The organism is Falsochrobactrum ovis, assembly GCF_003259955.1.
GTDB classification, from domain to species: Bacteria; Pseudomonadota; Alphaproteobacteria; order Rhizobiales; family Rhizobiaceae; genus Brucella; species Brucella ovis_A.
The window spans coordinates 173,014-230,684 of the sequence record NZ_QLMK01000003.1 but is presented as its reverse complement, the minus strand read 5'-3'; the positions used below and the strand labels follow the sequence as shown (position 1 = coordinate 230,684).

Below are 57,671 nucleotides of genomic sequence, written 5' to 3'. Positions count from 1 at the left end.
AGCTTCCCGGTTCGGTTCAAAAATATAAGCCGTAACAACAAACTAACGCAAAAGCCCTCCTGGTCAGGAGGGCTTTTTCTATGCTCTGGGTGCTATTTGGACCGATCTTAGGAAATAGCGTCCAGCCCTTTTTCGAGTAGCATATCTAGCTGTTCGATTTCAGCTTTGCTAAGCTTGATACCTTCACGCGCGGATTCTTCGCGTGCGATAAAGCGGCGTTGTGACGGCAAACGTGCACCCTGTCCGACGATGGATTCAAAGAGTTTTTCCGCCCGTGCAAACGGATCGCCGGCCCGACCCGCAGCAAAAGCTTCCGGCGAAAAGACCACAATTAATTCCCCATGCGTGGGGGAAAGGGTGGTCGTGCCGAGAAAATCGAGAGCTTCCGGGCTGGTTAGATCCCCAATCATGATGGCTGCAAGAAGTTCGATCATCGTGCTGATCGCAGAACCCTTATGATCGCCGAAAGGTAGCATGGCACCGGCTAAGGCCGCTTCGGGATCGGTCGTGGGGTTGCCATCCTTATCGATTGCCCATCCTTCGGGCAATTGTTTGCCAGCCCGGCGGTAAAGTTCAATCTCGCCCCGTGCGGCAACCGATGTGGCGAAGTCGAATACGTAGGGGGATTTGTCCTTGCGCGGCCAGCCAAAAGCGAATGGATTTGTACCGAGTAATGGTTCATTGCCGCCAGTAGGGGCAACCGTGGCGTAGCTGGGGCACATGATAAGTGCGGCCAAGCCTTGTTCGGTCAGCGCTTCTACTTCGGGCCAGAGTGCGGAAAAATGGCTGCAATCATTGATAACGAGCGCAGCGACGCCGTGTTTGCGTGCCCGTTCAACCACCAAAGGTACGCCCATTTCAAATGCGGGACTAGAAAATCCGAAATCGGCGTTCACCCGGACAATAGCCGACGCTTCCTGATCAATGATCTCTGGAACCGCATCGGGTTTGACCTTGCCTGCCTTGACCGTTCGAAGAACACCTTCAATGCGGTAAATGCCATGAGATTTACAATGATCGCGTTCGCCTGCCACAATTACACGGGCAACCGCACCCGCTTGGCTTTCGTTAAGGCCCGCTCTTAGGAGAATTGCCTCCACACGTTCGTGCAAATTGGAAACAGACAAAATAGTAGTTTCAGTCATCATGCTTCTTTCATGGCTGCGCCGATTTTTCCGGCAGTCGGTATCTTCAGCACGGATACTGGCTTAACTTGTTGCCGAATACTACTGTTGCATGCCCAAACCAACATGATTTAAATAAAAAGCCCCGCAAAAGCGGGGCTTTTTATTGTATAGAAAGAAATTCATCCACTAACAGCTCGACCGATCCAGATTAATATACAGGCACCTATAAAGCCCGCAATAAGATAACCGAACCAACCGCCGAAGGCGATGCCGAGAAATCCAAATATGAGGCTTGCGATCGCTGCCCCGACTATTCCCAATATAATATTCATGAATATGCCGGTATTGCTATTCATAACATTAGAAGCAATCCATCCGGCAAGTCCGCCAATAATGATTGCTGCAATCCAGCCGATACCTGCGTCACCCATTTTAATGCTCCTTGTTATTGGACTTTATTTGATATGTAGCGCCAATTCACTTTGGCAAGGGTGCCAGTTGCGATCCATCCAGCAAAGTTTCTAGCGCGGATTTAAATCGCTAAGTTGGGCAGTATCTTCCTTTAGAGGTTGCTACTTTGTCAAGCGCATAGAAATAGACACATGCCGGGGTTGCGATAAAAATGAGGGCGCTTTCAAAAATACGCATAAAAACGGGCCAGAAGGCTGTTTTAATCTTCTCGCCCGTATCTTTTATTCATTGATCAATCGCGGTCTTGTTTGATGATTTTCAGCGTCGTCTTATCAAGTTCTAAGTCGTATTTCTGACCATCCTTGTGGCGAGCATCGTCTACTTCCCAAAACTTGTCATCATCCAGTTCAATCTCCCCCCAGCTGATAAAACCAGCCTCGGTTAGTGCGGTTTCAAGCTTAGCCCGCTCTTCGGCGTTTGGATGGCGATCCGCCAAAGCAAAAGAGCCGGTAGCCGCGACAAGGGCGAGGGTAGAAGCAACAACTATCGATTTTTTCATAATTTACTCCTGTGTCCGGACTGCCTATTGATCCGACATAGCGGCGTCAAAAAGACAGTCGGGACATTGGCAAAGAATACTCACATAATTTTCTGTCTTTTGTAATTAGGGGCATTAGGCAAAAATCATTGCTAAGGGGGCCGTGATCAAAAACAGAGCAGCCAACCCGGTTTCAAGTCTCAAATACCAGCGCATGTTAGCCTCCGCTTTATGGTTAATAACTGATTATGAAACGTGGGAAGGGCGATTTGGTTCATCGCCAATGGAGGCATATTGTTTTCATTCAGATAGTGTATGAGCGCCGCTAGACTCAAATCGAAAGCGATAAAATTTCGGCGCAGAGCATCATTGGTAAAAATCAAAACTCGATAAGATTGACCATCGGAGCGCGTTTTGCGACAGATAGAAAATGAAAACCGCAATCACAATCGATCAGGACTATCTCGTCAAACGCCTCAAGGGCCTGCTTGCTATTCCAAGCCCAACCGGCTTTACGGATGAGGCTGTGCGCTATGTCGCACGCGAATTGGAGCATTTGGGGCTGGACGTAATTCTTACGCGTCGCGGTGCAATCCGTGCGCGCAGGCCCGGTGTAACCGAAAGGCCAGCGCGCGGCATCGTCTCCCACGTTGATACGTTAGGCGCTCAGGTCAAATATCTGAAAGATAACGGCCGGTTGGAGCTGGTCTCCATCGGCCATTGGTCTGCGCGTTTTGCTGAAGGCGCGCGCGTTTCTGTTTTTTCATCCAAAGGCACTTATCGCGGTTCAATTCTACCGTTGAAAGCATCTGGCCATACTTTTAACGAAGAAATTGACACGCAGCCAGTGGGGTGGCCCCATGTGGAACTGCGCGTTGATGCGCTGGCGCGAAATCGCGACGATCTGGTTCAGCTTGGTATCGATGTAGGGGATATTGTCGCAATTGATCCGGCGCCAGAGTTCATTGACAATGGCTATATCGTATCAAGACATCTTGATGATAAGGCCGGTGTGGCCATAATGCTTGCGGCACTTGAGGCGATGCAGCGCACCGAAATTGAAACGCCGGTTGACACTTATTGGATGTTTACCATCGGCGAAGAAGTGGGGGTTGGCGCTTCGGCGGTTGTCGTGCCGGATATTGCTTCCTTGGTTGCAATCGATAATGGAACCACTGCGCCGGGGCAGAACTCATCAGAATTTGGCGTGACGCTCGCCATGGCGGATCAAACCGGGCCTTTCGATTATCATTTGACCAAAAAGCTTTATGAGCTGTGTGGTGAGAATGATATTCAGGTTCAAAAAGACGTGTTCCGCTATTATCGTTCGGACGCCGCGTCAGCCGTGGAGGCCGGGCATGATGTGCGTACGGCTTTGCTGACCTTTGGGGTCGATGCTTCGCACGGCTATGAGCGCATTCACTCTAGTGCATTGACATCAATCGCAAAATTGCTGGTGCATTATGCAGCGAGCGGCGTGGAAATCAAACGGGATGCCGAAGAAACCGCCAAGGGCCTTAAAGGCTTTACGCATCAAAAATCGACCAAAGCTGAGCAGGATCTCAAGCCCGAAGACACACCTGCTGAATAGGGTCGTTTGCCGTCAAACCGAAAGCGAGCTTTGGCTCGCTTTTTTATTATCCGAAAAATTAATTATGATAAATCATTGATGATATCCAATTTATGCCTATAAATTAAAGTCAGACAAATAAAATAAAGGGGAACTTAATGAATAGGCTATTTAGGACGGTCATAGCCGCTTTTGCCCTAACAATCGCCGGAGCCGGCAGCTCGGCTATTGCCCAGACGCCACCCAATGTGTTGATTGTCGGCCAAATTGCGGAGCCACAATCGCTTGATCCGCACACGGTGACTGCCACCAATGATTTTCGTATTCTTGTGAATATTTATGACGGGTTGGTGCGCTATAAGGATGGAACGCTGGAAGTTGAACCGGCGCTTGCCGAAAGTTGGACCGTCTCTGATGACGGCAAGACTTACACATTCAAGCTGCGTAAAGACGTCACTTTCCATGATGGTTCTGCATTCGACGCAGAAGCGGTTAAATTTAATTTCGACCGCATGCTTCGTGAGGATCACCCCTTTTATAATACGGGTCCATTTCCACTTTCCTTCAATTTCTCGACCATTGAGGCGGTCAATGCGCTTGACAGCGACACGGTAGAATTCAAACTCAAAGAAGCTTTTGCTCCTTTTCTTTCTAATCTCGCCTATCCGACCGGTTTGATCGTGTCGCCAGCTGCGGTTGAAAATTCTGGCAAAGAATATGGTCGCAGTCCTGCGGGAACGGGGCCATTTAAATTTGTGGAATGGCAGTCAGGACAGCGCGTTGTTGTCGAGCGTAATCCGGATTATTGGGACGGCGCACCGGCACTTGAAGCCGTGGTATTTCGACCGATTACCGATGCAAATACGCGCGTGGCCGAGATGATGGCGGGCGGTCTTGATGTGATGGTGGAAGTGCCCGCAGACAATCTCGCAACCTTTAGAGATGATGCGAATTTTGTCGTGACAGAACAGGCGGGGCCGCATGTCTGGTTCGCTATTCTCAATGCAAAGAGCGGGCCTTTTGCTGATAAAAAGGTGCGGCAAGCTGCCAATTATGCGGTTAATAAGCAGGTTTTGGTTGATAATGTTCTGCAAGGTTCGGCAACTATCGCCGCAGGCCCGATACCTCCCGCATTCAATTGGGTTGAAACCACCACGGAACCCTATCCCTATGACCCGGAGAAAGCGAAAGCGCTTTTGGCAGAAGCAGGTGTGACCAATCCGGAAATTACGTTTTACGTAACCGAAGGTGGGTCCGGAATGCTCGATCCGATCACTATGGGAGCTGCCATTCAAGCCGATCTTCAGGCTGTGGGTTTTAACGTAAAAATTGAAACTTATGAATGGAATACCTTCCTTGGCCGCGTCAATCCGGGTCTCGAAGGCAAGGCCGATATGGCCGAAATGGCTTGGATGACCAATGATCCGGACACAGTGCCTTATTTGACATTGCGTACCGGAGCCATGCCGGAAAATGGCGGGTTTAATTCAGGCTATTATTCCAATCCCAAAGTGGATGAATTGCTTGAACAGGCGCGCCAATCTACCGATCAAACCGAACGGGGCAAGCTCTATGGTGAGGTGCAAAGCATCGTTCATGAGGATGCGCCTTGGCTGTTTGTAGCCAATTGGAAGCAAAATGCTGTCACAACCGCGCTCGTCAAGGAGTTCAAGCTGCAGCCGTCATTCCTGCTGCATCTGAAGAATGTCATCAAGGAGTAAGCAGGGATGGCTCTAATGCCAGCTTATATCCTCAAGCGGCTAATCGCGGTTATTCCAGTTTTGCTGGGACTTTCGATTATCGTTTTTCTTGTCATGGCAATGATCCCCGGCGATACCGCGACCGCTTTGCTCGGATCCTATGCCACGCCGGAAAATGTCGAGCGTCTTAACCGAGACCTCGGCTTGGATAAGCCGCTCTTGCAGCAATATTTTATCTGGATGGGCAATCTCTTACAGGGGGATTTCGGGCGGTCCTTTGTGCTTAACCGTCCCGTTCTTGATGAAGTGCTGGAGCGTTTTCAGGCAACACTCATACTTGCAGGCGCGGCGCTCGTACTTTGCTCAGTTTTGGGGCTATTTGCGGGGATCATTTCTGCTGTGCGGCAGTTCGGCTGGGCTGATAGGGCGATCACATTTGTGGTGCTCGCAGGCATTTCCATTCCCTCCTTCTGGCTCGGGCTTTTGCTGATCTATCTCTTTGCTGTGCATTGGCGCGTTTTGCCTGCATCCGGCATGTATGCGGTCTATGGCGGCGGCGATCTCAAAGATCTGCTTTTGCACTTGATCTTACCTGCAGCAACGCTGGCAGTCGTGGCAGCCGGGGTGATTGCTCGGTTAACACGTAGTGCAATGCTCGAAGTTTTGCGACAGGATTATATCAGAACCGCCCGTGCCAAAGGGTTTAATGAAAGACGGGTGATCTATGCCCACGCCTTTCGTGCCGCATTGGTGAGTGTCATTCCTGTGATTGGGATTCAGGCAGGCTTCGTGCTTGGCGGCGCTGTTTACATAGAAACCGTATTTCAGTGGCCGGGCATTGGCGCCATGCTCGTCAAGGCAATTTCCACGCGCGATATTTTACTGGTTCAAGGTGGGGTTCTGGTGGTTGCGGCAAGCTATGTCTTGTTCAACCTTCTCGCTGACGTGTTGCAAACCGTGGTTGATCCGAGGATACGCTCATGACTGCGCTCGCCGAAATTTCTGCGCCTTCAAGACCAGCCCCCATATCCTCTTGGCGCTTGCTGATGGGTAATCGGCTTGCAGCATTCGGTTTGTTTTTGCTCGCATTGATCTGCGTCGTCGTTGTGTTGGCACCGGTATTTCCGTTGCCTAATCCAGATGCGACCAATCCAGCAAATCGCTTGATGCCTGCATTGAGTGAGGGTCATCTTTTGGGGACCGACCAATTGGGGCGCGACATATTAAGTCGCGTCATCTGGGGCACGCGGGTTTCGATCGCGGTTGGTTTTGCAGCAACTTTAATTGCAGCGATTGTCGGTTCCGCTATTGGTCTTGTCGCGGGCTATGTTGGCGGTCGCGCTGACAATTTAATGATGCGCGGCATCGATATGCTGATGGCATTTCCTTATATATTGCTAGCGCTCGCAATTGTGGCCGTGTTGGGACCGGGGCTGATGAACGCGCTTTATGCGATTGCCGTGGTCAATATCCCGTTTTTTGCTCGTAATGTGCGTGGCGTGACATTGGGGCTGGTGCAACGTGAATTTATCGATGCGGCCCGGCTTTCTGGTAAAAGCCCGCTTTCAATCTTGCTGACAGAAGTTCTCCCCAATGTCCTGCCGGTGATCGTTATCACCATGTCAACGACAGCAGGCTGGATGATCCTTGAAACTGCGGGTTTAAGCTTTTTGGGGCTTGGTGCTCAGCCTCCTCAAGCTGATCTTGGCTCAATGTTAGGCGAAGGCCGGGCTCAATTGTTTAATGCACCTCACGTTTCCATCGTGCCAGGGCTGATGATTTTCCTGCTGGTGATTAGCCTCAATCTTTTAGGCGATGGGGTGCGAGATGTTCTCGATCCGAGATTGCGTTCAGGCGAACTTGCGCGGCCAGGAGCCATGACCGCAATTGCCAAAAATCGGACGGCCCCGCCGTTGGAAGATACGGGCCAAGCACTTTCAATCATGGGATTGGAAACGGGCTTTCTCAATGGCGGTCAGTTTTCTCCGGCGGTTCGCAACATCTCTTTGCAGCTTCAGCGCGGCGAATGTCTCGGTCTTATCGGCGAAAGCGGATCAGGCAAGAGTGTGACCGCCTTATCAATTATGGGACTTGTTGCATCGCCGCCGGGGCTCATCCGCAATGGCGCAATCTATCTGGGCGATCGAGATGTGCTTTCAATGTCTGAAACTGAATTAACGGCAGCGCGCGGAGCGCGGGTTGCTTATGTCTTTCAGGACCCGCTGACAACGCTGCACCCGATGTATTCCATCGGCAAGCAGGTGGAGGAAGCGATTTCGGCACATCGGCGGATGAGTAGCAGCGAAAGACGCAAGCAGGCGATTGCGCTGTTAGAAAAAGTTGGAATACCAGATGCGCATATGCGTGCGAACCATTATCCGCATCAGCTTTCCGGCGGCCAGCGTCAGCGTGTCGGAATTGCAATGGCGCTGGCTAATGATCCGGATATTATCATTGCTGATGAACCTACAACGGCACTGGATGTTACGGTACAGGCGCTCATTCTCAAATTATTGCGCGATTTGCAGCGAGAGCGTGGCATGGCACTGCTATTCATCACGCATGATTTCGGCGTGGTTTCCGAAATTTGCGACCGCGTTGCGGTGATGAAAGATGGCGAAATTGTCGAAACTGGCACGACCTCCGAGGTGCTCTTAACCCCCCAACACAGCTACACAAAACGTCTCATCGCCTGCGTGCCGGAACTGGGGCAGGGCAAAGGTTTCCTCAACCGGGTCGCGTTGCTTTTTGAAGGCGATAACACAAGGGCAGCAGGATGAGCGAACTTGCGATCAGCGTCCGGAATCTGACCAAAAACTTCGGCGGCGGAAAGACGCTTTTCGGTCGCGAGCGTCATAAAATCGAAGCGGTTAAGAATGTTTCGTTTGATCTTCAAAAGGGCGAAACTTTGGCCATTGTGGGCGAAAGTGGATCGGGGAAAAGCACGCTTGCCAAAATGTTGGTGGGTCTCATTGAACCCACCAGCGGCAGTATGACAATCGCAGGCCATGATGCGGCCGCGTTGCGCAGCTTTGGCGCAAAGGCATTTGGGAAAATCATTCAATATGTGTTTCAGGACCCTGTCGCGTCGCTCAATCCCAGAAAGACTATCGGCGAAATATTGAATACGCCGCTTAGGCTTTTGACCGAGCTGGATAGTGCTGCACGTCAAAAACGCATGTTGGAACTGCTTGATGCCGTACAGATGCCAAAAGATACGTTAGAACGTTACCCGCATGAATTTTCCGGCGGACAGGCACAACGTATTGCCATTGCGCGCACACTGGCCGCACAGGCACAGATACTCATTCTTGACGAGCCGGTCAGCGCGCTGGATGTATCCGTTCAGGCTCAAGTGCTTTTGCTTTTGCAAGAACTGAAAAAGCAATTTGGCCTGTCCTATCTGTTTATCAGCCATGATTTGGCAGTAGTTGAAGCTATTTCTGACCGTGTCGCTGTAATGTATTTTGGCGAAATCGTGGAAGAGGCGAGGGCAAGTGATCTTTTTGCCCGGCCTAATCACGTCTATACGCAGCAGCTTGTAGCAAGCGCGCCGCGCATTAACAGAAAGTAGCAGAACATGACCATCACTGATCGGAAATCCGATCACAATATCCGACCCAATGACAAACCAGTCAGGTCGAGGCGGCGGTCTGACGAGATTGCCGACCGTATCAAAGATCTCATCCAAACGGATGAGCTGAAACCCGGAGACCGATTGCCTCAGGAAAAACAGCTAATTGATGAGTTCAAAGCGGCCAAAGGAACAGTGCGCGAAGCAATGAAGGCGTTGGAAACGCAAGGATTGATTGCCACCCGAAGCGGCCCGGGAGGCGGAGCTTTCGTTTCGGAACCTTCTAGCCAGCATGTCGTGGAAATGCTTGGCAGTTATTTTCTTTTTGATCCGCCCAGTCTTGAGGAAATCTACACGCTTCGCAAACTCTTGGAACCAGAAGTCGCGTCATTGCTGGCTGGTCGGTTAAGTCCGGAAGACATAATGCGGCTGGAAAACACGATGCGAATTTATGATCGTCCGGCGATAGATCTTGATGACCAATATCGACAGCGGATCGCTGAACTCGATTTTCATGCGATTTTGGCGCGCCTCTGTCCCAATCGCTTGCTGGGGCTATTGTGTGGATTAACCCACGATTTGTTGCGCAAACATCCGACAGCCTGTGCCATTTATGCTGATCCTTCTCCAGCTTCTCGCGTGGAGGGGCTGGTTTTCCAACATAAGCTTCTGGCAGCGCTTGTTGAAGATCGCCGCGAAGATGCGCGCCGGATTGCGCTGGAACATATGATTAGCGCAGAAAATTACATGATATCGAAAGCGTGCGATATTGGTTTGATTGAAAAAAAATTTGCAAATATTGGAACCATCCAAGCGCCTTCGCATTAGTCCCCTGTAGGCCGTCGTCATAACCCATGCGACGGCCTTGTTTTATATTGGAAAAACAACGGAGGTTTTGACCCTTTTTATGTGTGGTATTTGCGGAGAAATCAGATTTGACGGCGTTGCGCTTTCGGTTGCGGCTATCTCGAAAATGGCAGATATACTCAGTCCTCGCGGCCCGGATGCGTCGGGGATTGTAGCTAGAGGCAATGTTGGTTTTGCCCACCGACGATTAAGAATTCTCGATCTCTCTGAAAAATCCCAACAGCCAATGATTGATGCGGACCTCGGTCTGACTTTGGTATTCAACGGTTGTATTTATAATTTCCGCGAATTACGCGGCGAGCTTGAACAAAAGGGTTATAAGTTTTTTTCTGATGGTGACACCGAAGTCATCATAAAGGCCTGGCACGCTTGGGGTGAAGAATGTGTCACGCGGTTTTTAGGTATGTTCGCCTTCGCAATACATGAACGCGATAGCGGTCGAACAATCTTTGCGCGTGACCGTTTTGGGGTTAAACCGCTCTATCTTGCTCAGCTTGGTGGCGCTTTGCGTTTTGCCTCTTCGTTACCTGCCTTAGTCAAGGCTGGTGGTGTTGACACATCAATTGATCGTGCGGCCTTACATAATTATATGAGCTTTCACGCCGTCGTGCCGCCGCCGCGCACGATTTATAATGGCGTGCGTAAGCTGCCGCCCGCTACAATCCGTATTTATGAGCGCAATGGAGAGTTCCGGGACCGCGTATATTGGAAAGCAACTTACCGCCGATTGCCGGGCGATAGCATCCGTAGCCGTGAAGACTGGCAAGAAGAGCTGCTCGACCTGCTGCGGCTCGCGATAAAACGTCGGACAATTTCCGATGTCCCGGTCGGGGTTCTTCTGTCAGGCGGAGTGGATTCAAGCCTTATTGTTGGGTTGCTGGCAGAGGCCGGCCAAAGCGATCTTATGAGTTTCTCGGTTGGCTTTGAAGCAGCCAATGGCGAGAAAGGCGATGAATTTATCTATTCTGATCTGATCGCCAAACATTATGGAACCGAGCACCACCAGATTTTTGTTCCGTCTGCCGAACTGATGGATGCTTTGCCAGGAACGATTGCAGCGATGTCAGAGCCGATGGTTTCCTACGATAATGTGGGTTTTTATCTCCTCTCTAAGGAGGTCTCCAAACATATTAAAGTTGTCCAATCCGGGCAGGGGGCCGACGAGGTTTTTGCTGGCTACCACTGGTATCCACCACTAGTCGATTCCAATGATGTGGTTGCTGATTACGCTAGAGCGTTTTGCGATCGTACCCATGCAACACTTGCAACACAGCTTGCACCCGAATGGATGCCCGAGCGTGACTATAGTCTGGAATTGCTAGAGCACTATTTACTGGAAGAGGGTGCGGATACACCGGTGGATCGCGCATTGCGTCTCGATACAAATGTGATGTTGGTCGACGATCCAGTCAAACGCGTAGACAATATGACGATGGCTTGGGGGCTTGAAGCACGAGTCCCGTTTTTAGATCATGAATTGGTAGAGCTTGCAGCCCGTATGCCCCCGGAAGAAAAATTAAGGGATGGCGGCAAGGGTATTCTCAAAGATGTAGCCCGAAAGATTATTCCAAGCGAAGTTATTGACCGAAAAAAGGGATATTTTCCGGTCCCTCAGCTCAAATATATCGCGGGTCCTTATCTTGAGATGATCAAGGATGCTCTTTCGTCGCAAAAGGCGCGAGAGCGGGGGCTGTTTCAACGCGAATATTTAGAGCGACTATTTGCGAATCCTTCTGATCACCTTACGCCTTTGCGTGGTTCCGAATTATGGCAAGCTGGAGTGCTTGAAATGTGGCTTCAGACCCAAGAGGCTTAAAATGCGCAAAATTGACGATGTGGATATGATCCGGCAGAAGGCGAAGCTCCGCAAGGCTTTTTCGCACCGGCTGACACGCTTGCGCACACCAGAAAGCGCGGGCTTTTATCAGGAGCATACAGGCGGGATTGACAAGCCGGGCGCAGAAGATCGTAAACGCGACGTAGTCATTGATTGTGGATGGGGCCGGCTTTTATTTGCGCAAACGTTTGACACAAATGAAGCAATTATCGAGGCTCTGCGCGCTGAAGCACCCGCCAATCGGGACATTGTTTTCTATGTCAGCGATCCGCATGTTCTTCTATCGCTGGCGCCGCAAGAAGTATTTCTTGATCCGTCCCATACTTATCGTTTGGAGCTTGCGACCTACCGGCCCGGCGGACGGCGCACCCGTGGCATTACTATCCGGCGGGCCGTGTCCGAATTGGACGTGGAAGGAATTAACGCCGTTTATGCGGCATGTGGAATGGTGCAGCTTCGTCCGGATTTTTTCTCATCCGAACGCAATAGTCGTGCCGTGACTTATTTTGTCGCGCAGGATGATATTACCGGCGAAATTGTGGGCACTGTAACCGGGATTGATCATCATCAGCTTTTTGATGATCCCGATGGGGGCGCGTCGCTTTGGTGCCTTGCCGTTCATCCGCAAGCGCGTCAGCCCGGTATTGGGGAAAAGCTGGTGCGCAAACTGGCCGAGCATTTTCAAGCGCGTGGATTAAGTCATATTGATCTTTCGGTTCTGCATGACAACGAACATGCAATTCGTCTGTATGAAAAACTGAACTTCCGCCGCGTGCCGCTTTTTGCTGTAAAACGCAAAAACGCTATCAATGAGAAATTCTTCGCTTCGCAACTTGATTGTTTTGAGGCGCTCAATCCCTATGCGCGCATCATTGTCGATGAAGCGGTGCGTCGTGGCATACAAGTGGAAGTGACCGACGCGGAAGGTGGATTTTTTCGCCTTTCTAACGGTGGACGTACCGTTCACTGTCGCGAGAGCCTTTCGGAAATGACATCCGGCGTTGCTATGTCGATTTGCGACGACAAAGCCGTGACAAGGCGCATTGTCAGCCAGGCCGGTTTGACCGTGCCAGATCAAATACCCGCAGAGGCGGGAGAAACTGCATTGCAGGAATTTCTCAACAAGCACGGCAAGGTGGTCGTAAAGCCCGCTCGCGGCGAACAGGGCCAGGGTATCTCTGTCGGGGTTTCAACCATCAAGGATTTACACGCGGCCATTAAGATCGCACGCAGCGTATGTGACAGGGTTTTGATTGAGGCCTGTTTTGAGGGCGAGGATTTGCGCCTGGTGATCATTGATTATCAGTTGGTTGCGGCTGCGGTGCGGCGTCCGCCAAAAGTTATAGGGGATGGCAAATCAACCATTCGTAAGCTGATTGATGTTCAATCCCGCCGACGGTTAGCAGCAACCGGCGGCGAAAGTCGAATCCCGGTAGATGCTGAAACCAAGCGTTGTCTGGAAGAGCAGGGCTTGTCACTTGAGACGGTGCTGGAAGATCTTCGCGAAGTTACCGTGCGTAAGGCGGCGAATTTGCACGCTGGCGGAACGATCCATGACGTGACAACCAATGTGCACCCCCATCTGGTAAAGGCGGCTTGCACTGCGGCCAAGGCGATTGGAATTCCCGTAACCGGCATTGATTTCATGGTTAAAGACCCAGAAAAACCGGAATATATTTTTGTGGAAGCCAATGAGCGCCCCGGTCTCGCCAATCACGAGCCTCAGACGACGGCGGCAAAGTTCATTGATCTACTTTTCCCTGGTTCTCGCTAAAATTGTTCTCGGTTTCGCTAATAATAGTGGGCGCCTGATAAAACAGGCGTCCCTTATCAAACCGGAACCACCACCAACGCTTTTTCGTTTCTTTCTACAGGAGAATTAAATGCGAAAATCGTTGCTGTTTTTCATATTAGCCATTGCTGTGGTGTTGATGTTTGTCGTGGCTAGCCCGTATTATTATGGGGTGACGCCGGAAAACACTGGCTCAGAACAGGAGCAGGGGCAGTGAACGGAATTAACAACTCGGGATCCAATCAACCTCGCTGATTATGGGCCTATTTTGCGCCACACTTCGCAGATTTCCATCGCCGTTTCGAGTTTCCGTGTGAGGCTAGCCTCATTTCCGGCTCTGGGTTGCACTAATATACACTTCTATCTGATCACCGTCAGCAAGACCTAGTCTTGGCCTGAGTTTTTCGCTTGCGATAATTTCCAAATGTTCGTGCATATGCGAGCCAACACGGCGAAATATCCAAGCATTGGCTTCGTTTTTTCTTGTTTTTATTACACACCGCCAAGCTTGGCCCAATCCTCGTCTAGGTTTAAACCGCTTTCGGACTAATGAGTTATTCCCGATAAGATCGCGGGCAATTACAACATCGGGTGCAATGGTGTTTTTATCGAGAACTTTGACGCCTTTTCTGGTGTTAAAAGGCGCAGGTGGGTCGATCAAGCGGACATTTAGCGACCCTGGATAGAATTCCACGGGCCAGTCATGCGGAACGGGAAATAAGACCTCGCTTCCAGGTATTTTTAGTTCAGAATGTCGACCGAGGCCGGATTCCACAATTCCATGTATTTTGATCATAGCCTCTCTGCAATGGTTCTCTGTCGATTCGAGCCAGATGCAATAATTAGCCTGTTCAATGTTCAAAAACAAAAGAAAACGAGCCGGGCCAAGCAATTGGCCGTTCTTGTTGCCGAATATAATATTTAGGGCAGCACGATTGAGCGCCATAAAAGTGGTTTATGGCGCTCAACGCCCCGAGGTTCTGCTCGAGTAAGGGCATCCTAATCCGCGATGCAAAGAGTTTATTTTCGGGGGTGGGGAATATGTGTTGCACAACAATGTTGTTACGGGGAAGTTTGGAAGGCCTAGCTAACTAGCACAGATTGCTCGTTCTTTTTTAGCCATTGCTCCGCCAATTCCTGTAATTGCTTTTCCGCTTGGGCGATCATTGGCCCATATCGTTCGTTCTGGAAGCCCCAAAGGGTTGAATTTAATTCCTCCCGATGTCCCGCAATAAAAGGAATAGCAACGACTACATGCAGATTGGGTAAGTTTTGCAAATATCTATCGAAGGCATTCTTTACTACATCATGGTTGGTAGGATCCCATTTTGATAATAAACCCAGCGCAGATTTATTGTATATATTGCAAACGGAGCTTACCATTCGATCTACCGTGGCATACATGATGCCATCATGAACCTCGACTGAAAGTATCTTCGTGTCGGGATGGACTTCTGCCATCAGGCCCGAAAAAATATCCCATTTATCAGAGCGCGTGGTTAGATAACCGATAATCTCGGACATTTTACTTTCGTATTGGTCCGGGAGCAAAGCGTCATCTTCAAAAACGGTGAGATAATCAAAATTTTTCGCAAGCGCGTACATTGCTAGCAATTTAAAACTTAATCCGCACCCTATCCAACCAGGACTATATCGTGCGCCATCAAAAATCACTGCGCTACGAGGCATACTTTCCATCAAAGCTTTTCTTCTGGAAATCGTTTCTGGAAGCGAAAGTGCAATAGTATTACTGTCATGGGGTATGTATGGAAGATTTTCCTGCAGCTTTTCGACAGGAAGCAATCCAAGAGCAACAAGCGCTCTATCCAGCATGAAGGCAAATCTTTCAGTACTGCGCTTAGCAGAATGCGACAAGCTTTCAACGTAGTTATCAATATCTGCAAGTATCGTTTCTGCCTGTAAAAGCATATCTTCGACAGAGTTTTCGTTAAAAAATCTGACGGCACCGTTCAGTTCAGGATAATCATATTGATCCTTCGCCCCCTCAGAAAGGACAGGGGTACCTAAAGATAAGCATTCCTGTATCCGCGGTGTCTCTAATAGGGCTCCTTCATAATAATGAATATTTACAACCACTTTGGCTTTACGAATAGCATTATGCATGTCTTCGCCAAACAGATTATTGTAAACTACCACGCTGAATTTTTCCTGCAGCTTTGACAGGAAATGACGTCTCCGAGGTGAACTGTTGCTATCACCATAAAACAGGAAATCGTATTCTTTTTCTGCTGGGTTGTTCACACTTATATTTGATGAAGATAGGCCAATGGGTATATAGTGCACATGAGGGTACCGAATTCCTTTGTTTTGGAGGAATTCAATATTTGTAAGAGAGTAATCAAATATAGCTAAAGAGTTTTCGAGATCGGAAATGTATTTTTTGCTGAACCAACGGGAGCTAACTGATTGCTCTAGTTGGAAAAGTATCCGTCGTTCATTTGGCGGCAGGCGGTCGAACATCTGTGCGCACAAAACGATGTAGATATCGTGATTAAAGCTGGCAGGAGCAGAGGTCATTACTGACGCATCAATGCCGCGCGTTTTTAAATGGTCTGCGATGGATTGGGCAATGAAAATAGTATGAGGAGTGGACATGATTGCCCACGTAGCCTCGCTATTGTTCTGGATTTTCTGGATAGAGTTTATAGTAGCCCTTTCACGAAAGGAGTATTTTAATCGCTCTAACAGCCCTTTAATGTCACCGCGGGCTAGGTAGCGTGCACCATTTCGCATCCTTGTCGGGTTCAAGAGTGCTGATAAAGAAATTGTATTTTTTGTTTTATCGTTACTTCTCAACCGCTGGAATGATCGGCGAAATGCGCGGAGCGGTTGCGTCAGCTTCCATGAGCGGGAGCTAAGAATGATATTATTATATTTTTCCAATTCAGTGGATGTCTCAAGGAGTTGTCTAATTTCCTCGTTATATTTCTGCTTGTCTTTTTGCCTCTCTTCGCGAAGTTTATTAATAATTATATCACGCGATAATATTTCCTCATTTAAGCGATCAATTTGTTTAATAAGCAGTTGTTCATTGCTATAGCTATCGATTTTCTTAAGAATTTTTCGCTCATTATTTAAAATGGCGTCATGTAGTTGTCCAATTTTCTCACTTAGTTCGATAGAGTCTTTTGCCATATATAGGCTTCCCTCTTGATTAGTTCTGAAATACTGCAGCGTTTGCCCGCTTGCTACGCCTTCTCGGCAAATGATCTTTGCAGTGGGATGATCAACTTTCCGCGTTTGGCCATTGAGGGTCGCCATTTTAATAAGCTTTGAAAGGTAGGGCCGTAATTCGTACTTTTGCCCATGCGCTTTCTTTATTTTTTGGATTGCGTTTATCGCCTCACTGTAACCGTCGGTTAACTGGCTGCTAATCTCGTCAGGTGTTTTTTTAGACGGGCTGCAACGACCCGAAAAATTCAACATTTCCGCAGTGCGATGATTGTTCTCTGTCAGCCAGCCTGGTCCGCCCCATTTGTCATAGATGAACACGGGGGTTTCGCTTAGAATGCAATACTGCACCGTTTTGCCAATAGTGATGACTGCGTCATACCTAGAAAGGACTTCCGGGGTTATTCGAATTTGTTCCGACGGCAGTCCGATATGTTCGACTTTAATGCCGGTTCGCTCCAATAATTTTCCGGCGTCCAACACTTCTTGAGGAGTATGATTTGAGATTATCGCAACTGTGCCGATATCTATCCTGTGTTGACGCGAAAATATAAAGCGGTTTGGAGCGGCGTTATGGAATATTTTTATCTTTTCAGGAGCTATCCCAAACGAAACGAGATTTTCAAGTGTCTCGTAGCTGTTGGCAATTGTGATGCCAGGTGCAGAAGCTATTGCGCCGGGAAGCTCATACGGTTCGAACGGAGATAAAGAAATGTTTGCAATAAATGGCCATGGCTTATCGTCTGAATAATATTTTGACAGAAGATACGGTAAAATATGATGCTGTGACCAGATTATGTCGTAGGAAAATGGGTCGGGGCAGTCATCGACCAATCCAAATTTTACGGACAATCTACTCAGGTCGCTTTTAATTGGTTCTCCGATGAAGCCAGCAAACAAATCTACGTCGCATCCAAGCTCCAGAAAGGTTTCCGCAACTTCAAGTGCAACGATTTCCGAGCCTGCGTATACCGCGAGTTGGTTCGTTAGAATTAGAGCTCTCAAATCTTCTACCGTTTTGGGTGTGGCGACGCTCCTTCACGCCCGGTTTTGCTTCCGGGGCCGCGTCATTGCAAATCATTTGATCGTTAGTCACTTATAAGTATCCCACTAAATTAGGAAATCCAACATGAATATGCATCTTGGCGATACCCGCCTCTTGATTGGTGGGCCGAAAGCATGGGCTATTCACAACCAACGTGGAAAGAGAATTACGAGAAGGTCAGCCGAAAGCTCGGAGTGGATCTAGGTAGCAAATCCCAAGCTTTTGTTAGAGCCTGAATATGCTGCGCCCATTCTGATCGTCGGCATGTAAAGAAAAGGCTGGCTTACCGGCAAAAAGCACTTCGACTATATCACGCTGCAAAAGTCTGACTTTAAGAATGCCAAGCGCATTGTGACTGGCATGGATAAGGCCGACCTGATCGCCGGCTATGCCAAGCAATATGACTAGGCACTTCTGGCTGAAGCTATGGTGTGGGCCGGTGATTAAAGCGCCAGCCGAATCCGCAGGATCGGGCCGATAGCACCCATAGGCGTGTTTATACCAGCCACCTTCACCATGAAGGCGCTATTGAGGAAGGTGTGCCGTTGTCACCTCAATGCGCTCGCCGGTGGCAAAAGACGCCTATCGTTCATTTAGTAAATATCGATCAGGCCGCTCGGCCTATTCGGGCATATATGATGCGACTGGCCGCATGGTTTCCAGCGTAAAGGTGAACCTATGAGCGAAGGTAAACAGCTTGATGATGGCAAAGTCCGTATGGATCTTCTGCCGCCTAAGTTCTTATTTGCCACCGCTGATATTCTCGGCTTCGGCGCTGGTAAATATGGCGACCGCAATTGGGAAAAAGGCATGTTTGAGGCAAGTGTTCGCAGCCCTCATGCGGCATATGTCGGCATGGTTGCGGAAAGAGCAGCATGATCCTGAAACAGGTTAATTGCACCTAAAGCACGCTGCCCGCTCTATTGCGTTTTTGATTGCTTATAAACAGAGGCAAACGGGAGCCGGTGATTGACCGGAAAGTGAACAAACTCTGTAAACTAATGCTAAACTACAAGCTACCGGTTGTTAAATGCAACTACCGCTAAGTCTTTGAACTTATTGGTGAGCGCGCAGGGATTCGAACCCTGGACCTACTGATTAAAAGTCAGTTGCTCTACCGGCTGAGCTACGCGCTCCCAAGGGAGACTGGTTGTCTCAAGGAAGTGCGCGGAACATACGGTCGACATTCAGATTGGTCAACACCCTAAATCGCTCTTTCTTCAATATAAATTCAAAAATACACATTGTTTTGTGAAAAAATGCTGTTCGGCGGTCGTTTTAATGGCGTCAATGGCCTGTTAGACGCGCAAAGAGGGAGAAAAATCGTCTTTAATCGCGTGGACAATAGAATCAATATGAGTGTGGGCGGTGGTTTTCCCAAATAAAACAGCCGCCTTGCGGCGGCTGTTATCAGGCAAGGCCTATCAACGATAAGGCGAGTTGCACTGTCTACGGGGTCCGTTATAGGGCTGGAACGTGTTGTCCGAAGCCCGATAAGAACGATACCGGTCGTAACACCACTGCACATGAGCGTTGCTGTAACCATATCCGGGTGATTGATAAACTCGGGGTGCAGGCGCCGGAGCAGCCAAAGCACCGCCAAGAACCGCGCCAGCACCAAACGCTGCTAGCGGATACCACCAACCATCACTATGGCGGCGATAGCCACGCCGATAATGGCGGTAACCGCGATGGCCACGCCAATGTCGAGGGCCAGCACGGTGGCCACGCCAATTTCTATTGCGGTGACGTCGATGATCGCGAACGTCAATAATATTATCGGACCCGATTATCTGGGTTGTGGGCAGGATCGGAGCGGCAGATAGCGGCGCCATGGAGCCGAACAAAACAGTAGCACCAACCATGCCAACTAGGAGCTTTTTAAAGGTGTAATTCATGTACTTCTCCAATTCTGGTCGCATCTTATTGCTCGCAAGATGAACGCTAGCTGAATATATATAGCACGCCTGTCGCCCGACAAGCTCGTTGGCCGTGCGTGGCTGGCAAATATGTTTCTTAGACCCAAGCATTTCTCAAAATTTTCCTGACGATTTTGATTATGGGCAATTTGACATCTGGTGATAAAGAGAGAAAACACCATATGATGCATCCATGACGAACGTGAACACTGACATCCCATTCACTCTGATGAAGCCCACGCGCGATGAAACAGCCCGCCAAACGCAGTTTTTGCCCGTGCAAAATAGCTTGCCTGTTGAGTGGCAGGTTTCCGAAGGACTAACCGATTACGAAACTGCATTGCACTTTATGGAAGAGCGTGTGCAGGCCATTCGGGAAGGAAAGGCGAAAGAACTCGTGTGGTTGGTGGAGCATCCGCCACTTTACACAGCGGGTACCAGCGCACGGGTGGAGGATTTATTATCTCCAGATCGGTTTCCGGTCTTTCAAACCGGGCGAGGCGGGGAGTACACCTATCATGGGCCGGGTCAGCGTGTTGCCTATGTCATGCTTGATCTCAAGCGTCGGCGGGAGGATGTGCGCGCTTTTGTGGCTGCGCTTGAACAATGGATTATCGAAACATTGGAGCAATTCAATGTGAAGGGGGAGCGGCGCGAAGACCGTGTGGGCGTTTGGGTGGCGCGACCAGATAAGCCTAATCTCTCCAATGGCAAAATTTGCGAGGACAAAATCGCAGCAATTGGAATCCGGCTGCGCCGGTGGGTGAGTTTTCACGGCATTGCGATCAATGTCGAGCCTCAGCTGGAAAATTTTGACGGAATCGTCCCGTGTGGAATTTCCGAATATGGCGTCACCAGCCTAGTCGACCTTGGACTTCCGGTGACGATGGATGACGTGGATGTGGCTTTGGGGCGTGCTTTTGAAAATGTTTTCGGGCCACGCGATCATTAATCTCTATTTTCGGGTTAGGACTCGAGCTTTATGTTCCGTTCTCGCATGAACACATAGATGCCCGACCCGATAATGATCATGATACCCAGCCATTTTGACGGGGTAGGGAAATCTCCAAATAGGAGCAGTCCAAGTATCACTGCCGTAACGATTTCAAGATATTGAAAAGGCGCTAATATAGATGCGGGTGCAAGTTTGAATGCTTGCACGACCATCAGATGGCCCACCGTTGCAACCGAACCGAGCAGAAATATCAGCAGGCATATAGACGGCGTCAATGTCAGGCTGAAATGAAAATCTTCAACGCTGGTTTGGGACGCGATTAGCATGGCGAAAGCCGTGGTGAGACCGCCACCTATTCCTGCGTAAAACTGCATCACAAGCGGTTTTTCATGCACTCCATATTTTCGGTTGAGAATGAGATAGGTGGCAAAGCTAACAGCGCAGAGCAATGGCAGCAAAGAAATGGCACCAAAAACTTCAAAACTCGGTTGGATGACAATTAATGTTCCAACCAGTCCCACTGTGACGGCACAATATCTGCGCCAGCCAATTTTTTCTTTCAGAATAATGGCCGACATTATTGTGAGGATGAGAGGCTCGGCGAAGAAGATCGCCGTGGCATCTGCAAGCGACATATATTTGATCGCCATAAAAAAGCACAGGCTGGTGAAGCCAATCAGGGCCCCGCGAACCAGATTTACTGTAAGATGCGAAGTTCGAAACTGAGAAATGCCACCCATTGCCAATAAAATGACAAAAGTCAGGGCGCATTGAACGGCAAATCTCAAAAACGCAACGGTGGCCGGCGGAATATTGTCCATCGTTGACATCCATTTTCCAATGGCATCAGTGAATGGAAGTAAGAGTACTCCCATCACCATGATAATCATTCCGCGTATATGTCCGCCGGCTTCTGATTGCGCGGCCGAGTGGTCCACCGATTGTGCTTTCATTGATTCCCCTCACACATTAGAGAGGAGTAGGCTAATTCATGTCAGCGTGCCAATGAGAATTCAAAAAAGCCCCACCGAGTTTGACTTTTGCCTCCATTCCGGTGCAAATCGTGCAAGCTATGTGCAAAACCCTTTGATAAAAGCGCGAATATTAGAACGTATGGCGAACTTCGGTCGCATTGCGCGGATTCCCGTGGCATCATTTGATTGATTCGCACCTACATATTTTCAGCTTGCGGCATATGTCAGGCTGGCCTTCGTGGCTTCAGATAGAAAGCTATTCGGACAAAAATGGACGACAGCAACGATCTTTTTTCAAGAGTGCTCGATAACGCGAAAAATCGGACGACTGCGCAGCCGGTTGAAAACGAAACTGTATCACCGCAGCCGCACGCACCTTTAGCGGCGCGATCAGGCACGCAGAATTCGACGCCAACCAAGCCGAAATCTGCGGGGCCCACAAAATCTCCAGCCGCTCCATCGGACGGTGATGATTATAATGCGTCATCTATCCGCGTGCTTGAGGGGCTGGAGCCAGTTCGTCTGCGTCCGGGCATGTATATTGGCGGTACCGACGAAAAAGCGCTGCATCACCTTTTTGCTGAAGTCATTGATAACTCAATGGACGAGGCGGTGGCTGGTCATGCGAATTTCATCGAGGTGAGTCTGGATGCGGAAGGGTTTGTGACCGTTTCGGATAATGGTCGGGGTATTCCTATTGATGAACATCCGCAGACGCCGGGGAAATCCACGCTCGAAGTGATCATGACCAAGCTTCACGCTGGTGGTAAATTTGACAGCAAATCTTATGAAACATCGGGCGGGCTCCATGGCGTAGGCGTTTCGGTGGTGAACGCTCTGTCGGATGTCATGGAAGTAGAAGTCGCTCGCAATCGTCGGCTTTATCGGCAGCGCTTTTCGCGTGGAATTCCGCAGGGTGGATTAGAAGACGTCGGCGAAGTGCATAATCGCCGCGGCACTCGGGTGCGCTTTCATCCTGATCCGGAAATATTCGGCAAGGTTGCGCGCTTTGATCCCCATAGGCTTTACCGGATGGCGCGTTCCAAAGCCTATCTTTTTGGTGGCGTTGAAATCCGATGGAGCTGTGATCCGTCTTTGCTTGATCCGAAGAAGGAAACGCCAGAAAAGGCCGTGTTCCATTTTCCAGGTGGTCTAAAGGATTATCTTCAGGCGTCCCTTGGAAAAGAACATCAGGTAACTCGCGAAATTTTTGCAGGAAGAACCGAAAAGAAAAGCGGTCACGGTGCAGTAGAATGGGCGGTATCCTGGTATGGTGGTGACGGTTTTGTTCATTCCTATTGTAACACCATTCCCACGGGCGATGGCGGCACTCATGAAGCGGGCTTGCGCGTTGCACTGACCCGCGGGTTAAAATCTTATGCGGAATTGACCAACAATAAACGAGCTTCGATCATCACCACGGATGATGTGATGATATCAGCTGCGGCCATGATGTCGGTCTTTATTCGAGAGCCGGAATTTGTTGGACAAACGAAAGATAAGCTCGCGACTGTTGAGGCGCAGAGGATTGTTGAAAATGCCATCCGCGACCCGTTTGATCATTGGCTGACTGCTTCTCCGCAGGAAGCCTCGCGCTTGTTGGATTGGGTGATTAACCGCGCTGAAGAACGCTTACGCCGCCGACAAGAAAAGGAAACGGTTCGCAAGAGTGCAACGCGCAAACTGCGCTTGCCGGGCAAACTCGCAGATTGTACGCAAACTGCTGCTGCAGGCGCCGAGCTCTTTATCGTGGAAGGGGATTCCGCCGGTGGTTCCGCCAAACAAGCGCGTAATCGGGCTAATCAGGCGATCTTGCCGCTACGCGGAAAAATCCTCAATGTTGCTAGTGCTGGTCGCGAAAAACTGACCGCTAATCAGCAAATCGCTGATTTGGTGCAGGCGCTTGGCGCGGGTACGCGCAAGAATTATCGCGAAGATGATCTGCGTTATGATCGTATTATCATCATGACAGACGCCGATGTGGACGGCGCTCATATCGCTTCCTTATTGATTACATTTTTCTATCAGGAGATGCCGGATCTTATTCGTAATGGCCATCTGTATCTCGCTGTTCCGCCGCTCTATAGGTTGAGCCAAGGCGGCAAGGTTGCTTATGCCCGTGACGATGCGCACAAAGATGAGCTGTTGCGTACTGTATTTACCGGGCGCGGAAAGATAGAAATAGGTCGGTTTAAGGGGCTTGGCGAAATGCGCGCTGAACAGCTCAAGGAAACGACCATGGACCCCAAAAAGCGAACCCTTTTACGCGTTCAGGTGGACGAAGAATATAGCGAAGAGACCCGCAACACCGTGGATGAACTGATGGGGACAAAGCCGGAGGCACGCTTCCGTTTCATCCAAGATCGTGCTGCATTTGTTGAAGAGCTGGATATTTAATAAAACGAAATAGGCGGGCGTAACGCCCGCTTATTGTTTTGTCGTTTATTGCTTAGCCGATGACACAATGCCCAGCTGGCATTGAATTTCCTCAATCGTTTCGCGAACGAAAAACCTGATCACAGAAGCCGAAACGCTTGCAAAGCTCCTGTCGTGCATCGCCCTTAAATGCGATCCATCAGCGCAAACCACGAGAGCGCCAGAAACAATAATGGACCGCGGAAAACCTGTCCTCCCGGAAAGGCCGGAATACGCAATTCTTCGAAAAGTTTAAGCTTTTCACGATTTCCGCTCAAAGCTTCCGCGTATAATCGACCAATATAATTGGCAAGCATAACGCCATGGCCCGAATAGCCACCGGCGCTGATGACGCCGGGCATAACTTCTTTGACAAAAGGCTGGCGCGGCATGGTAATGCCCACTGATCCGCCCCAAGCATGGGTGATTTCTACTTGCTTAAGCTCAGGATAAATCTCACCAATCTGACGGCGTATATGGTCACTAATGTCGCGCGGATTGTCTGCTGTATAGGCCTCACGTCCGCCAAAAAGCAGACGCCCATCTTTTGAGCGGCGAAAATAGCGAACCACAAAGCGTGAATCATCGACAGATTCTCCACCCGGAAGGACGGTGTTGTTGTCACCAAGTGGGGCAGTCGCGCCAATAAAGGAACGGATCGGCATGATGTGCGAGGCACTTGATTGTTCAAGCTGGCCTCCATAGGCATTAACGGCAATAAAAGCATTCTTCGCTGTTATCGTGCCTCGCGAAGTCTCAACTTGAACGCTGCCATGCGCGGTTCTTAATCTGGTAGCGGCGGTGTTTTCAAAAAGATGCGCGCCAGCTTTCTGCGCAGCTTTGGCGGCTCCGATTAAGAATTTGAGGGGATGAATATGTCCGGTTCCCGAGTCATAGATCCCACCATGATAACGGTCTGAGCCGAGCAAAGATGCCATCTCATCGCGCTCGACATATCGGATATGCGAATATCCGAAGCGGGTTGCCATTTGTTCGGCATGGTTTTGGTAGTTTTTAAGATAGCGCTGCTTATGTGCGGCTGAAATCTGCCCGCGCGTATAATCCATATCGATATTATTTGCGCTAGCGAATTCCAATAGGTGAGTTTTAGCCTCTTCAGCTATCTCGAACAAAGCCTTTGCGCGCTCAAAACCATATTGTTTTTCGAGATCTTCTGCCCATGTGCGTTGGCCCGTGCCCAACTGCCCACCATTGCGCCCTGATGCTCCGTCACCTAAACGAGCAGCCTCAATCAGCACTACGTCAACGCCATTCTTTGCTAAATGATAAGCGGCAGATAGTCCTGTATATCCCCCGCCAATGATGACGACATCAGTTTGCCGCGCTCCATTGAGCTCGGGATATTGTGGGCGTTCGATAACACTTGCCTCATACCATGAAAGGCCGGGGGCAATTGGGCTTTGGTATGGCATGGACGTTCCATATTGGAATCACAAATCATATATGGAAATGTATATAATCAATCGAAGGCAATGCCGACCAATATTCGCATTGCCTTCAGAATTTTATTGCAGCGTGTAAACACGGCGCGCGTGGGGGATCAACCCGCCCGAGTTATTTAGACGTTCAGCAGCAGAAATTCCCGTTCCCAAGGGCTGATAACTTCCATAAATGTTTCAAACTCGGCGCGTTTGATTGCGGAATATGTGGTTACGAAGGAATCACCGATTAGCGTGCGCAATTCCTGATCGCTCTCAAAAAGCTCGACCGCATCGATCAAACCACGCGGCAGATCAACTTCCTTGGTATTCACGCTGGTTGATGCTGGCTGGTCAGGCTCAATTTTGTTCATGAGACCGATCAATCCACAAGCAAGAGAAGCGGCAAGCGCCAAATAGGGATTAGCATCAGAGGACGGAATGCGATTTTCAACGCGCCTTCCTCCCGGCTCCGAACGAGGCACACGAAACGCTGTGGTTCGGTTGTCATATCCCCATTTGACGTTCACCGGTGCGGATGCATCCGGCGTCAAACGTCGATAGGAGTTGACATAAGGCGCAAACATGACCAGCGCATTTGGCACATGACGCTGCATGCCGCCGATAAAATGACGGAAAGCATCGCTTTCGCTGCCATCTTCATTGGAAAAAATGTTACGCCCTGTTTTTTTGTCCACGATCGATTGATGAATATGCATTGCCGAGCCTGGCTGCCCTTGGATCGGTTTGGCCATGAAAGTGGCATACATATCATGTTTGAGGGCCGCCTCACGGATCGTACGCTTGAACATGAATACTTGATCTGCCAGTTCCACGGGATCCCCATGGCGCAGATTTATTTCAAGCTGTCCCGTACCTTCTTCGTGGATCAGCGTATCGATCTCAAGACCCTGACCTTCGGAAAAATGATAAATATCATCAATAAGTTCGTCAAACTCATTGACGCCCGCGATTGAATATCCCTGACCACCACCAATTGGCCGGCCCGACCGGCCCACGGGCGGCGAAAGCGGATAATCTGGATCGGGATTTTTTTGCACCAGATAAAATTCAATCTCCGGAGCGACAACCGGCTTCAAACCTCGCTTACTATATGCTGCGACGACATTTCTAAGTACATTGCGCGGTGTAAATTCGACCGGGCTGCCATCTTGATAAACCAGATCGCAAATAACTTGCGCGGTCGGGTCTGTCTCCCACGGAACAATCGAAAGCGTCGAGAGATCGGGCAGAAGTTTCAAGTCACCATCATTTTCCGGATATTGGAAGCCGTGACCGTCTTCGGGATAAGCGCCGGAAATCGTTGTCATAAAAACGGCCGAGGGCAGGGCGAGTGACGTGTTCGAGGTGAATTTTTTCGATGGCATCATCTTGCCGCGTGCGACCCCTGCCTGATCAGGGGTAATGCACTCAATGTCTTCGATATCGCGCCATGCAAGCCATTCGGTCGCTTGTTTCCAATTCTTTACGCCACGTAATGCTTTAACATAGGGAGGAGTGCGCCGACGCGGTGCGCGCGTGGGCTTTTTATGCGTCGTATCAGCTGACATCAAACACCAAAAAATGATTTCGTATCATTATATGATAGCGGTAGCCGTGCTGATTGACAAATGGCTTCACGCAAAAAGGTTTAGAGTTCGCGCTGATACTTGATTGTGTATCGCTCGGTCGTGATGAGATCGGCTCTCGCACATCTTCACCGAATTCCAGTAGCTTATTTGCAATGGTAACGATTTTTTTGTTCGTCCTGTCATCCTGCTGTTGACGAATGCATCGCAATCTAAAAAGGTGGGCGGAATATAATATCGATCTAAAGCCTGCAGCTTGAAATTGCAGTAGAGAATGGAGCACTCAATGAGGATCACTTCCTTCCTTTGCGCTACGACTTTTGCCACCTTGAGTATTTCGGCTGCTGTTCTTCCTGCCAGTGCGCAGGAACGCGTGGTCCATATTTATAATTGGTCGGACTATATCGACGATTCTATCCTGGAAGATTTTAAGAAAGAAACGGGGATTTCTGTCGTTTACGACGTCTATGATTCTAACGAAATTCTGGAAACCAAGCTTCTAGCAGGTGGTAGCGGCTACGATCTGGTGGTCCCTTCTGGCGAATTTCTGGGCCGTCAGATTCCTGCAGGCGTTTTCCTGAAATTGGATAAGGAAAAACTTCCGAACCTTAAGAATATGTGGGATGAAATTTCTTCGCGCGCGGCAACCTATGATCCGGGCAATGAATATTCCATCAATTATATGTGGGGTACGACGGGTATTGGCTATAACAAAGCCAAAGTTAAAGAAGCGCTTGGGACCGATACAATCGATTCTTGGGATGTATTGTTTGATCCCGAAAAATCGGCAAAACTTAAAGATTGCGGCATATATTTGCTGGATTCAGGCAGTGAAATGCTCCGGCCTGCTTTGAACTATCTAGGGCTTGATCCAAATTCTCCGTCGGCGGAAGATCTGGAAAAAGCGCAGGAGCTTTATCTCAAAATTCGGCCCAATATCCGCAAATTCCATTCCTCTGAATATATCAACGCGCTCGCTAATGGTGATATCTGTTTGGCGGTCGGCTATTCGGGCGACGTCTTTCAGGCTCGTGAGCGGGCTGAAAATGCCAATCAGGGCGTAGAGATCGGCTACTCCATCCCTGCCGAAGGTGCATTGATTTGGTTCGATCAAATGGCAATCCCTGCGGACGCCAAAAACGTTGATGAAGCGCACGAATTCATGAACTATATCATGCGTCCGGAAGTTGCCGCCAAAGCATCAGACTATATCTTTTATGCAAATGGCAATAAGGCTTCGCAGGAATTCATCGATAAGGAAATTCTGGAAGACCCAGAAATTTATCCGAGCGAAGAAGTGATGGAAAAGCTTTTCGTTCCAGAACCTTATGACACGAAAACTCAGCGTGTCGTGACACGCGCCTGGACGAAGATCGTTACAGGTCAATAATCGTCAAAATTGCTGGCAGATCGTTGGAAGCATCCTTCGATTGCAACTTTATAAGAAACATGTAGAAGGGCGGCTCGCTAAAATTGCGGCCGCTCTGTGCCTTGCAACCATGGGCGAGCGCGTTATTTGGGTTATGATCAATCGATAGAGGACGGAATGGAATCATTTGGCAGCTTTCGCCGCACATTTGCGCCATGGAATGATCCAGCCGCAAAACCATTTATTTCATTTGAAAATGTTACAAAGGTTTTCGGCGACTTCACGGCGGTTGATAATCTGTCGTTGAACATATTCCATCGTGAATTTTTTGCTCTGCTGGGAGCGTCTGGCAGCGGAAAATCCACCCTTTTGCGGATGCTGGCCGGCTTCGACGAGCCAGATTCAGGCCGCATTATGCTCGATGGGCAAGATCTTCGCGGTGTCCCGCCCTATAAACGGCCGGTGAATATGATGTTCCAGTCCTATGCATTATTTCCGCATATGACGGTGGAGAAAAATATAGCATTCGGCCTAAAGCAAGATGGAATGGCCAAATCGGAGATCGATGCGCGCGTGGCTGAAATGCTTAAGCTTGTGAAGCTTGAAAGATTTGGCAAGCGCAAACCTCACCAGCTTTCCGGTGGCCAGCGGCAACGCGTAGCTCTCGCCCGAGCGGTTGCCAAACGTCCCAAAGTATTGCTTCTGGATGAGCCATTGGGCGCATTGGATAAGAAACTGCGTGAGCAGACGCAGTTTGAGCTAATGGATTTGCAGGTCAAACTCGGCCTGACTTTCCTGGTGGTTACACACGATCAGGAAGAAGCCATGACGATGTCTGACCGTATCGCCATCATGGAAAATGGAAGTATTTTGCAGGTGGCGACGCCAGCTGAAGTATATGAAGCGCCACGTTCCAAGTTCGTTGCCGATTTCATTGGCAATGTGAATATAATCGAAGGTGAAGTCGTAAAGGCGACTGGCGGAGAGGCAGAAATCGCCACCGAAAAATTCGGTTTTCACATTCATACGGAAACTCGCGAGCAGTTAAATCCGGGCCAGAAAGTTTGGTATGCAGTCCGTCCGGAAAAGACCCGTATAACCCGGGATAAGCCCGAGGATGCTTCTGTCAACGCGGTTGAAGGCGAATTGTGGGACATCGCTTATTTTGGCGATATGACAGTCTTTCACGTAAGACTTGATAATGGCCGCACGATCAAGGCGGCTAGTCTGAACGCAGTGCGGCGGACGGAAAATCCACTAACCTATGACGAACGCGTGTGGGTGTCTTTCGATGCCGATGCCGGTCTGGTGCTGACAGCGTGATAAGGAGCAGGAGCGCCCAATGCAAAAATTGATCGTTTCCGTCACCAGTCGGCTCGTTATTGCCGTACCATATTTGTGGCTGCTGATATTCTTTTTGGTGCCGTTTTTCATCGTCTTTAAAATCTCGCTTTCAGAGGTGACGATGGCGATCCCGCCCTATACACCAACCTTCGATCTGTCGGAGGGATTGGCTGCGCTCTGGGCCCGGTTCAAGGAATTGTCATTTGCGAATTATCTTTGGCTGGTGGACGATCCGCTTTATTATAAAGCCTATCTTTCGAGCTTGCGGATTGCTGCCGTTTCGACGCTTATTACCCTTCTGATTGGGTATCCCATGGCCTATGGCATTGCCAGGGCGCCGGTCAGTATTCGTCCCACTTTACTCATGTTGGTGATTCTGCCTTTTTGGACGTCATTTCTCATCCGCGTCTATGCATGGATTGGAATTTTGAAGCCTGAAGGTCTGCTTAACCAGTTTTTGATGGGGCTCAATATTATCGACACCCCGCTTACAATTTTAAATACGGATACCGCCGTCTATATTGGCATTGTTTATTCCTATTTGCCCTTCATGGTTTTGCCCGTCTACTCATCGCTCGAAAAAATGGATTTCTCATTGATCGAGGCTGCACAGGATCTTGGCTGCACAGCGATTGGTGCCTTCTGGAAAATTACCTTTCCACTCTCTTTAGCCGGTATTATCGCGGGCAGTTTTCTTGTTTTTATTCCGGCAATGGGTGAGTTCGTTATCCCCGATCTGCTCGGAGGCTCCCAAACGCTGATGATTGGTAAGACTATTTGGAGTGAATTTTTCTCCAACCGCGATTGGCCAGTTTCATCTGCCGTGGCTGTCGTTCTTCTCCTTTTGCTGATCGTGCCGATTGTTATTTTTCAACAGGTACAAGCTCGGCAGCAGGAAAAGGGGAGGTAGCAATGAACACGACTTGGTCTCGCTTTAATATTGTATCGGTCGCGCTTGGCTTTGCCTTTCTTTATCTGCCGATCGTGTTGCTGGTGATTTATTCGTTTAACGAATCGCGCCTCGTAACCGTCTGGTCGGGCTTTTCGACCAAATGGTATGTCGAGTTATTCCGTAATCAGGCATTGATGGATGCGGCTTGGGTCACCATTCGGGTGGGGCTGTTATCTGCAACAGTTGCGACTGTTTTAGGCACATTGGCTGCAATTGCGCTTACGCGTTATACGCGGTTTCGGGGGCGTATTTTATTTTCCGGCATGGTTTATGCACCGCTGGTCATGCCTGATGTGATAACTGGCCTGTCACTATTATTGCTTTTTGTCGCAATGAATTTTGATCGCGGTTTTTTTACCGTCACGCTCGCCCATATCACTTTTTCCATGTGCTTTGTTGCGGTTGTGGTGCAATCGCGGCTGCTAAGCTTTGATCGCTCATTGGAAGAAGCGGCGATGGATTTGGGAGCGACATCGGTCACGACATTCATCAAGGTGACTTTGCCGGTTATTCTTCCCGCAGTCGTTTCCGGCTGGATGCTTGCTTTCACGCTTTCGCTTGATGATCTTGTGATTGCGAGTTTCACTTCCGGCCCGGGCGCCACCACTCTGCCTATGAAGATTTACTCGCAAGTCCGGCTGGGCGTGACGCCCGAAATCAATGCGATCTGCACCATTCTCATTGGCTTGGTAACGACCGGTGTCATTATCGCCTCGGTCATTAATAAGCGGCGAGAAGTTCAGCGTCGGCGCGATGAACAGGCAGCATTCCGCTTGACCTGAAATTTATTGGCCGGGAAGCGCTGGCGAAATAAACGGCCGATCCCAGGATCCGCCGACGAAAAAATGCAGAGGCGGTTTTGCGGGGGAGGCTGTGGGCTGGGTATTGTCTTGTGAAGCGGGTGGTTGAGGAGATGGAAAAATCACTTCACCGCTGAGTGCCAAACTCCGCGTTATGAAAGGAACAATTCCGGCCAATTCCACAGCTTGATCGGGGGTATTCAGGCGTGCATTTTCAATCGTGGCCACACCTTCTGATAGTTGTGCTTTAAGCTCCAAATGAGTGAACGGTAAAGAGGTGTTGTCTTTTCTTTCCAAAGCAAAGAAACGCTGATTCTGCGCATTTGCAAGAAAATCTTGCAATGAAAAGCCTTGCACTTCCCCATTTCCAAATTGGGCAGTGAGGTTTCCTTGCGCCTTTGGCAAAAGAGTGGACCAGCGATTGGCAGGTCCCTTCAAAAGCAGGGAGAAACGGCCGGTACCGTTAATGAGCGGCTTCTCTAGTCCGAGTGCTGCGAATAATTGGGCGCTATTAATATCGGTTGCGTTAAAGCGTAATTCGCCGCTGGCTGATTTTAGATCGCGCACAATCTGTAAATTGGCTTGAAGCATTCCATTAAATGCTTTCGCGTCTCCGATATCGAACATTGCCCGCCCGCCACGTATTTGAACCGCAGCCGCCAGATCGGAAAGATTGATGCGGCCAGCAGTGGCGCTCTGCGCTGAAAGACGTAAATCAAGTTCGGCGTGATCAATGAAACTGGTGTCAATTAAATCACGGTCCGTTTGATTGCGTTCATTGGGTGATAATGGTTGATTATCCGGGAGAGGCACGAAGACCGAGAAAAATCTTTTCAAATCTAGCCGGTCAAACGCAAGTGTCGCGGATGCTGCAGGTTGATCTTTCTCAAACCCAATTTCAATGACCCCTCTGGCGGGATTTTCATCTGCTTTCAATTCGACATCCGCAAATTTCAAGCGTTGCGGAGTGAAGGTGATGGCAGAGTTTAGGGAGAAATTACCAATCTGTGTACGACCGATTATAGGAGGCAAACTAAGCCAGCGGGCTGCGCCGTTTAAGGAGGGCGTTTTGGTAGACAAGTTGCCTTCGAAAAAACGATCGCTGGAGATGTTAGCGCGACCTACAAAGGATAGGTTAATCGGCGCAGCATTGAGTGTAGCGGCTATTTCAGAGGTGCCGCCCGCTAACAATTGTAGGGCTTGAGCAGCACTTACATTAAATTGGGTGTCTTCATCACGCCAGACAGCAGTGCCTCGCAAGCTGGCCACGCCCGAAGTTTGCGGCCAATCCAGAGTGGCATTGAGTTTGGTAACTTGTTGTTCCGCCGCGTTTGACTTTTCTTCATCATCATTGGGGCGCGCATAGGAAATTGTGCCATCACGGATGACTACTCGCCCAAACGGTTGAGAAGCTTGTTTGCTGGCGGTCGTATTATCGTTTGAGCCATTTTGCAGCAGCGCTTTTTGCGCACGAATCGCCGTTCCAAGGCGGCCATTAGATTTGGTGATAGCGTCAAGAAAACCGGAAAAATTATCGACCGGGCCAACAATGTTGAAATGTGGTCGAATGAGATGGGTTTCTGAAAAGGACAAGCGTCCCATTAGAGCGTCGAGCGGAGATAATTCGACATCAATGCGGTCAGCGCTCATCCAAGGGGTGGAGCGCTGGTCTGTCATTTTGCTCAAAGCTACGCCGTTTAAGGACGCCCGCAATACTGGAAACACCCTTAAACGAGGCGCCTGTTGCAACTCGACGCTATAGCCCGTCCATGCGCTTATTTCCTGTGCCAGCCGAACGCGGATTGCATCCGTGGAAACCACGAATGGGATTACCGCAAGCAATGTTGCCATTGCGGCCGCACCAAGAATGATAAGCGCAATTACAAGGCGGATTACTTTAGGCCAGCGCATAAACCTTCCGTTCAATCACAAAGTTAACGGCTTGATCAGTAAACCATTAAAGTCATGTCGCAAAGACATTACATTTGGTTCCCGTCGCCTTTTGTGAACGCTGCATTAGAATGAGCTGGCATAAGTAACTTAAGGCTTAGATCGATAAATCGAACTGAGCGAGATCTCAAAAGCGCTTCAAAGGAACGCGGGTTCAGTCTGCGAGAACGCGTGTGGGCGGAAAAATGATCTCCACCACCGTTCCCCGGCTTGGTATCGAGTCGATTGAAAACTGCGCTCGGTTGGCTTCCACCATAGCTTTGGTCAAGGGCAGGCCAAGGCCGGTTCCTTCGCCGCGCCAATCTTTCGGATTATCAATCGGTCGCCGTTGCAATGTGTTAACCTGGCGGAACGGCTTGAGCGCTTGCTCAATTTCTTCTTTGCTCATACCCACGCCGGTATCGCGCACGCGTATGACAACATCGCCGTTCAATTCATAATTTGTCGAAACGATAACTTGGCCACCGGTTGCAGTATAGCGGACGGCATTTGATAGAAGGTTGAGCGCAACCTGTTTGATTGAGCGTGCATCAGCCACAATATCCGGCAGGTTAGGCTGGAAACTAGAGCGGATAATTACGCGATCTCGATTGGCTTGCGGCTGCATTAATGCAATTGCTTCACCGATAGCATCGTTCAGCGATACTGCTTCAAACTGGAGATCAAGCCCACCGGCTTCAATCTTGGAAATATCAAGTAAATCATTGATCAGTGCGAGCACGTGATTGCCGGAACGATTAATATCGCGCAAATAATCCCGATAGCGATCATTACCGATAGGCCCGAATTTTTCGTCGACCATCAGTTCGGAGAAACCAATAATGGCGTTGAGAGGGGTGCGTATTTCATGACTGATCCGTGCGAGAAATTCAGTCTTTTGCGTTGAAGCGCGCTCCGCTTCTTTACGTGCCTTGGTTAGTTCTTCTTCGGTGCGTTTCCATTGGGTAATATCCCGCAGAACGGCACAAAAACCCCCAGCATTTGGCAGTTTCCCGATAGTCATAAACAATGGAATAAAGCCGCCATTTACTTCACGACCAATGACTTCACGGCCATCATTGAGCACGCTCATGACACCATTATCAGATAGGCCGTGCAAATAATCCATTGCTGCACGTTGGCTTTCGACAGCAAAGAGGATCGAGAAGAATTGACCTTCCGTATCTTCTTTCTCATACCCAAACAAGGCGGACGCCGAATGGTTCATAGAGCGAATTCGGCCTTGGGGATCGATCAAAACCACACCATCGGTGGCGGTATCCAAAATCGTTTTAAGTTCGTCTACCTGCGTTTCAAGTGCTTGGTTTTCCAGTTGAAGATTATTTTCAACATCGGTACTTGTTGCAGTTTCATCGGTCTTTGCGACTGGCATCAGGCTGAGCATGATAGCGTGCTGGTTGCGCCACGAGATTACATTCAAATGAGCGTCAACAACCGTCTCCGTGCCGTCGGCACGATGAAGCAAGAGACCTTCGCATTTTTTACCATCTTCGGGCTCGCTGTTAAACAGCGCTTCTAGACCGCCCGCATCCTGTATATCTTTAACCGTTTCATATCCGGTCACATCAATAAATGATTGATTGATATAATGAATTACGTCTCCAGAATGAATGATCACCGGGATTGGCAATTGAGAAAGAAGAGCAGCTTCGTCCGGTGCATTTGCTTGGTCCGCGGAGGTTGCTGCGTTCTGCACCGCGCTTTCCGTAAGATTGGCCAAAGCTTGATTGCGCGTTTGCTCCGGAGCCGGCGCGGATTTCTCTATGGCGTCTTTATCAGACTCTGATGTGTTGGAAATTCCATGTTTGCGAAGCCGCTCTGCAATTTCACGAAATGCATTGCGTTCAGCCGGTGTCAAACCGCCTTCCGGGCGCGGTTCTGTTTGCTGTTTGGCTTTCTTAGCTTTAGCCTGATCGGCCAGAAGCTTTTCACGTGCGGCAACATTCAGCAGCTCGATTACCCTGTCGTCCGCTCGTCGTCCGGGATTAGGGGTAAATTCGATCGGCTGTCTGGATGCGATTTTTTCAGCTCGATCATCATTGGCGACTTCTTCGGACAATGCTAGCGGATTATCCGAGGCATCGGCAACTTCCGGTGCGGTTTCTTCCACTGTGCGATTTGGCGGAAGATCTCCAGCCAGCACGAGACCTAACGCTTCCGGGTCTTCAATTGCTTCGCTTGGGTTGACGAGACCAAATCCGCGAAAGCCGACAAAGGCGCGGTCGCGAGAGTAGACGGGTAGAGCGGCTAACTCCACCGGTACACGCAGGTTGGTTCCCTCTGCTGGCCAAAGTAGGCGCTTTCCAGACCAAGTGTCCCGCTTTTTCAACAACGCGCCGATGCTGCCATCTGTGTCGAAGCCAAATACTTTGGCGACTTCTGTGAATTTGCGACCGATAATGTCAGCGGCATTGGGCCCGATGATGGAAGCAAATTCAGGCGACACCTCGGTGAAGATACCTTCTGCATTGGTTTTCCAAATAAAACGAGCAGGAGGGCCGTAGCGATCAAATAAAAAATTATTGAGCGGCGCACGCTGGTCGTCTGGCTCAATGTCAGTGGTTTTTTCATCCCGCTTAACGGCATCACTCGTCGCTTGAACAGGGTTCACGGTCGAGCTTTCTTGTGCAACACAGAGCATATGCTTAGCTGGGTTGTCAGACAGGCGAGTGATTGCGCCCGGGATCGAATCTTGACCAGCGCGAATGTGGCGTTTGACGATATGGTTGTGGGCATTGCCAACTTCGACGATTAAATCTTCTAATGTCGAAGATGAAATATTGAGGGATGCGAAGTTCGGACTTGCCGCTAACAGATTTGCTGATGCGTCAAGGATTGCTATATGGGAGGTGTCATCATAGACGCCCGCGATCATAGCATCGGGCGAATTGTGCTGCTGTGCGGCCAGAAGTATGCCTTCTGCTGCGTCCGGTAGCTTGATGCGGGAAATTCGCAGCTGCGTAAGTTCAGATCGCAACCCGCTCGCTAGGCGGACACTTACTATATTGGGGACTTCTCCGGATAAAGCAGTTTCGATTTGTCGGCGCGCTGCAATCGGGAAATGGAAATTCTGGCCGATCATATCATTAATTTTTTGATAGCCGAACAAAGCCGCGCCGGGCCCATTTGCCCACAACACTTCCGAAAGGTCAGTCGACAGCACAAGCTGCGCATCACCTTTTACAAAGCCGCCGCGGATCTCATCCAGCGCAGCAATATCGATGAAGGGGTATGAGCCTGACATACCGATCCTTTACCTGTTTGTTCGATGGCCTTCTGGCACCTTTATTGCTCTTATTGATAAGCCTGTTGTCGTCTCAGGTCTATATAAACCGGGAATATGGCCGTTTCTTTCTGCTCCATTAGTTAATTTACTCAGGGAATCCACACTGACGTTCGGTATTTAAACAATGCGCTGGCGGATGCATAAAATATGGTAAAGGAGAGCTAAGCAGTTTTAACGATCCACAGTTCCTGGGCATGAAACAGAAAAATCTTGAGAAAGATCGTTATAATGACTTGCAAAGCAGTCCGATTCTCCGTATGTGACCCCTGTCGGCAGATGATGAGTTTCAGATTCTGCTCACTCAAGGTACGCGGTCGTAGCTCAGTTGGTTAGAGCGCAGGATTGTGGCTCCTGAGGTCGTTGGTTCAACTCCAACCGACCGTACCATTATTTTCAATCACCCGTCGAAAAACACATAAAAATCAGAAGCTTGCCGGCTGATTAAGCTTTGGCGTATGTTTCTGTGATACTAACTGTGTTACAAGCTGCTACCATAAGGCAGGCCAAGGTACCGTATTCGGTCAGACCCTACCGAAATCCTGACGTTCTTAATAACGAGATTACAAGCATTCCCGTCAAGGTGAATACGGAATGGATATTTCAACACTGACGCGCTGATTATTTGCATAATTGGTTAGCGCGTCGCTTGTTATTTCTCTTAGTAAGAATGAGCTGATTTCTATAATTGGTAACTGGTTATCAAGCGCATTCGACGCGGTTCCCCTGCTCATCAAACAAATGGAGATGCTGCGCCGGGAAGCTCACGTGGATAGAACCCTTCGCATCAAGAGCAGCACGGTCCGTAGTGAATATCTTAAATGGCAATCCGTGCACACTCAAATGCAGTATGATCCCAAAACCTGTTGGCTCGATAAGATCAACACTCGCTGCAATTCCTCCCGCTTCTTCAAACTGCACATGTTCAGGCCGTATACCAAGCGTTGCCCGCGCGCCGTGATTTAGCTGCATGGGGTGAAGCAGTGAAAGCTCCGCGCCATCGGTTAGTTTAAGGCGCGGCCCGCCATTTTGCTCATAATATGTTACCTCAAGAAAGTTCATCCCCGGTGAACCGATGAAACCCGCAACGAAAAGATTGGCCGGGCGGTCGTAAAGCTCCAACGGAGCGCCAACTTGCTGCACTACTCCGCCATGCATCGCAACAATACGGTCTGCCAATGTCATCGCTTCGATCTGGTCGTGCGTCACATAAATCGACGTGGCTTTTAGTTCCGCATGGAGCTTTTTGATCTCTGCACGCATCTGTTCGCGCAGACGGGCATCAAGATTGGAAAGAGGTTCATCAAACAAGAAGGCCTTGGGCTGTCGCACAATTGCGCGTCCCATGGCCACGCGCTGGCGCTGGCCACCCGAAAGCGCCTTCGGACGACGTTCCAGCAAAGGCTCAAGACCGAGCTTGGCCGCAGTTGATTGGATGGCGCTTACGATCTTTTCTTTCGGCGTTTTCCGCAGCCGCATACTATAGCTCATATTATCGGCGACGCTCATATGTGGATAGAGCGCATAGGACTGAAACACCATGGCAATGTCGCGGTCTTTTGGTGCCAACTCATTGACACGCTTGCCATTGATTTCGACCTGACCGGCGGTGATCTCTTCAAGACCGGCAATCATGCGCAGCAAAGTGGATTTACCACAGCCGGACGGCCCCACCAGCACGATGAATTCGCCGTCTTTAATCTCAAGATCAACGCCATGCAAAACCGCATGTTCGCCATAGCTTTTGCGGACAGACTGAATATTGATGGACGCCATAGGGAAAAATCCTTTCAGCCTTTGACCGCGCCAGCGGTTAAGCCCTGCACGAGGTATCGTTGAATAAGAAAGAAGAAAACGCAGGCCGGGATCAGCGCAAGCACACCCGCTGCCATCATCTGGCCGAAATCGACCGAGAATTTAGAAACGAAGCTCAATAGGCCGACCGGGAAAGTGGCCGCTGCATTACCGGAAATAAGCATCAGAGCAAACAGAAGCTCGCTCCAGGCCGCAGTGAAAACAAAGCCAAGTGTTGCAGCAATACCGGGTAGAGTCAGCGGTAAGATAATTTGGCGAAACGCCATGAATTGTGTTGCGCCGTCGATCTTTGCGGCTTCTTCGAGTTCTTTGGGAATTCCGTCGAAAAACGATTGCATCAAGAAGGTCGCAAAAGGAACGTTGAACGCGGAATAGACGACGATGAGGCCGATCAGACTATTGGTTAGCCCAAGAGGTGCCATGATTTTGTAGATCGGCGCAATCAGCATCACCAACGGAAACATCTGCGTCAGCAACATCAACGCCACGATCCAATATTTGACGCGGAAGTTAAAACGCGACAGCGCATAACCAGAAAGCGATGCCAGTAATGTGACGATGACCGCGGTGGAGCCAGAAACAATGAGGCTGTTGCGGAAAAATAGCGGGAACGAGCTATTATTCAGAACGTGACTGAAGTGATCAAACGTCGTACGCGAGGGCCACATTTTTACGCCTTCACTGTAAAGCAGGTCATTTGGTGTGACAGCAACTTTCACCAACCAGAAGATCGGAAAAAGCGCGAAGAGAACGAACAGCAAAATGGCGATGCGATGTGCGCCGACAAGCAAATATTTACGTTTTATCATGGCCTCAATCTCTATTCAGCAGTGTCTGGCGCAACAGCACGATCAGCATCGAATAAATCATCAAGAGGACAAGAAGAACCATCGCAATGGCCGATGCGTAACCAAAATCAAGCCGTTTGAAAGCCTGTGTGAAGATGTAGCTTGCCACAATTTGCGTGCGGTCTGCGGGACCGCCGCCGGTCATAACGACGATAAGATCGGCACTGTTGGCAACCCAAACAGTTCGCAGCAAAATTGTGATAGCCATGGTTGGGGCTAGGAATGGAAGTGTGATTGAGAAAAACCGCTGCACCGGCCCGGCACCGTCAATGCTCGCAGCCTCATAGAGATCGCGCGGAATGGCCTGCAAAGCGGCCAGCAAAGTGATGGCAAAAAACGGAATTCCCCACCAGACACCTGCGGTAATGATACCCCACATAGCAAGATGCGGGTCGGATAGGATATTATCGGGTGCACTCAAAATACCAATGGCGTGCAGCCAATGAGGAATTGGGCCGATAACAGGATTGAACAGCCAAGCCCAATTAAGTCCGGTTAGGAATGTCGGCACGGCCCACGGCAAAAAGATGAGCGCTTGTGCCAAACCGCGCCCGGCAAAAGGCCGATCAAGCAGCAGCGCGAGAATAAGCCCGAAAACAAACTGTAACAGCACCGAGCAGCCCGTCCACCAAAGTGTGTTCTTTAGCGAGCGGTAGAAGGCCTGATCTTTGGCGAGTTCGCGAAAATTCTCCAGCCCAACAAAGCCACCCGAAAATGGGTTTAATAATTGGATGTCTCGGAAAGCGTAAGAGACGCCAAGAACCAATGGAACCAGCATGATCGCGCCGATGAGGATCAACGCTGGCGCACTATAAAGATAAGGTTCAGAGGCATGAGCAAGGCGCTGCAAAAAGCTGCGGCGATCCTGCTTATCACCCGCCACATCGCGCGAAGCTTTGAGGGGAGCTGCGTTATTCATTATTTTTCCCTTCGCGGGGCAACATTCGCTTTGCAGGCGTTACATTTTCACGCCTGCAAAGCATTGCCATGTTGCTATTGCTTTGAGAGGTATTTCTGCTGCGCCTTGGTCAGATATTCTGCCCACTGATCGGCCAACTCGTCGGGCGTAATGTCGCCGAGAAGCGCTTCTTGCGATGTCTTGATGACGAGCGAATCCTTGAAGAAGGCAAACTCTTCGAGATAAGTCGGCATCACAGTCGGCACGACATCCTTGTCAGCCAGCTGATCGAACCAGCCTTTAAACTGCTCGCCACTATAGAATGGATCATCCTGAGCGGATTTGAGAACCGGCAATGCGCCCGTGCGCTTGTTCCATTCGATATTGCCTTCCGGGCCTTCAAGCATCGAAATCAGCTTCCAGGAAAGGTCCTTGTTTTGACTTCCACTCATCATGGACCAGCCCGCAAATCCAATGGTTGGGAAGGTCTTTCCATCGGGCCCCTTTGGCATGATGGTAACGCCAAAATCTTCCGGCTTCATGCGTTCGGTAATGGCGATGAGCGCATCCGGATCTTGGTTTAGGAAGGCACAAGTACCGCTGTAAAAGCCAGCGACCGTTTCGTTAAAACCCCAGTTGACGCTATCTTTGGGCGCAAGCCCGTCCTTATAGAGATCAACCATCCAGGTGATGCCCTTTTTCCAGCCATCGCTGTTCATAGTCGAGGTGCCATCTTCGTTGAAGAATTCATTGTCACCCGCCATAGACGCGGCAAAAATCACCCAACCATTGAGGCCACCGGGTCCGCCGCGCATGCAATAGCCGGACTTACCGGGAAGCGCGGAGATCTTCTTTGAGGCTTCAACAAATTCGTCCATAGTTTTTGGCGGTTCCGACACGCCCGCCTCAGACAGCAGCTTTTTATTGTAGAACATAGCGTTCAGATAAAAGCCATAAGGCAGCGTATAGGCCGTGTTATTAACGCTGCGGCCAAGCTCAAGCGCACGTTCGGTCAGGTCTGACGTGGTCTCCCATTTTTCGAGATAGGGCTCAAGGTCTTCCAGCATGCCGTTATTGGCGTAAAGCGAGAGCCACGTATCTGGCATTTCCATGACATCCGGAATTTCGCCAGCGGAAACCATGGTTGCAAATTTCTGGAAGGATTCGCCCCATGGCAGCGAAATGATTTCAACCTTGGTGCCGGGATTGGCTGCTTCAAATTTGGCAACGATCGATTCAAGCGTCTTTGTACGTTCCGGGCTGGTGATAACCTCTACCAGCTTGAGCGTGGTATCGGCCAATGCCGTGCCGCTTAAAAGCATAGTTGCGAATGCGGCTGCTATTAGTTTTTTCATTGTAGATCCCCTTATTGCTCCTCACTAAATTCGTTATTTTGTCGATGCTGCGAGCGCCCCTTCAATATCCCGCCACAGCGTTTCCGTTCCTTCCAGTCCGACATGAAGGCGCACGGAGCGCGCATCAATGCCGAATGTATGCGCTGAATTTGGTTGCGCTTTTTGCTGCAATACAACTTCACCCGGAACGATCAGGCTTTCATGTCCGCCCCAGCTCACACCGAGCTTGAACAGTTTAAGATGATTACAGAAATCACGAATATTTACGCCGTCGCGGAAGATTACCGAGAACAGGCCAGACGTACCGTGCAGACCTGCTGGCAGACGATTGGCCAATGCCGGGTGGCAGACTGTTTCAACCACATCCAGAGCCTGAAGACGTTTGGCAATTTCCAATGCCGAAGCCTCATGCGCTTTCATGCGTGTTGGCAAAGTGCGCATACCGCGAATGAGCAGCCATGCATCAAATGGCGAAAGTTTGCCGCCCAAATATGGATAGGTTTCGGCGCGAATTGCATCAATGAGCTGTTTCGATCCGGTTACGACGCCGGCGACCACATCGCTATGGCCACCGAGATATTTTGATGCCGAATGCACAACCAAATCCACGCCAAGCGTCAGCGGGCGCTGAAAGATTGGGCTAGCCCAACTATTATCGATAACGCTCAACACGCCATGCTGTTTGGCAATTGTGGCTAAGGCACCGACATCATGCGCTTCCATAGTCCAGCTTGTCGGACTTTCCATGTAGAAAAGCTTTGCGCCGGGAAGGGCTTTTGCAACCGCTTCCTCGTCGCGCCCGTCAACATAATCCACCTGCACCTGCATGCGCTGCAGAATAGTGCCAAATAGGCGAAACGCATCGGGGTAAACATGGCGAACGGCGACAATGCGATCCCCAGGCTTTACAAAAGTCAACACAGTTGAAGAGATTGCAGCCATGCCGCTGGCAAAGCCCAGCGCGTCGTCGCCGCCTTCTAATTTTGCCAGCATTTCCTCAAATGCCCGCACGGTCGGATTGAGGCCACGCGTATAGATCGGGCGATGCTTTTCGCCGCGATAGGTGGCAACCATATCGTCATAGCTTGAGAAGGTGAAAAGCGACGTTTGCACAATGGGTGGCACCACGGCGTCGTAAGCATTGCTTTCGTCGTGGGTTACCGTCAACGCTGCAAAATCCAGCGGATCCATCCCGTCAGTCATTTGGACATTTCCTTGATGTCTTCCTCGACAATATCGAGGATTTTGAGTGTTTCTTGCCGCGCGGTTTCAGGATCTTGAGCGGCGATGGCGTTAAAAAGCGTGCGATGAAACGGAAAAGTCCGTCGCGCAAAGTCCTCTCGCTCGAACGGCTGATCCCAGAAGCGCAAAAAAGCTTCGCGCATCTGTTCGAGCAATTGTCGAAAAAGCGGATTGTGGGTCGCATCATATATGGCCAGATGGAATGCTAGGTCTTCCGGGCCGGATGTCCCTTTCTCAAGGTGAACGCGCTCCATCTCCTCAAGATTGCGCGCAATAATCTCAAGATCTTCCGCGGTGCGTTTGCGAGCGGCGACCATGCTGGCTTCCGCTTCGATACCGCGGCGCACTTCGAGCGACTGCAGCAAAGCATCACGCAATTGCGCAGGGTCGAACGATAGCGGCATATGAATGGTGGCGGCGGAAACGGGCTTGAGCAGATATGTGCCACTGCCTTTGCGGGTTTCAATAACACCCAGCGCCTGAAAATACCGAATTGCTTCGCGAATGGTGGAGCGACCAACACCTAGCGCCACCATGAGTTCACGTTCGGCGGGAAGTCGATCTCCCGCTCGCAATTGGGCGGTCTGAATATAATTTGAAAGGGCTTCCGTTACCTGCCGGGCACGATCTATCGGCGGCAGAGGAACAATCTGCAGCAGCCTGCCATCTTTCATTCTTCCCCTCCCTCTAGCCCTGCGCCCATATCTGCCGCTTTGTGCAGGATTTTGGCCGCATATGCGCCCGACAGCGCGAATGCTATCAGACCTATCTCCCCTACCGATATAAATTGGTCTGACATCTTACAGATATTTAAAAGGATCGACCGGTGTCAAGCTCTTCATTTGTCAAAATGAAAAAGGGTTAAAATTCCTATTCTGCTTGGTGGCCTCCGCAGTTCTGCTGCTACTTAGAAAGAGCGTCGGCTGCGTTTGAGAACTTGCATCAGCAATCGCCACAAAGCGCAGCAGCAATATTTCCAGATGGCATGAAAATCGCCATGATCATTATCTGTCGCCGCAAGTCGGTCACATGGGGCCGAAACAGGCGGATTGATGAACATGGACGTTTCCAAAGCCAATATAGATCAATGCGGTCGTGGCAGTCGCGTGGCGTATAGCCGTTCTTGGCATACGAACTGGCGTGCGCGCACCGAAGATGCCGAGAGCTGGGAGGCGGGGGTAGCTCCTATGCTTAATCACCGCTGACAATGCGGGAGCCACGGGATTAGAATGCAAGCGGTGCAACAGGTAATCTTCGAAGTTTGATCAAGACGGTAAGTCTGATTTTCTTTTATGTATCACATACGCTCAGAGCAGATTTTTACAAATTCCGTTTCCAATTCTAGCCACGCAGTCCTTTCACTCAGTGAACGCTTGACAAGTTCCGTGACTCCAAATCATATATGATATTAAATATAAAATAATCCACTTGGCTTTTGGAAATTAAGGCGGGGTCTATCAGCGAGCGGCAAAGAGACGATCTGCGATAAACAAGATTAACCCACGCTTAGAAGGCTTGGTTTGTCAGGCGGAGGATACTGACAATCCAACAAATAAAAGGGAGGAACCTATGTTTAAAAATCGATTGAGCCGTCGCTCAGTTTTGGTGGGCGGCTTGGCAGCGCCCTTCATACTACGCTCGCCACTGGGCTTTGCAGCGACAGAATTACGCCTCACGCATCCGGCTGATACAGCCCATCCAGTTCATTTGGCTGCCGAAAGCTTGGCAAATCGGGTTGCGGAGCGCTCAAATGGTGAGCTTAAGATTACAATCTTTCCGTCTAATGCTCTAGGTTCGCCCACGGATACTGCGCAACAAACGCGGTTGGGCGCAATTGACTTCATTTTGATGAACCCTGCCAATATTGAAGCTTTGTCCAAGAGCATTGGCGTGATTAACATCCCCTACCAATTTGACGATTTCGCTCATGCTCACCGTGTGCTTGATGACACGGCTCGCGATTGGCTTGAAGCGCAGCTCCTTGAAGCGGGTTTCGCGTGGATTGCAAACTTTGAATGGGGTTTCCGCGCCCTGACCAATAGCCGCCGACCAGTAAATACGCCCGAGGATGTCCAAGGGTTAAAAGTGCGTGTGCCGCCTGAGCTTGCCATCAAAGCCGCCTTCGAAGCGCTGGGTGCATCGACACAAACCGTAGCCTTCCAAGAGGTGTATCTGGCGCTCGCCAATGGAATGGTAGACGGCCAAGACAACCCTGTTTCAACGACTTTCGCAGCAAAGTTCTATGAGGCGCAAAAACATCTGGCCCTGACCAAGCATATTTACGCGACCATCATGTTGGCGGCCAGTCCGCGAGTATGGGAGGGAAAACTCAATGAGGAGCAGCGAGCGCTAATCAGTGAGGAAGCAAAGATCGCTGGTGCGGCTGCGCGTGTCGACGTGCAAGCAAGTGAGGCAGATTATATTGCTCAAATGGAGAAGAGCGGAATCGAAGTAACCCGCCCAGAGGTGGAGCCTTTCCGTGCACGAATGGAGCCAGCTTACAAAGAGTTACGTGCGGCACTGGGTGATGAAACGTGGAACACCTGGGCTGAATTGGTTGAAGCTGCGCGTAGCTAGCAAGCCTGAGTTCATTTGCGTTCGAGTGTTTTGACGCTCGGACGCAGCGTGCCGGAAAGGATAGGCGGGGATGTTTACTGTGACGATCCTGTTGGCGATCTGCGTCGTCATCTTGGGAGGAATTCCGATAGCGGTGGCGCTCGGTCTGGTGGCGGCTGTCACGATGGTTGTCACTGTGGGCCCAGATCTACTGTTCATTTTTATTCAGCGTACCTATTCCGGAACAACGTCGTTCCCGCTTTTGGCCATTCCGTTTTTCGTCTTAGCCGGGAACTTGATGAATATAGGGGGAACAACGGAGCGAATTTTCGCTGTTGCAAAACTATTAATTGGGCGCATTCGCGGTGGTTTGGCTTATGTGAATGTGCTGGGCAGTGTCATTTTTGCTGGCATGTCTGGGTCTGCGGTTGCAGATGCGGCTGGCATGGGAGTGATCCAGCAGCGCGCTATGGAAGATGCGGGCTATAAGCCACGTTATGCGGCAACCGTTACCGCTGTTTCCTCAACCATCGGTCCTATAATCCCCCCTTCCATCCCCTTCGTGATCTATGGCAGCCTTGCCAATGTTTCCGTGGGAGCGCTCTTTCTGGCAGGCATCTTGCCGGGAATGCTCATGGCACTTTTACTTATGATCGTAATCGCTATTTCGGCTCCCTATCTGAAATTGCCGCGGGGCAATCGCTTTCCGCCTTTCCGGGAGGCGGCGAGAACATTTTTAATAGCCTTCCCTGCTTTATTATTGCCGCCAGCGATCTTGGCGGTCATCTTCACCGGCATAGCGACACCGACTGAAGCTGCTGTTGTGGCTGCTTTTTTCGCCTTTGTGCTGGGACGCTGGGTCTATCGCGAACTGAACTATTCTGACGTGATAAATGTCTTTTGGGAAAGTGCGCGTCAAACCGCGCAAGTGATGTTTATCATCGCTCTCTCAGCGCCTTTCGGATGGGTTCTGATTCAGCAACAGATACCAAATGCAATTTTACAGGCTCTTTTGAGTATTTCGAATGAAGCCTGGGCTGTATTGCTGATCATTAACGTGGTGTTGCTCATTCTGGGCATGTTCATTGAGGGTATTGCGCTCATGATCATCGCCTATCCGGTTCTAATGCCGGTGGCGTTGAATCTTGGCATTGATCCAATCCATTTCGGCGTGATTTTAGTGCTCAATCTGATGATTGGGCTTGTAACTCCGCCGGTCGGACTTTGCCTTTATGTGGTAGCAGGGATCGCAAAGATCCCAATTTCCGAAATCACCAGAGAGCTTTGGCCTTATCTGCTCGGACTGATTGTTAGCTTGCTGCTGATCACATTTGTACCTGCCATCTCGCTCTGGCTTCCTAACTATTTTGGCTATGGTTTCCACTAATGATGCAAATATTGAAAAACAGCGACCGAATGATCGGGTGTTTGACCAAATATCTGAGCATCGCCTTGCTGATAGCCCTGCTTTTGCTGTTGGGCCTCTCGGTTCTTTTGCGCCTATTGCCGCTATTCACGATTAGCGGATATGACGAGGTGGTGGAACTTCTGTTTATTTGGCTTGTCGTCCTTACGACAGTCGCACTTTGGCGAGAGGGCGCTCTCTACCGGGTTTCACTATTTGAAAACATGCTCCCGCAGAGCGGCAAGCTGATCCTCTCCGTGGTCATCAATTTCTCTATGCTGGGTTTCAGCTTGATGCTCACCTATTACGGTTGGGCCTTTGCGGTAAGTGCAGCAGAGACCACCCCATTTCTGCGGATCAGCAAGATTTATTGGTATGCAGCTATCCCCGTTGGTGGGGCATTCATGTCTATCTACAGCGTCGTCTGGCTATGGCGAGTGATTTGGCAACGCGCAACATTAAACGAAGATAGCACTTTGATCGGTTAGTTTTGGAGGAGTAAAATGGGACGGGTAGAAGGCAAAATAGCTATTGTCACCGGTGGAGCTGGCGGCATCGGTTCAGCGATAGGAAAATTATTGTGCCGCGAGGGTGCCAAGGTTTTGTTGGTCGATATGGATCAGGATGAGCTTGATCGTGTCGCAGCGGAAATCCACAGCGAAGGCAGCAAAGCGCAGCTGTCGACAATGGTGGCGGATGTAGGTCAAGAGACAAGTGCCAGCGCGATCGTTGCCAAAGCACGGGACGAATTCGGCCCGGTGGATACGCTGGTCAACTGTGCAGGAATGCGATCATACGAACCGCTAGCTGAAGCAAGTTCGGAAACATGGGAGCGAATTCTCGCAGTTAATCTTTTGAGTTACGCTTGGCTCACTCAAGCGGCCATTCAAGATTTACGCGCGTCAGGGCGAGGGAACGTTATCAATGTTTCTTCAACACATGCAGTTAACCCGCGCGCAGGGATGGGCCAATACGATGTGACCAAGGCGGGTATCGTTTCCATGACCAAGACACTCGCTTTCGAAGAAGCAAAACACGGAATCCGTGCCAATGCGGTTTGTCCGGGGCTGACCTTCACTCCATTTCACCGTAAACGCGCAGAAGCCTCGGGGCGTAGTCAGGCTGATATAGACGCAGAAGCCCGTGGCGGTTGTCTTCTGGAACGTTGGGCTGATCCGATGGAAATTGCCTATCCCGTTCTTTGGCTGGCTTCCGATGAAGCGTCCTATATGACCGCATCGGTTTTGATGGTCGATGGTGGCCGTTATGTTACCTAAGGTTCACGGCTTTGCGACACTGTCGCGCAAAAGCATTCCGCAACCGGAAACTCGACGTTAGCTCCAACAATGACGGCCCGCTCAGCGGTGTTCTGGTAACTCATCAGACGCGACAAATTCCGGATAGATGTTGCAGGTGACCGCGGATGCGCTATGGCCGTTGAGGCTGGCGCAATCGTTTCAAACGTGCTCATTGAGGTCTGCGAGGTCCCAGAGACTATCGGTGGAATTGGAGGCATTGCGCGGGATGTTATTATGATGGCAATCTTGTTCAATATGGCGCTGACAATCCGACCACGCCAGCAAAGTTTGGCTTGCGCGATACCCTAGGCGCCAGTCATGAATTGGTAACCAACTACATGATAGGTAAGAGGCCGGTACGTGGGGGGAGCGTACGGGCTCGTTGCGCTTGTTTATCATCTCGACTTTATGATGAACGGGACCATACCCTGCGAGGTCCTCATGGCGAAGTTTATCCACATAGCAGGTTCAGAGCATGTCCTTTTCGATAAGTAACAACAGCGCCTACCCACTATCACGGCGCCAACTCGTCCTTCTTGGGCTGGCGCTTCTCATTGCGATACCGCTATTGGGTGGATTGTTGTTATCTGCACTATCGGAAAGCGGGGGAACCAACAGCTATGCGCTATTGGCGCAATCCTTCCTTGAGGGCCGCCTGGATTCTTCCACTTGTTACGATTCCGATTGCGCAATCTATCAGGATCGTATTTTCGTCATGTTTCCCCCGGTGCCAGCAGTGATTGCCATGCCTTTCGTGGCTATTTTTGGCGTCGATTTTAGCGGGTTCATAACGCTCTCGCTCGTTGCGGGAGTGATTACACTGGCACTGTGGTGGCGGATATTTGCAGCACTTGATACTGACAAGACGGTTGCAATCTGGCTGCTTCTGGCTCTCGCTTTCGCAACACCTTTGTATTTTGTGATGATCCGCGGGAGTGGGGTCTGGTTTTTCGCCCAAACCATCGGTTTTCTTTTCGTAACACTGGCTATTCATCAGGTGGTTCGGGGCGGTTCGCTTGTGTTTGCGGGCATATGCGTTGGACTCGCCTTCCTTTGCCGGCAGATGTCGATTTTTTATCTGCCCTTTCTGTTTGCTTTGGCTCTCGCCCCCGGTGAACGTCTTATATCTTTTTCCAAGGCGCATATCGTGCGCGTGCTCAAGCTCGGCCTGCCCGTTGCAGCCGCCGTTCTCATTTACATGGTCTATAATTACGCTCGTTTCGGTGCGCCACTGGAAACCGGATACCAGTATATGATGACGCCGGAAGAATGGACGATGATTAATCATCGACTTTCCGAATATGGCCTGTTCTCTGGCGAGTACTTATTTTTTAACGTAGTCTATTTTTTCCTACAAGGCTTTCACCTAAAATTTGGTGGCGATGCGATGTTGACGCCAATCGGTCTCGATCCGGCGGGAACTTCTTTGCTCGCGGCAAGCCCGTTTGTGCTTCTCGCTTTTTTCACTCCGCTGCGCCGACCGGTATTAATTGGGATCGCCTGTGCGCTGGTCATGGCTGTTCCTACCCTGTGGTATCACTCAAACGGCTTTTCCCAATATAATGTGCAGCGCTATGTGCTCGATTGGTTGCCTATCTTGTTCTATATGCTGGCTCTTGCAGTGACGCGTCGCGAAATGCCAGCTTTGGGCGTATTGGTGCTCTATGCAATGGGTCTCAATCTCGCAGCGATGGCTCTGATTTCGCTCGTGCAAATGGCGTGATCCTAAAGGTCAGATATTTGTGACCGATAAAATTCGCTGCCGCGCCGACACCAATGCCGGTTCCATGTGCGAGAGCCTCCGCGAAAGGCACATCTCCAAACGCAGGAAAGGCAATATTGAGCAAAGCCAGCGAGACAGCGAGCACGATGACGGCCCCGACAGAGTTGACGACAAGGAAAAGGCCGATCTGCACGCCGAGCGGCAAGGACGATCCGGGAAAGACATAGGATCGGTATAATGTGAAGCCCGCTGTCATCCCGATTAGATAGGCGACAAACACCGCGGCCGGAAATGGCAGAAACAAAGAGAGGGGAAAACGCACGATCCAATTGATCGCTGCTGCCGTTCCGCCGAGCAATAGAAAACGCACTAATTGGGTCATGTTAGAAGGGGATTCCCGCCCAAGCCATGGCAAAAGCAATGCCGACAAATCCGCAAATGACGAGGCTTTTGGGATCGCGGAGTGCGAAAACAACCGGATCGTCGTTCAATTCGCCACGCTGGCAAATCATCCAGATACGCGAAAGCCAGAGGAACAGCGCCGGGGGGATCGCCCAGAGCCACACCGAGTTTGCATAAAAATCGGCAACCAAAGCATCATTGGTCAGATAGAGCACCATAATCAGCACCGAAGCCATGCTCGAAGAAATGCCCATTCCAAGAATGAATGGCAGGTCGGCGGCAAAATACCCACGTCCTGCAACCTTTTTGTCGATATCGTGGCCCTTTTCAATCATACGCTGCACTTCCGTTTGCCGCTTAGCGAAGGAAAGCGACGCGAATAAAAACATCGAAAACACGAGCAACCAAGGCGAAGGCGGCACGTTTACGGCCACAATGCCTAGAACCAGACGCAGCGTGAACAGCACCGCCAGGATAAACGCATCCAATATCGGTTTGCGCTTGAACGCAAAGGAATAGCCGAGCGTAAGCGCCAAATAGGCAGCAAGCACCGCCACGACTGGAAGGCCGGCGATTGCGCCAATGGCAAAACTTAAGATCAGGCCAGTCGGTATGGCCAAGACCGCCGTCTTGATAGACATAGCCCCGCTTGCCAAGGGTCGGTTTCGTTTCGACCAATGTTGCCGATCATCCTCAATATCCCAAAGGTCATTTACGAGATAAGTAGTGGAGGCCAGAATCCCCAGCGCAAGAAAGGCGAGGCCAGCATTGAGACATGCCTCGGCTACAAACATCTTTCCTCCCAAAATAAGTGGAACGATCACCAGCGCGTTTTTGACCCATTGATGCAAGCGCGTGGCTTTTAGAAAGGCGTGCACCCCAAACTTGGGGGCGAATGCAGCTTCGATCTCAACCGTTCGTTTGGCGCGCCGCGTCACGCTTCCGCTCGTCTCGACCAGCACCGCGCGGCTGGCTTTTTCCCAAACCGCCAAGTCGACCTTACTGTCTCCCGCATAGGTGAACCCTTGCGGAAAAGCTTTGGTAAGCGCCGCGCCCTTCACTGCGCCTTTGAGATTGGTATTACCATCGCTCGCTATAACATGGTTGATAAAACCGAACCGCTTTGCCACCCGTTTTGCAATCTGAAAATCCGCTGCTGTCGCGAGCACGACCATGCGCCCCTTATCGTGCTCAGCCTTTGCATAATTAGCAAGTTCCTGATTGACGGGAAGCCGCGACACGTCAATCTCAATCGACCGAGCAAGTTGCTGCTTGAGATAGGCTCGGCCTTTTAACAACCAATGGAGCATCAGGAAAATCCGCAAAGGATTCTCTTTGAGGAAGGCCAGCACCTGTTCGTATAAAACGTCTGTTCGTAGCAGAGAGTTATCAAGATCAAGGATCAGCGGAATGTCGGCGGCCTGATTATTAGGCTTTTGCTGCTCGACAGGGGTGATCAAAGATAAAGACATGAATTTTCCCCCCTGATGAAAATCTTTAATCTGCCTGGAACAATTACCAGACAGGCCTTAACGGGCGCTAAGAATTAAGTACAAACTACCCCAACAGCAATTTTATTAATTTAAAAGTTTCCTTGCCAGATCACAAGCACTTATCTTACTAGCCATTACTGCGTGAGCGGACAGCTATATTAGATTTTTCGTGAATAAAGATCGTTACCCTGCTGCCGCCGGTGTGGCTACGATGATAGTGCAAGGTCGGACCTTCTTGGCTATGGCCGCAGAATTGGCACGGGCTGTCAGCGCCGCCCGATTGGACGGCGCAGCACACGCCCCGCGAACTGCGTTAATAAGGCCAAAGAACGATCCACAGATTACGCTTCCACGCAGTGGCAACATCAAACACAGACTACGCCCAGCACGCTCGGGGATCACGGCCCTTTTTCCATAGAAAACATGTTCAGTTGCGCTGAGAACTTGGATAGAAATCTCGCGCGCTCTGATTGCTGCGCTCATGTTTTGCTTCTCAAGCATCAACATCGCAGCGTTGAAAGCGCCAACCCGTAAAACGGGTTGACGCGTAGTACTTATTATAAATGATCGCGTGGGATGGTCTGGGTCCATTCACGGGTCCTGACCGCTTCGCCATTTTCCTTGGCCGTCAGAACACCGGAAATATAGAAGTTTTCAGCATCTGAATGCATCTTCGTGGTAGTCTCAATATCGATCATCCAGTCTTCGCGGCCCATGCGGTAATGCTGGGTGAGGACATAGTTCGCCGACAACGGATCGTCGTCCTTGATCCGCAGTTCGCGCTTGAGACTGTGGCTCAGTTCGGTACCAATATCATCAAACCGCAAGATACCTTCGCCGAACAGTCCGCCTATGCCTTCCGTTACATAAAGCGTTTCGCCGGTGACGTGATCCTGCATTGTCCATCGACGAACGCTGCCCGGATCAAGCTGGGTAATCGGCGTTGCAGGACCGTTGACCGGCTCCTGGAAAGTAACCTTTGCATCATCGGCAGATAGTGGACGCACAGGCAGATCAAGGCCCGACGCACCGGTGTCAAGCGTAAGCGTGACACGCTTCGGCGATGGCCAGACCATTGGCCAATAGCCAGTGGCGATTGACAAACGGATGCGGTGGCCCTTTTTGAAGCTATAGCCGCTATCGTTGAGCTTGATTGCGATTTCGTAGGATTTGCCTAGCACCAGCATTTCCGGCTTGTCATGGCCGTTGATGTGGTTGAGGTTGAATACCTGATAGCTGACACGCGTAATGCGACCATCCGGGAGAATGTCGCTCAAGCGCAGCGAAATCTGAGCGATGGGCTGGTCGACGGTAAATTTCAAATGTGCGACCGGTGCGCCGAGAATATCGAGATCTTCGGTTAGAACAGCGGTATCAAAGTTAAGCGAACCGCCGTCGTCGAGACGTTGATCGGTCGGGTTTTCGCCGGGGCAACTTGTAGCCATCCATTCACCAGCGGCCTTGCCGTGGCTGTTTGGTGAGGAAATTGAAAGTACACCCTTGGCTGCATCGGCCTTGCCCAGCGTGAAGTCAGCGCCAAGCGCAAAAGACTTTGGCGTGATTTCGGTCGATGGCCAATTTTTTTCGCCTACCCACCGGCCATTGGTAAAGTCCCGCGAGCCGGTCGGCTCAATAGTGTCGCAGATATAGGCACGCAGTTTCGGCTCATCCATAATACCGGTGTCTTTGCCTTTGAGCCACTGATCCCACCAGCGCACCGCCTCCTGAAGGAAGCCAATTGCCGGTCCCGGAAGTCCGTCTTGGGGATAGACATGGCCCCATGGTCCGATAATACCCCGAGCAGGAACCTGCAGGTTTTCAAGCAGGCGTGGAACTGCATTGGTATAGCTGTCGGACCATGCGCCAATCACTAGAACCGGGCACTGAACAGCAGACCAGTCTTCGCAGATTGAGCCGTGCTTCCAATATTCATCGTAACGTTGATGTTCGAGCCATAGGGCAGGGAAGAACGGTAAACGCTCTAGGCGCTCAATCCATGCATCGCGCCAGCCCGCGCCAACAATTGCCGGATCAAGCGGACGCGCCTGATAGGCGAGCATGATCGTGCCCCACCATAGATTGTCGTTTAGCAACAAACCGCCCATATAGTGAATGTCGTCACGGAAACGGTTATCGGTCGAATAGGCGCTAATGACCGCTTTCAAAGCCGGTGGCCGGCAAGCTGCGACCTGCAAGCCATTAAAACCACCCCAGCTTTTGCCCATCATGCCGACATTGCCGTTACACCAGGGCTGTTCTGCGATCCAGGCGATGACTTCGAGCGCATCATCCTGTTCCTGCTGGATATATTCATCAGCCATATGGCCGTCGGATTCGCCCGTGCCGCGCATGTCGACGCGGATTGCGGCATAGCCGTTCTGCGCGAAATAGCCATGCATCGGCTCATCGCGGCCACGCGTGCCATCGCGCTTGCGATATGGAATATATTCGAGCACCGCAGGAACCGGATTTTCTTCCGCGTCTTCAGGCAGCCACAGGCGCGCACCAAGGCGGGTTCCATCCTTGAGAGTGATCCATAGATGTTCGGTGACTTTTACGGTCATGATTGGTCCCATTTTTAACAAGAATTATGATGCGGCATTCGCGCCGTATCGATAGATCGGCTGGCAGCTCAGATAGACGCTCTAGCTTTTAAGATGTCGTCCAGCCAGTCGCGGCGCATCTCCGGAACGGATGTGATGAGCTGCTGCGTATAAGGCTCGTAAGGCGGCTCGAAGATTGCCTTGGTGGTATCGGTTTCAACGACCTTTCCCTTCTGCATCACCATGGTGCGGTCAGCAAGCCGACGGACGACCCCAAGGTCGTGGGTGATGAAGAGATATGACACGTGCAATTCGTCTTGCAGCTTGCGCAGAAGTTGAAGGATTTCCTCCGCTACGAGCGGATCAAGCGCTGAGGTGACTTCATCACAGATGATGAGATCGGGCTTGGCCGCCAGCGCGCGGGCGATACAAACACGCTGTTTTTGTCCGCCGGAAAGCGCACCGGGCAGACGATTGGCGAAATCTGCAGACAGGCCGATGAGTTCAAGCAGGCGCTTGACCTCAATCTCGCGCTGATCCTCATTCATGCCGAAATAGAATTTCATCGGCCGACCGATAATTTCACCAACAGTCTGTCGGGGGTTCAACGCCACGTCAGGTAGTTGGTAAACCAGTTGAATGCGGCGCAATTCTTCACGGCTGCGCTGCTTATAACTATCGGCGAGCCGTTGTCCGCCGAGCGTGATAATGCCGCTTGAATGTGGTGGCAGGCCAGCGATAACACGAGCGAGCGTGGATTTGCCGGAGCCGGACTCTCCGACGACAGCCAGCGTTTCGCCGCGTCGGATGTAGCAGTTGATATCGCTCAGAACACATTTTTTGCCGTAATAAGCAGTTCCATTCTTCACTTCGAGTAGAATCTCGCCGGACTTGTGCTCGGCCCTTTCACCGGAAATGCTAGCTTTCCGTTCGGAAACCAGCCTCTGGGTGTAATTCTGCTTGGGGGCTTCGAGAATTTCTTCGGCAGAGCCAAGTTCGACCATTTTGCCATGGCGCAGAACCATGATGCGATCGGCAATCTGCGCCACGACTGCAAGATCGTGGGTGATGTAGAGCGCGGCGGTATTGTAACGCTGAATCAAGCTACGTAAGAGCGCCAACACTTCGATCTGCGTCGTCACATCTAGAGCGGTGGTTGGCTCGTCCAGCACCAAAATATCAGGACGGCAGGACATCGCCATCGCGACCATAGCCCGCTGCAATTGGCCTCCGGAAACCTGATGTGGATAGCGATCGCCAAAGGTATCGGCATCTGGAAGCTGTAATGTATGCAACAGCTCCAACATCCATGCCTTTGCTTCCGCTTTGGTCATAAGGCCATGATAGAGTGGGCCTTCCATGATCTGGTCGCCGATGCGATGCGCCGGATTAAATGAGGCTGCCGCGCTCTGCGCGACATAGGCAATGCGTGCGCCACGTACTTTTTCGCGAGTGGCGCGAGTACCCTCCATCAGCGAAATGTCGTCAACGACAATTGTTCCCCTAGCGATTTTGCAACCGCCGCGGCCATAACCCATTGCAGCCAGGCCAATGGTAGATTTGCCCGCCCCAGACTCGCCGATGAGGCCAAGCACTTCACCCCGTTTCAGCGTCACATCGACATGGTCGACGAGCGTTGCGCCATTGGGTGCGTTGACCACAAGGTCGGAAATTGAAAGAACGATATCCTTGCTCATCGATCAGCTCCCTGCGTGGTCGTGCGTTCGGCCAGAAGCCAGTCGACGACAAGGTTGACGCCAACGGTGAGGATGGCGATCGCAGCCGCGGGGAAAAGCGGTGCGTAGAGACCGTAGAGAATAGCCTGCTGGTTATCCTTTACCATGCCGCCCCAGTCCGCAAATGGTGGCTGGATCCCAAGGCCGAGGAACGACAGGCCAGCGACGAAAAGGAAGGTGAAGCAAAAACGCAGACCGAATTCCGCTATAAGCGGCGGCAGCGTGTTCGGCAGGATTTCGCGCCAGATCAACCATCCGAGACCTTCGCCGCGAAGACGGGCGGTTTCAGCATATTCCAGCACGTTGACGCCCTGCGCCACAATGCGTGCCAGGCGGAATACGCGGGTGGAATCGAGCAATGCGATGGTAATGATTAGCACCGGCAGCGACGACCCGAGCGCCTGCAGGATGACGAGCGCCGAGATGAGTACCGGAATGCACATGACAGTATCAACGATGCGCGACAAGATCGTATCGACCCAGCCGCCGAAAATAGCGGCCAGAAAGCCGAGTGGCACGCCGATTGTGAACGACAAAAGAGACGCAGCAAGTGAGACGCCAATCGACATTTGCGCGCCAAAAAGCAAGCGCGAGAGCATGTCGCGGCCATTCTGATCAAGGCCGAACCAGAACTGCGCCGATGGCGGATCGAACGGTGCGCCGACGATTTCTTCCTGACCATAAGGCGCAATCAGCGGTCCAAACAGAAACATCGAGAGACAAAGAGTGACGATGGCGAGGCCAATCCACGCCGTCAGAGGGATAGATTTTTTCATTGACTTCACCGTGGGTGCCTCAGGCGCGGATTGAGCGCGATGGCAGCGACATCGGCAATGATATTAAGAATGACATAGGCCGCACCGAAGACGAGGGCCGCTGCCTGCACCAGTGGAAGGTCGCGCTTGGAAACAGCGTCCACCATGAAGCGGCCAAGGCCGTTATAGTTGAATACTGCTTCGACCAGCACCACACCGGTTATGAGGTAAGCGATGTTGAACGCTACCACATTGACGATAGGTGCTGCCGCATTGGGCAGGGCGTGCTTGGTCACAACGCGTTTGGTGCGCAGTCCCTTCAGATAGGCTGTTTCGACATAGGCCTGATCCATGACCGACAAAACGGCGGTGCGGGTCATACGCATCATTTGAGCCACCGTCACCAGAATCAGTGTCAGCGCGGGCAAGGCAGTGGCCCGGATCCATTCGACGATTGTCATGCCCTGATATGTGTCGGCAAGGCTCGGCAGTAGGTTGAAGCGGATCGACAGAAACAGGATCAGCAATAGGCCAAGGAAATATTCAGGCAGCGAAACGAAAGCAAGCGCCACGATATTCACAACGCGGTCGAAGAGACCGCCGCGCTTTACCGCAGTGATGAGGCCCAAGAGAATAGCAATAGGGACACTGATGACCGCCGCAAAGGCCGCAAGCGCCATTGTGTTCCAGAAACGTGGCCATAAGAGATCGGCAACCGGCTGCTGATTGGCTAGCGAAGTGCCAAGATCGCCCGTCACAAAACCAGCCAGCCACGAAAAATAGCGGGTGAGCACCGGTTGATTGAGACCGAGGCTTTCGCGGAGCGTGGCAAGCGCCTCTGGTGTGGCATTCTGGCCGAGAATGGCCGAAGCCACGTCCCCCGGCAGGATCTGTGTGCCGGCGAAAATCAACGCCGACACGAGGAACAGCGTGAGGAGTCCAAGCCCCATACGCTTGATA

At 50.7% G+C, this 57,671-nt stretch carries 49 protein-coding genes and 2 tRNA genes (2 of these 51 only partly in view); 25 read left to right on the top strand and 26 right to left on the bottom strand.

From position 1 onward, the window contains the following. Positions 1 to 35, top strand: partial view of a dihydrodipicolinate synthase family protein gene (locus C7374_RS06635; RefSeq protein WP_111574820.1) — the final stretch only. Its footprint begins 928 nt before the window's first position; 35 of the gene's 963 nt are visible here — the last part of the coding sequence; the start codon falls outside the window, past its left edge; the stop codon is at positions 33 to 35. A 72-nt stretch (positions 36 to 107) separates the two neighbouring features. Here C7374_RS06635 and C7374_RS06630 read toward each other — a convergent pair whose 3' ends face one another. The 3 genes from C7374_RS06630 to C7374_RS06620 all read right to left on the bottom strand — a co-directional run bounded on the left by C7374_RS06630 (position 108) and on the right by C7374_RS06620 (position 2,097). Further along, positions 108 to 1,145: an Ldh family oxidoreductase gene (locus C7374_RS06630; RefSeq protein WP_111574961.1), complete on the bottom strand. Its 1,038-nt coding sequence runs from the start codon at positions 1,143 to 1,145 to the stop codon at positions 108 to 110. Between the two features lie 161 nt (positions 1,146 to 1,306). Further along, positions 1,307 to 1,558: a GlsB/YeaQ/YmgE family stress response membrane protein gene (locus C7374_RS06625; protein WP_111574819.1), complete on the bottom strand. Its 252-nt coding sequence runs from the start codon at positions 1,556 to 1,558 to the stop codon at positions 1,307 to 1,309. A 272-nt stretch (positions 1,559 to 1,830) separates the two neighbouring features. Further along, on the bottom strand, positions 1,831 to 2,097 hold the full coding sequence (locus C7374_RS06620; protein ID WP_111574818.1) for a PepSY domain-containing protein: 267 nt from the start codon (positions 2,095 to 2,097) through the stop codon (positions 1,831 to 1,833). A gap of 409 nt (positions 2,098 to 2,506) precedes the next feature. Here C7374_RS06620 and C7374_RS06615 point away from each other — a divergent pair, with 409 nt between their 5' ends. The 9 genes from C7374_RS06615 to C7374_RS16485 all read left to right on the top strand — a co-directional run bounded on the left by C7374_RS06615 (position 2,507) and on the right by C7374_RS16485 (position 13,633). Beyond that, positions 2,507 to 3,667 (top strand): osmoprotectant NAGGN system M42 family peptidase, encoded by a 1,161-nt coding sequence (locus C7374_RS06615; RefSeq protein ID WP_111574817.1) that lies wholly within the window; start codon positions 2,507 to 2,509, stop codon positions 3,665 to 3,667. A gap of 137 nt (positions 3,668 to 3,804) precedes the next feature. Next, on the top strand, positions 3,805 to 5,367 hold the full coding sequence (locus C7374_RS06610) for an ABC transporter substrate-binding protein (RefSeq protein ID WP_111574816.1): 1,563 nt from the start codon (positions 3,805 to 3,807) through the stop codon (positions 5,365 to 5,367). Positions 5,368 to 5,382: 15 nt separating this feature from the next. Beyond that, positions 5,383 to 6,330 (top strand): ABC transporter permease, encoded by a 948-nt coding sequence (locus tag C7374_RS06605; RefSeq protein WP_111574960.1) that lies wholly within the window; start codon positions 5,383 to 5,385, stop codon positions 6,328 to 6,330. After that, the gene (locus C7374_RS06600) at positions 6,327 to 8,126 is read left to right on the top strand and encodes a dipeptide/oligopeptide/nickel ABC transporter permease/ATP-binding protein (RefSeq protein ID WP_111574815.1); all 1,800 of its coding nucleotides are present in this window, start codon (positions 6,327 to 6,329) and stop codon (positions 8,124 to 8,126) included. The genes C7374_RS06605 and C7374_RS06600 overlap by 4 nt, the downstream gene beginning before the upstream one ends. After that, positions 8,123 to 8,920 (top strand): ATP-binding cassette domain-containing protein, encoded by a 798-nt coding sequence (locus C7374_RS06595; protein WP_111574814.1) that lies wholly within the window; start codon positions 8,123 to 8,125, stop codon positions 8,918 to 8,920. Before C7374_RS06600 ends, C7374_RS06595 begins: the two co-directional genes overlap by 4 nt. A 6-nt stretch (positions 8,921 to 8,926) precedes the next feature. Continuing rightward, positions 8,927 to 9,748, top strand: coding sequence for a FadR/GntR family transcriptional regulator (locus tag C7374_RS06590; RefSeq protein ID WP_111574813.1), 822 nt, complete (start codon positions 8,927 to 8,929; stop codon positions 9,746 to 9,748). Between the two features lie 79 nt (positions 9,749 to 9,827). Next, positions 9,828 to 11,603, top strand: a complete 1,776-nt coding sequence (locus C7374_RS06585; RefSeq protein ID WP_111574812.1) for an N-acetylglutaminylglutamine amidotransferase — start codon at positions 9,828 to 9,830, stop codon at positions 11,601 to 11,603. Position 11,604: 1 nt separating this feature from the next. After that, positions 11,605 to 13,398, top strand: a complete 1,794-nt coding sequence (gene ngg / locus C7374_RS06580; RefSeq protein ID WP_111574811.1) for an N-acetylglutaminylglutamine synthetase — start codon at positions 11,605 to 11,607, stop codon at positions 13,396 to 13,398. A 109-nt stretch (positions 13,399 to 13,507) separates the two neighbouring features. Continuing rightward, complete coding sequence (locus C7374_RS16485) at positions 13,508 to 13,633, top strand: hypothetical protein (protein ID WP_280969299.1); 126 nt, start codon at positions 13,508 to 13,510, stop codon at positions 13,631 to 13,633. A 108-nt stretch (positions 13,634 to 13,741) separates the two neighbouring features. On the opposite strand, the gene C7374_RS06575 is transcribed toward C7374_RS16485, so the two are convergent. The 3 genes from C7374_RS06575 to C7374_RS15910 all read right to left on the bottom strand — a co-directional run bounded on the left by C7374_RS06575 (position 13,742) and on the right by C7374_RS15910 (position 18,052). Continuing rightward, positions 13,742 to 14,362 (bottom strand): DUF120 domain-containing protein, encoded by a 621-nt coding sequence (locus tag C7374_RS06575; protein ID WP_111574810.1) that lies wholly within the window; start codon positions 14,360 to 14,362, stop codon positions 13,742 to 13,744. Positions 14,363 to 14,499: 137 nt separating this feature from the next. Continuing rightward, positions 14,500 to 17,613, bottom strand: a complete 3,114-nt coding sequence (locus tag C7374_RS16365; RefSeq protein ID WP_245412594.1) for a hypothetical protein — start codon at positions 17,611 to 17,613, stop codon at positions 14,500 to 14,502. 265 nt (positions 17,614 to 17,878) lie between these two features. Next, a complete protein-coding gene (locus C7374_RS15910) occupies positions 17,879 to 18,052 on the bottom strand; it encodes a hypothetical protein (protein ID WP_158527810.1) in 174 nt (57 codons plus the stop codon). A gap of 279 nt (positions 18,053 to 18,331) precedes the next feature. Between C7374_RS15910 and C7374_RS06565 the strand changes: the two genes are divergently transcribed. After that, positions 18,332 to 18,532, top strand: coding sequence for a dATP/dGTP diphosphohydrolase domain-containing protein (locus C7374_RS06565; RefSeq protein WP_111574809.1), 201 nt, complete (start codon positions 18,332 to 18,334; stop codon positions 18,530 to 18,532). Between the two features lie 181 nt (positions 18,533 to 18,713). Here the strand turns inward: C7374_RS06565 and C7374_RS06560 are convergent. Together C7374_RS06560 and C7374_RS06555 are read right to left on the bottom strand one after the other, a co-directional pair. Beyond that, positions 18,714 to 18,789, bottom strand: a tRNA-Lys gene (locus C7374_RS06560). Between the two features lie 288 nt (positions 18,790 to 19,077). Further along, complete coding sequence (locus C7374_RS06555) at positions 19,078 to 19,551, bottom strand: BA14K family protein (protein WP_111574808.1); 474 nt, start codon at positions 19,549 to 19,551, stop codon at positions 19,078 to 19,080. A 250-nt stretch (positions 19,552 to 19,801) separates the two neighbouring features. Here C7374_RS06555 and lipB point away from each other — a divergent pair, with 250 nt between their 5' ends. Then, a complete protein-coding gene (gene lipB / locus C7374_RS06550; RefSeq protein WP_111574807.1) occupies positions 19,802 to 20,524 on the top strand; it encodes a lipoyl(octanoyl) transferase LipB in 723 nt (240 codons plus the stop codon). Positions 20,525 to 20,538: 14 nt separating this feature from the next. Here lipB and C7374_RS06545 read toward each other — a convergent pair whose 3' ends face one another. Then, on the bottom strand, positions 20,539 to 21,480 hold the full coding sequence (locus C7374_RS06545) for a DMT family transporter (protein ID WP_111574806.1): 942 nt from the start codon (positions 21,478 to 21,480) through the stop codon (positions 20,539 to 20,541). Positions 21,481 to 21,771: 291 nt separating this feature from the next. On the opposite strand from C7374_RS06545, the gene parE reads away from it, so the two are divergent. Continuing rightward, positions 21,772 to 23,898 carry a DNA topoisomerase IV subunit B gene (gene parE, locus C7374_RS06540; RefSeq protein ID WP_111574805.1) on the top strand — a complete coding sequence of 709 codons (2,127 nt, stop codon included), beginning with the start codon at positions 21,772 to 21,774 and terminating at the stop codon, positions 23,896 to 23,898. 164 nt (positions 23,899 to 24,062) lie between these two features. Here the strand turns inward: parE and C7374_RS06535 are convergent, their stop codons facing one another. Together C7374_RS06535 and C7374_RS06530 are read right to left on the bottom strand one after the other, a co-directional pair. Continuing rightward, the gene (locus C7374_RS06535) at positions 24,063 to 25,349 is read right to left on the bottom strand and encodes an NAD(P)/FAD-dependent oxidoreductase (protein ID WP_111574804.1); all 1,287 of its coding nucleotides are present in this window, start codon (positions 25,347 to 25,349) and stop codon (positions 24,063 to 24,065) included. Positions 25,350 to 25,495: 146 nt separating this feature from the next. Beyond that, positions 25,496 to 26,926, bottom strand: coding sequence for a glutamine synthetase family protein (locus tag C7374_RS06530; RefSeq protein WP_111574803.1), 1,431 nt, complete (start codon positions 26,924 to 26,926; stop codon positions 25,496 to 25,498). A 304-nt stretch (positions 26,927 to 27,230) separates the two neighbouring features. Here C7374_RS06530 and C7374_RS06525 point away from each other — a divergent pair, with 304 nt between their 5' ends. From C7374_RS06525 to C7374_RS06510, 4 genes are all read left to right on the top strand, one after another. Further along, positions 27,231 to 28,334 (top strand): polyamine ABC transporter substrate-binding protein, encoded by a 1,104-nt coding sequence (locus C7374_RS06525; protein WP_111574802.1) that lies wholly within the window; start codon positions 27,231 to 27,233, stop codon positions 28,332 to 28,334. Between the two features lie 156 nt (positions 28,335 to 28,490). Then, positions 28,491 to 29,636 carry an ABC transporter ATP-binding protein gene (locus C7374_RS06520; RefSeq protein WP_111574801.1) on the top strand — a complete coding sequence of 382 codons (1,146 nt, stop codon included), beginning with the start codon at positions 28,491 to 28,493 and terminating at the stop codon, positions 29,634 to 29,636. A 19-nt stretch (positions 29,637 to 29,655) separates the two neighbouring features. Continuing rightward, positions 29,656 to 30,567 (top strand): ABC transporter permease subunit, encoded by a 912-nt coding sequence (locus C7374_RS06515; RefSeq protein WP_111574800.1) that lies wholly within the window; start codon positions 29,656 to 29,658, stop codon positions 30,565 to 30,567. Between the two features lie 2 nt (positions 30,568 to 30,569). Next, positions 30,570 to 31,391 (top strand): ABC transporter permease, encoded by an 822-nt coding sequence (locus tag C7374_RS06510; protein WP_111574799.1) that lies wholly within the window; start codon positions 30,570 to 30,572, stop codon positions 31,389 to 31,391. A gap of 3 nt (positions 31,392 to 31,394) precedes the next feature. On the opposite strand, the gene C7374_RS06505 is transcribed toward C7374_RS06510, so the two are convergent. Both C7374_RS06505 and C7374_RS06500 read right to left on the bottom strand, forming a co-directional pair. Continuing rightward, entirely contained in the window at positions 31,395 to 33,320 is a 1,926-nt protein-coding gene (locus C7374_RS06505; RefSeq protein WP_111574798.1) for an AsmA family protein, read from the bottom strand. Positions 33,321 to 33,513: 193 nt separating this feature from the next. Next, positions 33,514 to 36,603: a PAS domain S-box protein gene (locus tag C7374_RS06500; protein ID WP_111574797.1), complete on the bottom strand. Its 3,090-nt coding sequence runs from the start codon at positions 36,601 to 36,603 to the stop codon at positions 33,514 to 33,516. Between the two features lie 352 nt (positions 36,604 to 36,955). Between C7374_RS06500 and C7374_RS06495 the strand changes: the two genes are divergently transcribed. Next, positions 36,956 to 37,032: transfer RNA gene (locus tag C7374_RS06495), tRNA-His, on the top strand. A 312-nt stretch (positions 37,033 to 37,344) separates the two neighbouring features. On the opposite strand, the gene C7374_RS06490 is transcribed toward C7374_RS06495, so the two are convergent. The 6 genes from C7374_RS06490 to C7374_RS06465 form a co-directional block, all read right to left on the bottom strand. Next, the gene (locus C7374_RS06490) at positions 37,345 to 38,418 is read right to left on the bottom strand and encodes an ABC transporter ATP-binding protein (RefSeq protein ID WP_111574796.1); all 1,074 of its coding nucleotides are present in this window, start codon (positions 38,416 to 38,418) and stop codon (positions 37,345 to 37,347) included. Between the two features lie 14 nt (positions 38,419 to 38,432). Next, on the bottom strand, positions 38,433 to 39,266 hold the full coding sequence (locus C7374_RS06485) for a carbohydrate ABC transporter permease (RefSeq protein WP_111574795.1): 834 nt from the start codon (positions 39,264 to 39,266) through the stop codon (positions 38,433 to 38,435). A gap of 4 nt (positions 39,267 to 39,270) precedes the next feature. After that, entirely contained in the window at positions 39,271 to 40,224 is a 954-nt protein-coding gene (locus C7374_RS06480; RefSeq protein ID WP_111574794.1) for a carbohydrate ABC transporter permease, read from the bottom strand. A 74-nt stretch (positions 40,225 to 40,298) separates the two neighbouring features. Further along, entirely contained in the window at positions 40,299 to 41,558 is a 1,260-nt protein-coding gene (locus tag C7374_RS06475) for an ABC transporter substrate-binding protein (protein ID WP_111574793.1), read from the bottom strand. 33 nt (positions 41,559 to 41,591) lie between these two features. Further along, positions 41,592 to 42,761, bottom strand: a complete 1,170-nt coding sequence (locus tag C7374_RS06470; protein WP_111574792.1) for a PLP-dependent transferase — start codon at positions 42,759 to 42,761, stop codon at positions 41,592 to 41,594. After that, positions 42,758 to 43,474: a FadR/GntR family transcriptional regulator gene (locus tag C7374_RS06465; RefSeq protein WP_111574791.1), complete on the bottom strand. Its 717-nt coding sequence runs from the start codon at positions 43,472 to 43,474 to the stop codon at positions 42,758 to 42,760. Before C7374_RS06465 ends, C7374_RS06470 begins: the two co-directional genes overlap by 4 nt. Before the next feature lie 378 nt (positions 43,475 to 43,852). Here C7374_RS06465 and C7374_RS15905 point away from each other — a divergent pair, with 378 nt between their 5' ends. The 7 genes from C7374_RS15905 (at position 43,853) to C7374_RS06440 (ending at position 49,782) form a co-directional block, all read left to right on the top strand. Next, positions 43,853 to 44,005 (top strand): hypothetical protein, encoded by a 153-nt coding sequence (locus C7374_RS15905; protein ID WP_158527809.1) that lies wholly within the window; start codon positions 43,853 to 43,855, stop codon positions 44,003 to 44,005. A 364-nt stretch (positions 44,006 to 44,369) separates the two neighbouring features. After that, complete coding sequence (locus tag C7374_RS06460) at positions 44,370 to 45,377, top strand: TRAP transporter substrate-binding protein (RefSeq protein WP_111574790.1); 1,008 nt, start codon at positions 44,370 to 44,372, stop codon at positions 45,375 to 45,377. A 70-nt stretch (positions 45,378 to 45,447) separates the two neighbouring features. Next, entirely contained in the window at positions 45,448 to 46,743 is a 1,296-nt protein-coding gene (locus tag C7374_RS06455; protein ID WP_111574789.1) for a TRAP transporter large permease, read from the top strand. Positions 46,744 to 46,754: 11 nt separating this feature from the next. Next, positions 46,755 to 47,249, top strand: a complete 495-nt coding sequence (locus C7374_RS06450; protein WP_210205085.1) for a TRAP transporter small permease — start codon at positions 46,755 to 46,757, stop codon at positions 47,247 to 47,249. A gap of 15 nt (positions 47,250 to 47,264) precedes the next feature. Next, the gene (locus tag C7374_RS06445; protein ID WP_111574787.1) at positions 47,265 to 48,038 is read left to right on the top strand and encodes an SDR family NAD(P)-dependent oxidoreductase; all 774 of its coding nucleotides are present in this window, start codon (positions 47,265 to 47,267) and stop codon (positions 48,036 to 48,038) included. A gap of 153 nt (positions 48,039 to 48,191) precedes the next feature. Continuing rightward, a complete protein-coding gene (locus C7374_RS15900; protein WP_158527807.1) occupies positions 48,192 to 48,368 on the top strand; it encodes a hypothetical protein in 177 nt (58 codons plus the stop codon). 166 nt (positions 48,369 to 48,534) lie between these two features. Then, positions 48,535 to 49,782 (top strand): glycosyltransferase family 39 protein, encoded by a 1,248-nt coding sequence (locus tag C7374_RS06440; RefSeq protein WP_111574786.1) that lies wholly within the window; start codon positions 48,535 to 48,537, stop codon positions 49,780 to 49,782. On the opposite strand, the gene C7374_RS06435 is transcribed toward C7374_RS06440, so the two are convergent. The 7 genes from C7374_RS06435 to C7374_RS06405 all read right to left on the bottom strand — a co-directional run. After that, positions 49,736 to 50,164: a GtrA family protein gene (locus C7374_RS06435; RefSeq protein ID WP_111574785.1), complete on the bottom strand. Its 429-nt coding sequence runs from the start codon at positions 50,162 to 50,164 to the stop codon at positions 49,736 to 49,738. The two genes, C7374_RS06440 and C7374_RS06435, sit on opposite strands and share 47 nt — an antisense overlap. A 1-nt stretch (position 50,165) precedes the next feature. Next, a complete protein-coding gene (locus C7374_RS06430) occupies positions 50,166 to 51,656 on the bottom strand; it encodes a UbiA family prenyltransferase (RefSeq protein WP_111574784.1) in 1,491 nt (496 codons plus the stop codon). A 204-nt stretch (positions 51,657 to 51,860) separates the two neighbouring features. After that, complete coding sequence (locus tag C7374_RS06425) at positions 51,861 to 52,160, bottom strand: hypothetical protein (RefSeq protein ID WP_146612711.1); 300 nt, start codon at positions 52,158 to 52,160, stop codon at positions 51,861 to 51,863. A gap of 74 nt (positions 52,161 to 52,234) precedes the next feature. Then, a complete protein-coding gene (locus C7374_RS06420) occupies positions 52,235 to 54,241 on the bottom strand; it encodes a CocE/NonD family hydrolase (RefSeq protein ID WP_111574958.1) in 2,007 nt (668 codons plus the stop codon). Between the two features lie 68 nt (positions 54,242 to 54,309). Further along, positions 54,310 to 55,917: an ABC transporter ATP-binding protein gene (locus tag C7374_RS06415; protein WP_111574782.1), complete on the bottom strand. Its 1,608-nt coding sequence runs from the start codon at positions 55,915 to 55,917 to the stop codon at positions 54,310 to 54,312. Further along, positions 55,914 to 56,732, bottom strand: a complete 819-nt coding sequence (locus C7374_RS06410; protein WP_170130216.1) for an ABC transporter permease — start codon at positions 56,730 to 56,732, stop codon at positions 55,914 to 55,916. The genes C7374_RS06415 and C7374_RS06410 overlap by 4 nt, the downstream gene beginning before the upstream one ends. 5 nt (positions 56,733 to 56,737) lie before the next feature. After that, positions 56,738 to 57,671, bottom strand: partial view of an ABC transporter permease gene (locus tag C7374_RS06405; RefSeq protein ID WP_111574780.1) — the 3' portion only. Its footprint extends 14 nt past the window's final position; only the last 934 of its 948 coding nucleotides appear in the window; its start codon lies off the right edge, out of view; it ends in the stop codon at positions 56,738 to 56,740.

Bases quoted from the DNA above. Each gene is read 5' to 3' on its own strand.
- C7374_RS06455 (WP_111574789.1), top strand. From the start codon at position 45,448: ATGTTTACTGTGACGATCCTGTTGGCGATCTGCGTCGTCATCTTGGGA.
- C7374_RS06545 (WP_111574806.1), bottom strand. From the start codon at position 21,480: ATGAAAGCACAATCGGTGGACCACTCGGCCGCGCAATCAGAAGCCGGC.
- C7374_RS06630 (WP_111574961.1), bottom strand. From the start codon at position 1,145: ATGACTGAAACTACTATTTTGTCTGTTTCCAATTTGCACGAACGTGTG.
- C7374_RS06625 (WP_111574819.1), bottom strand. From the start codon at position 1,558: ATGGGTGACGCAGGTATCGGCTGGATTGCAGCAATCATTATTGGCGGA.
- C7374_RS06420 (WP_111574958.1), bottom strand. From the start codon at position 54,241: ATGACCGTAAAAGTCACCGAACATCTATGGATCACTCTCAAGGATGGA.
- ngg (WP_111574811.1), top strand. From the start codon at position 11,605: ATGCGCAAAATTGACGATGTGGATATGATCCGGCAGAAGGCGAAGCTC.
- C7374_RS06525 (WP_111574802.1), top strand. From the start codon at position 27,231: ATGAGGATCACTTCCTTCCTTTGCGCTACGACTTTTGCCACCTTGAGT.
- C7374_RS06620 (WP_111574818.1), bottom strand. From the start codon at position 2,097: ATGAAAAAATCGATAGTTGTTGCTTCTACCCTCGCCCTTGTCGCGGCT.
- C7374_RS06600 (WP_111574815.1), top strand. From the start codon at position 6,327: ATGACTGCGCTCGCCGAAATTTCTGCGCCTTCAAGACCAGCCCCCATA.
- C7374_RS06480 (WP_111574794.1), bottom strand. From the start codon at position 40,224: ATGAATAACGCAGCTCCCCTCAAAGCTTCGCGCGATGTGGCGGGTGAT.
- C7374_RS06505 (WP_111574798.1), bottom strand. From the start codon at position 33,320: ATGCGCTGGCCTAAAGTAATCCGCCTTGTAATTGCGCTTATCATTCTT.
- C7374_RS06530 (WP_111574803.1), bottom strand. From the start codon at position 26,926: ATGTCAGCTGATACGACGCATAAAAAGCCCACGCGCGCACCGCGTCGG.
- C7374_RS06440 (WP_111574786.1), top strand. From the start codon at position 48,535: ATGTCCTTTTCGATAAGTAACAACAGCGCCTACCCACTATCACGGCGC.
- C7374_RS06615 (WP_111574817.1), top strand. From the start codon at position 2,507: ATGAAAACCGCAATCACAATCGATCAGGACTATCTCGTCAAACGCCTC.
- C7374_RS06535 (WP_111574804.1), bottom strand. From the start codon at position 25,349: ATGCCATACCAAAGCCCAATTGCCCCCGGCCTTTCATGGTATGAGGCA.
- C7374_RS06500 (WP_111574797.1), bottom strand. From the start codon at position 36,603: ATGTCAGGCTCATACCCCTTCATCGATATTGCTGCGCTGGATGAGATC.
- C7374_RS06475 (WP_111574793.1), bottom strand. From the start codon at position 41,558: ATGAAAAAACTAATAGCAGCCGCATTCGCAACTATGCTTTTAAGCGGC.
- C7374_RS06465 (WP_111574791.1), bottom strand. From the start codon at position 43,474: ATGAAAGATGGCAGGCTGCTGCAGATTGTTCCTCTGCCGCCGATAGAT.
- C7374_RS06575 (WP_111574810.1), bottom strand. From the start codon at position 14,362: ATGGCGCTCAATCGTGCTGCCCTAAATATTATATTCGGCAACAAGAAC.
- C7374_RS06445 (WP_111574787.1), top strand. From the start codon at position 47,265: ATGGGACGGGTAGAAGGCAAAATAGCTATTGTCACCGGTGGAGCTGGC.
- C7374_RS06520 (WP_111574801.1), top strand. From the start codon at position 28,491: ATGGAATCATTTGGCAGCTTTCGCCGCACATTTGCGCCATGGAATGAT.
- C7374_RS06585 (WP_111574812.1), top strand. From the start codon at position 9,828: ATGTGTGGTATTTGCGGAGAAATCAGATTTGACGGCGTTGCGCTTTCG.
- C7374_RS06415 (WP_111574782.1), bottom strand. From the start codon at position 55,917: ATGAGCAAGGATATCGTTCTTTCAATTTCCGACCTTGTGGTCAACGCA.
- C7374_RS06485 (WP_111574795.1), bottom strand. From the start codon at position 39,266: ATGATAAAACGTAAATATTTGCTTGTCGGCGCACATCGCATCGCCATT.
- C7374_RS06510 (WP_111574799.1), top strand. From the start codon at position 30,570: ATGAACACGACTTGGTCTCGCTTTAATATTGTATCGGTCGCGCTTGGC.
- C7374_RS15905 (WP_158527809.1), top strand. From the start codon at position 43,853: ATGAACATGGACGTTTCCAAAGCCAATATAGATCAATGCGGTCGTGGC.
- C7374_RS06590 (WP_111574813.1), top strand. From the start codon at position 8,927: ATGACCATCACTGATCGGAAATCCGATCACAATATCCGACCCAATGAC.
- lipB (WP_111574807.1), top strand. From the start codon at position 19,802: ATGAAGCCCACGCGCGATGAAACAGCCCGCCAAACGCAGTTTTTGCCC.
- C7374_RS06460 (WP_111574790.1), top strand. From the start codon at position 44,370: ATGTTTAAAAATCGATTGAGCCGTCGCTCAGTTTTGGTGGGCGGCTTG.
- C7374_RS15900 (WP_158527807.1), top strand. From the start codon at position 48,192: ATGGCCGTTGAGGCTGGCGCAATCGTTTCAAACGTGCTCATTGAGGTC.
- C7374_RS06605 (WP_111574960.1), top strand. From the start codon at position 5,383: ATGCCAGCTTATATCCTCAAGCGGCTAATCGCGGTTATTCCAGTTTTG.
- C7374_RS06490 (WP_111574796.1), bottom strand. From the start codon at position 38,418: ATGGCGTCCATCAATATTCAGTCTGTCCGCAAAAGCTATGGCGAACAT.
- C7374_RS06425 (WP_146612711.1), bottom strand. From the start codon at position 52,160: ATGAGCGCAGCAATCAGAGCGCGCGAGATTTCTATCCAAGTTCTCAGC.
- C7374_RS06435 (WP_111574785.1), bottom strand. From the start codon at position 50,164: ATGACCCAATTAGTGCGTTTTCTATTGCTCGGCGGAACGGCAGCAGCG.
- C7374_RS06555 (WP_111574808.1), bottom strand. From the start codon at position 19,551: ATGAATTACACCTTTAAAAAGCTCCTAGTTGGCATGGTTGGTGCTACT.
- C7374_RS06470 (WP_111574792.1), bottom strand. From the start codon at position 42,761: ATGACTGACGGGATGGATCCGCTGGATTTTGCAGCGTTGACGGTAACC.
- C7374_RS16485 (WP_280969299.1), top strand. From the start codon at position 13,508: ATGCGAAAATCGTTGCTGTTTTTCATATTAGCCATTGCTGTGGTGTTG.
- C7374_RS06410 (WP_170130216.1), bottom strand. From the start codon at position 56,732: ATGAAAAAATCTATCCCTCTGACGGCGTGGATTGGCCTCGCCATCGTC.
- parE (WP_111574805.1), top strand. From the start codon at position 21,772: ATGGACGACAGCAACGATCTTTTTTCAAGAGTGCTCGATAACGCGAAA.
- C7374_RS06430 (WP_111574784.1), bottom strand. From the start codon at position 51,656: ATGTCTTTATCTTTGATCACCCCTGTCGAGCAGCAAAAGCCTAATAAT.
- C7374_RS06515 (WP_111574800.1), top strand. From the start codon at position 29,656: ATGCAAAAATTGATCGTTTCCGTCACCAGTCGGCTCGTTATTGCCGTA.
- C7374_RS06565 (WP_111574809.1), top strand. From the start codon at position 18,332: ATGAGCGAAGGTAAACAGCTTGATGATGGCAAAGTCCGTATGGATCTT.
- C7374_RS06595 (WP_111574814.1), top strand. From the start codon at position 8,123: ATGAGCGAACTTGCGATCAGCGTCCGGAATCTGACCAAAAACTTCGGC.
- C7374_RS06610 (WP_111574816.1), top strand. From the start codon at position 3,805: ATGAATAGGCTATTTAGGACGGTCATAGCCGCTTTTGCCCTAACAATC.